This is a genomic window from Frankia sp. Mgl5 (genome assembly GCF_023242985.1).
GTDB classification, from domain to species: Bacteria; Actinomycetota; Actinomycetes; order Frankiales; family Frankiaceae; genus Parafrankia; species Parafrankia soli.
Window position 1 is genome coordinate 33,956 of record NZ_JALKFY010000807.1, and the last position, 48,305, is coordinate 82,260.

31 protein-coding genes and 3 pseudogenes are annotated in these 48,305 nt (G+C 73.3%); 19 read left to right on the forward strand and 15 right to left on the reverse strand.

Features of this window, described 5'->3' with window-relative positions; genetic code table 11:
- The coding region (locus MXD62_RS29845; protein ID WP_248832713.1) for a TIR domain-containing protein at nucleotides 1–2,387 on the reverse strand (2,387 nt) is incomplete at its 3' end.
- A 216-nt stretch (nucleotides 2,388–2,603) separates the two neighbouring features.
- Nucleotides 2,604–4,247 (reverse strand): serine/threonine-protein kinase, encoded by a 1,644-nt coding sequence (locus MXD62_RS29850; RefSeq protein WP_248832714.1) that lies wholly within the window; start codon nucleotides 4,245–4,247, stop codon nucleotides 2,604–2,606.
- Between the two features lie 336 nt (nucleotides 4,248–4,583).
- Here MXD62_RS29850 and MXD62_RS29855 point away from each other — a divergent pair, with 336 nt between their 5' ends.
- Nucleotides 4,584–5,171: a pyridoxamine 5'-phosphate oxidase family protein gene (locus MXD62_RS29855; protein WP_071063107.1), complete on the forward strand. Its 588-nt coding sequence runs from the start codon at nucleotides 4,584–4,586 to the stop codon at nucleotides 5,169–5,171.
- A 120-nt stretch (nucleotides 5,172–5,291) separates the two neighbouring features.
- On the forward strand, nucleotides 5,292–6,569 hold the full coding sequence (locus tag MXD62_RS39920; RefSeq protein WP_248832715.1) for an MFS transporter: 1,278 nt from the start codon (nucleotides 5,292–5,294) through the stop codon (nucleotides 6,567–6,569).
- Nucleotides 6,570–6,591: 22 nt separating this feature from the next.
- On the opposite strand, the pseudogene MXD62_RS39480 reads toward MXD62_RS39920, so the two are convergent.
- The 6 genes and pseudogenes from MXD62_RS39480 to MXD62_RS29895 all read right to left on the reverse strand — a co-directional run.
- A pseudogene (locus MXD62_RS39480) lies at nucleotides 6,592–6,711 on the reverse strand (hypothetical protein); the annotation flags it as partial.
- 1 nt (nucleotide 6,712) lies between these two features.
- Nucleotides 6,713–7,909 carry an FAD-dependent monooxygenase gene (locus MXD62_RS29870; RefSeq protein ID WP_248832717.1) on the reverse strand — a complete coding sequence of 399 codons (1,197 nt, stop codon included), beginning with the start codon at nucleotides 7,907–7,909 and terminating at the stop codon, nucleotides 6,713–6,715.
- Nucleotides 7,910–8,325: 416 nt separating this feature from the next.
- Nucleotides 8,326–10,191 (reverse strand): DNA-binding protein, encoded by a 1,866-nt coding sequence (locus tag MXD62_RS29875; protein WP_248832718.1) that lies wholly within the window; start codon nucleotides 10,189–10,191, stop codon nucleotides 8,326–8,328.
- 26 nt (nucleotides 10,192–10,217) lie between these two features.
- On the reverse strand, nucleotides 10,218–11,045 hold the full coding sequence (locus MXD62_RS29880) for a protein phosphatase 2C domain-containing protein (RefSeq protein WP_285224236.1): 828 nt from the start codon (nucleotides 11,043–11,045) through the stop codon (nucleotides 10,218–10,220).
- Complete coding sequence (locus MXD62_RS29890) at nucleotides 11,042–11,914, reverse strand: vWA domain-containing protein (RefSeq protein ID WP_020461782.1); 873 nt, start codon at nucleotides 11,912–11,914, stop codon at nucleotides 11,042–11,044. Before MXD62_RS29890 ends, MXD62_RS29880 begins: the two co-directional genes overlap by 4 nt.
- Nucleotides 11,915–12,116: 202 nt before the next feature.
- A complete protein-coding gene (locus MXD62_RS29895; RefSeq protein WP_248832741.1) occupies nucleotides 12,117–12,665 on the reverse strand; it encodes a hypothetical protein in 549 nt (182 codons plus the stop codon).
- A 640-nt stretch (nucleotides 12,666–13,305) separates the two neighbouring features.
- On the opposite strand from MXD62_RS29895, the gene MXD62_RS29900 reads away from it, so the two are divergent.
- Nucleotides 13,306–19,359, forward strand: coding sequence for a type I polyketide synthase (locus MXD62_RS29900; protein ID WP_248832719.1), 6,054 nt, complete (start codon nucleotides 13,306–13,308; stop codon nucleotides 19,357–19,359).
- 102 nt (nucleotides 19,360–19,461) lie between these two features.
- Here the strand turns inward: MXD62_RS29900 and MXD62_RS29905 are convergent, their stop codons facing one another.
- Nucleotides 19,462–20,508: a hypothetical protein gene (locus MXD62_RS29905; RefSeq protein WP_248832720.1), complete on the reverse strand. Its 1,047-nt coding sequence runs from the start codon at nucleotides 20,506–20,508 to the stop codon at nucleotides 19,462–19,464.
- A gap of 424 nt (nucleotides 20,509–20,932) precedes the next feature.
- Here MXD62_RS29905 and MXD62_RS29910 point away from each other — a divergent pair, with 424 nt between their 5' ends.
- Nucleotides 20,933–22,369, forward strand: a complete 1,437-nt coding sequence (locus MXD62_RS29910; RefSeq protein WP_248832721.1) for a hypothetical protein — start codon at nucleotides 20,933–20,935, stop codon at nucleotides 22,367–22,369.
- A gap of 313 nt (nucleotides 22,370–22,682) precedes the next feature.
- Entirely contained in the window at nucleotides 22,683–23,708 is a 1,026-nt protein-coding gene (locus MXD62_RS29915; protein ID WP_248832722.1) for an alpha/beta hydrolase fold domain-containing protein, read from the forward strand.
- A gap of 102 nt (nucleotides 23,709–23,810) precedes the next feature.
- Here the strand turns inward: MXD62_RS29915 and MXD62_RS29920 are convergent, their stop codons facing one another.
- The gene (locus tag MXD62_RS29920; protein WP_248832723.1) at nucleotides 23,811–24,050 is read right to left on the reverse strand and encodes a hypothetical protein; all 240 of its coding nucleotides are present in this window, start codon (nucleotides 24,048–24,050) and stop codon (nucleotides 23,811–23,813) included.
- Between the two features lie 702 nt (nucleotides 24,051–24,752).
- Here MXD62_RS29920 and MXD62_RS29925 point away from each other — a divergent pair.
- Nucleotides 24,753–25,892 (forward strand): SRPBCC family protein, encoded by a 1,140-nt coding sequence (locus MXD62_RS29925; RefSeq protein ID WP_368862468.1) that lies wholly within the window; start codon nucleotides 24,753–24,755, stop codon nucleotides 25,890–25,892.
- 190 nt (nucleotides 25,893–26,082) lie between these two features.
- On the opposite strand, the gene MXD62_RS29930 is transcribed toward MXD62_RS29925, so the two are convergent.
- Nucleotides 26,083–28,302, reverse strand: coding sequence for an NADP-dependent isocitrate dehydrogenase (locus MXD62_RS29930; protein ID WP_248832725.1), 2,220 nt, complete (start codon nucleotides 28,300–28,302; stop codon nucleotides 26,083–26,085).
- 261 nt (nucleotides 28,303–28,563) lie between these two features.
- Nucleotides 28,564–32,067 (reverse strand): proline dehydrogenase family protein, encoded by a 3,504-nt coding sequence (locus tag MXD62_RS29935; protein WP_248832726.1) that lies wholly within the window; start codon nucleotides 32,065–32,067, stop codon nucleotides 28,564–28,566.
- 265 nt (nucleotides 32,068–32,332) lie between these two features.
- Between MXD62_RS29935 and MXD62_RS29940 the strand changes: the two genes are divergently transcribed.
- From MXD62_RS29940 to MXD62_RS29950, 3 genes are all read left to right on the forward strand, one after another.
- Complete coding sequence (locus MXD62_RS29940; RefSeq protein WP_248832727.1) at nucleotides 32,333–32,719, forward strand: VOC family protein; 387 nt, start codon at nucleotides 32,333–32,335, stop codon at nucleotides 32,717–32,719.
- A 24-nt stretch (nucleotides 32,720–32,743) separates the two neighbouring features.
- Nucleotides 32,744–33,979 carry a pentapeptide repeat-containing protein gene (locus MXD62_RS29945; RefSeq protein ID WP_248832728.1) on the forward strand — a complete coding sequence of 412 codons (1,236 nt, stop codon included), beginning with the start codon at nucleotides 32,744–32,746 and terminating at the stop codon, nucleotides 33,977–33,979.
- A gap of 99 nt (nucleotides 33,980–34,078) precedes the next feature.
- The gene (locus tag MXD62_RS29950) at nucleotides 34,079–35,368 is read left to right on the forward strand and encodes an EAL domain-containing protein (protein WP_248832729.1); all 1,290 of its coding nucleotides are present in this window, start codon (nucleotides 34,079–34,081) and stop codon (nucleotides 35,366–35,368) included.
- Nucleotides 35,369–35,408: 40 nt separating this feature from the next.
- Here MXD62_RS29950 and MXD62_RS29955 read toward each other — a convergent pair whose 3' ends face one another.
- Nucleotides 35,409–36,803 carry a lamin tail domain-containing protein gene (locus MXD62_RS29955; RefSeq protein WP_248832730.1) on the reverse strand — a complete coding sequence of 465 codons (1,395 nt, stop codon included), beginning with the start codon at nucleotides 36,801–36,803 and terminating at the stop codon, nucleotides 35,409–35,411.
- A gap of 301 nt (nucleotides 36,804–37,104) precedes the next feature.
- Between MXD62_RS29955 and MXD62_RS29960 the strand changes: the two genes are divergently transcribed.
- Nucleotides 37,105–38,376: a glycoside hydrolase family 43 protein gene (locus MXD62_RS29960; RefSeq protein ID WP_248832731.1), complete on the forward strand. Its 1,272-nt coding sequence runs from the start codon at nucleotides 37,105–37,107 to the stop codon at nucleotides 38,374–38,376.
- 60 nt (nucleotides 38,377–38,436) lie between these two features.
- Here MXD62_RS29960 and MXD62_RS29965 read toward each other — a convergent pair whose 3' ends face one another.
- The gene (locus MXD62_RS29965; protein WP_248832732.1) at nucleotides 38,437–39,084 is read right to left on the reverse strand and encodes a CoA transferase subunit B; all 648 of its coding nucleotides are present in this window, start codon (nucleotides 39,082–39,084) and stop codon (nucleotides 38,437–38,439) included.
- A gap of 1 nt (nucleotide 39,085) precedes the next feature.
- Nucleotides 39,086–39,829, reverse strand: a complete 744-nt coding sequence (locus MXD62_RS29970) for a CoA transferase subunit A (protein WP_248832733.1) — start codon at nucleotides 39,827–39,829, stop codon at nucleotides 39,086–39,088.
- A 977-nt stretch (nucleotides 39,830–40,806) separates the two neighbouring features.
- Between MXD62_RS29970 and MXD62_RS29975 the strand changes: the two genes are divergently transcribed.
- From MXD62_RS29975 to MXD62_RS41060, 9 genes and pseudogenes are all read left to right on the forward strand, one after another.
- The gene (locus MXD62_RS29975) at nucleotides 40,807–41,946 is read left to right on the forward strand and encodes an acyl-CoA dehydrogenase family protein (protein WP_248832734.1); all 1,140 of its coding nucleotides are present in this window, start codon (nucleotides 40,807–40,809) and stop codon (nucleotides 41,944–41,946) included.
- A 58-nt stretch (nucleotides 41,947–42,004) separates the two neighbouring features.
- Nucleotides 42,005–43,426: an aldehyde dehydrogenase gene (locus MXD62_RS29980; RefSeq protein ID WP_112105796.1), complete on the forward strand. Its 1,422-nt coding sequence runs from the start codon at nucleotides 42,005–42,007 to the stop codon at nucleotides 43,424–43,426.
- A 15-nt stretch (nucleotides 43,427–43,441) separates the two neighbouring features.
- Nucleotides 43,442–43,825: a carboxymuconolactone decarboxylase family protein gene (locus MXD62_RS29985; RefSeq protein ID WP_248832735.1), complete on the forward strand. Its 384-nt coding sequence runs from the start codon at nucleotides 43,442–43,444 to the stop codon at nucleotides 43,823–43,825.
- Nucleotides 43,822–44,682 carry an NAD(P)-dependent oxidoreductase gene (locus MXD62_RS29990; protein ID WP_248832736.1) on the forward strand — a complete coding sequence of 287 codons (861 nt, stop codon included), beginning with the start codon at nucleotides 43,822–43,824 and terminating at the stop codon, nucleotides 44,680–44,682. Before MXD62_RS29985 ends, MXD62_RS29990 begins: the two co-directional genes overlap by 4 nt.
- 609 nt (nucleotides 44,683–45,291) lie before the next feature.
- Complete coding sequence (locus MXD62_RS29995; protein WP_248832737.1) at nucleotides 45,292–46,563, forward strand: aromatic ring-hydroxylating dioxygenase subunit alpha; 1,272 nt, start codon at nucleotides 45,292–45,294, stop codon at nucleotides 46,561–46,563.
- A complete protein-coding gene (locus MXD62_RS30000) occupies nucleotides 46,547–46,870 on the forward strand; it encodes a hypothetical protein (RefSeq protein ID WP_020461807.1) in 324 nt (107 codons plus the stop codon). Before MXD62_RS29995 ends, MXD62_RS30000 begins: the two co-directional genes overlap by 17 nt.
- A gap of 1 nt (nucleotide 46,871) precedes the next feature.
- Nucleotides 46,872–47,790 (forward strand): annotated as a pseudogene (locus MXD62_RS30010) (amidohydrolase family protein).
- The gene (locus MXD62_RS30015) at nucleotides 47,780–48,190 is read left to right on the forward strand and encodes a nuclear transport factor 2 family protein (RefSeq protein ID WP_071063054.1); all 411 of its coding nucleotides are present in this window, start codon (nucleotides 47,780–47,782) and stop codon (nucleotides 48,188–48,190) included. Before MXD62_RS30010 ends, MXD62_RS30015 begins: the two are co-directional and overlap by 11 nt.
- Nucleotides 48,187–48,305 (forward strand): annotated as a pseudogene (locus tag MXD62_RS41060) (acyl-CoA dehydrogenase); the annotation flags it as partial. The gene MXD62_RS30015 and the pseudogene MXD62_RS41060, both read left to right, overlap by 4 nt.

Sequence of the window (48,305 nt, forward strand, 5' to 3'; positions counted from 1 at the left end):
TCGTACCCCGCCATCAGCTTCCGGGGCGGGCCCCGGCCGTAGCCCGGGGCGGGGACGGCGAGCGCGCGGTCGCGCTCGACGTCGTGCAGGGTCCCGGTGACTCCCACGAAGGGGGCTCTGCCCTGGTAGACCTCGCGGAGCGCGGTGTACAGGTCGAAGCCGTCGAAGCCGGCGGCGGGCTGGCGGTGCGACGTCTCGCGGACGGCGTCCGCCCGCTCCAGCAGCTCGCGGCACCCCGCCAGAGCCGGATCCCGCCGGCACGACCCGGCGCGCAGCCCAACCTGCCCGGCGAGCGTGACGGCGTCGTACATGGCCCAGGCGGCCGAGTCGGGGAACACCGCGAACTTGGACCGGTCCGCCTCGTCCGGGATCAGCTCCCGGACCCTGCCGAACTCGCTCTCGGCCGGGCCGAAGTCGGCGATGAGGCCGTTCTCGAACAGCGTTCGCGCCGAATTCGGCTCCTCCGGGCCAAAAGCCGAGAACAGGAGCTTCGGCCTGGTGCTGGGGTCCTTCTCGAGAATCTCCTTGACGGTGTCCCAGGCATCTCCGTCTCGCAGGTCGGAAAGCGCGTCCCCACCCAGCACGTGAATGTTCTTCCGGCACTCCTCGGGCAGGGCCATGAGGAGGTCGAGCAGCGCGGGAAGCTCCGCCGTCCGCCCGGCGTAGATGATGAGCCGGGGCGCGTCGGTCACCTCCACCCCGCCTACCCTGGGATTGTCCCCGCAGATCCTCGCCTGCGGGTCCGGCAGAACATCGCGCAGCTGTGCCGGGGTGTCGGGACTCGTCGAGTAGGCGATAGCGCGCTGTTCGAGCAGGGTCTCGAACGCGGTGCCGTCGAACCGGGCCTTGTACTCGGGGCTGGTCAGCTTCCGGGTGTAGGCCTCGTACATGCTCTGGCCCCAGAGGTCCGCCTTGTCGTAGACGATGAACGGCACGACCCGGTCGAGCAGGCCCTGCGGCGCCCAGGACAGCCCCATCTCGGCCTGCCGGTCGTCGGATCCGCCGATCCGGAAGTAGCCGGGCTCCCCGGTGAGGTCCGTCCCGGACTGGGTGGCCGCGATCATCGGCACGCCCGAGAAGGCGTCGGTGCTGCCGGCGAGGTCCGTCTGCCCGATCTCGTCAATCATCTTCTTCGAGTCGACCCGGGTCTGACCGAGCCCCACGACGATCACCGGCCCGGCGCCCTTGACCGCACCTTTGATCTTGTCTCCGGCCTGGGCGGCGAACTCCGCGTCGCCGCCGAGGTTCGCGGCCCACATCCGCATCCGCGGGCCGTCGTGGTGCGCGGCGTTGAACCGCCGCATCGCGGTCAGCGCGGTGAGCAGCTCAACGTTGTCGAGCCCGTCGGTCTCCTCCCCGGAGCTCAGGTGGCCGGCCAGCACGACGGTCAGGTGGCTGGTCGGCACGCCGCGCTTACGGTCCGCCCGCTCGGTCCGCTCGTTCTCGTCCACGATCAGTCGCCAGGCCGCCTCGGCGCTCCGCTCGGTGGCACTGGGCACCGCCACCCCCGTCGACCCGCCCTCACCCGCCGGCCCGCCGGCACCAGCGTCCGGGTCGGCGACGGCGAAGGCTCCGGCCGTGCCCGTCCGGACACCGATACACTGCAGCTTCCCCAGGGTGGCCTCACCCTGGCGCGACCGCATCGCCGTCAACGCCTCGGTGCCGCAGGGGCCGCCGGTGGCGGTGCCGCCCGCGTCGCCGGATCCGATGATGTTCCAGAGCACGAACGCGACCAGCACCGCCACGACGGTGGCCGCGCCGACGACGGTGGCCCACAACCGGCCACGGCGGCGGGCGGGGAGGGACACCGAATCGGCCAGCCGGCGCCGCAGGCTCGGCGGCGGGGGCAGTCGGTCCGCCATCACCTGCGCCAGGCGGCCGATCTCCCGCACGTACGTCCCGCTGCTGGGGCGGAGGGTGCGCAGCGGCCGGGAACCATGGTGCTGGCGATCGCGCAGCACCCGGAGCATGACGGCGCGCTGCTCGTCGCCGTCATCCTCGGCGGCGGCGAGCAGCCCGGCCAGGTCCACCTCGGACCAGTAGATCGGGATGATCCGGCGACGCACGCCGCGCCTGGACTGCTCGGCGCGCTCCAGGGCCAGGAACTGGGTGAACTCGCGCAGGCACTCGTCACTGGCCACAAACGCGGGAGACACCACCGGCAGCAGGAACAGGACCCTGCCCAGCCCGGTCTCGAGCGCGGATCTCCAGAGGTCACCCGCGACGACGTCGCTGCGATCCTGGAAGATCTTGATATCCCGGCCGGAGCGCTCGCAGAGCTCGTGTTCCAGATCCGTCCTGAGCCTGGTGAGACGACCGCGACCGGTGTCGTCCGTGTGCGCATAGCTCAGGAAGGCAACCGGCTCCACCATGGCCCGCGGCGCCATTCAACGCCTCCCCCCCTCGCGCGAACACGTCAGTATCACCTGCTCGCACACAGTGGGGGAATAACCGGTGCCGTTCCGCGCCGGCAGAACAGGCCGCGCACGGAACAACGCCGGCATCTGACGGAACCTGCCAGGGACGACCCCGCCCCCTGACATGGGGAAACGATTTGTCGTACCGGTGGCCGGTATGCGGGCCGGTATGTCGACGCAGCCGGGTCAATGCCCCCGCGAGGTGCCCCGACCAGCACGTTCCCACGGCTCCGACCGCGTCCAGGACAACGTCCGGAGCAGTTCCACCGACGGCACGGGTGTCCGGGAGAAGACATCGGGCGGGCGGCGGGAGAGCACCAGAACTGCCCGCGTTCCCGGGACGTCGACGGACACCTCCGACACGTCGGACAGGTCCGGGAGGTCCGGGAGGTCCGGCATCTGCGGGGTCGCCGCCTCCCCCACCGTCGGCCGCCACGGGGCGAGCAGCCGGTCCAGGCCGGCGAGGCCGGCCAACGCGGCCTCCGCCGCGGTTCCGGCGCCCGCAGCCGCCGGATGCCCGACCCACGCGCGCCGCACGGAGGCCGGCGCCGCCCGACCGGCCACGGCGGTGACTCCAACGGGGGCTGCGGTGACGGCCACGGCGGGCGACTCGACGGGCGGGGGCGGGGGCGGCGGGTCCACCGGCACGGCCACCCGGTCCCGCCCGTCGCGCGCCGCGGGCGACCCCGCCGCCGGGCCGGCCCCGGCCGCACTCACCGCGGGCAGCGCCGCCTGCTCGGCCCGGCTGGACTGCGCGGCGGTCAGCGCGTCCCCCGGGACGACGTTCATCCCGGCCGCCGCGGCGACGATCGCGACGACCCCGGCGGCCGGAACCAGTCGGCGGCCCGCCGCCGGCACCCGACGACGCAGACCCGGCCGGCCCTGCGCGCCGTCCCCGGCGGCACCTCCGCTGGCCGGAGCGTCCCCGCCCGTCGAAGCGCCCGGGCCCACCGGAGCGTCCAGGCCCGTGACGACCTCGAGGACCCGGTCGGCGTCCGCTCTCGGGTCGATGCCGGCCGGCACGTCACCGGAGACCAGCCAGCGCAGCAGGTCCGCCGCACCCGGGCGCAGCTCCGGCCGCTTGCGCAGCGCCGTGGTCACCACCGGGCGCAGGTCGGCGGGGACGCCGTCGATGTCGGCGTCTCCCTGCACCGTACGCAGCACGAGCGCCTGCAGCGGCCCGTCACCGAACGGCGCCCGCCCGGTCGCCGCGAACGCGACCGTCAGCGCCCAGCCGAAGACGTCGGCGGCCGGGCCCGGCCGGTTGTCACCGGCGATCAGCTCGGGCGCCATGTAGCCGACGCTGCCCAGCACCACACCGGAGGCCGTCATCGTCCCCGGCAGGCCCGCGGCGATGCCGAAGTCGATCACCTTCGGGCCGTCCGCGGCGAGGATGACGTTGCTGGGCTTGAGGTCGCGGTGCACCACGTCGACGTCGTGGATCGCGCGCAGCGCCTCGGCGAGACCGGTCGCGAGGGTGCGCAGGGCCTCCTGCCCGGCGGGGCCGTCCGCCGTGACGGCGCCGAGCAGGGTGGGGCCGTAGACGTATTCGGTGGCGATCCACGGCGGGTCACCGGCCGGTTCGGCGTCCAGGAGGCGGGCGACCCGCGGGCTGTCGATGACGGCGATCGCGGCGGCCTCCCGGGTGAACCGGCGACGGAAGCCCTCGTCGTCGAGGTACTCGTCGCGCAGCACCTTGACGGCGGCCTGGCAACCGGCGCCGTCCACGCCGAGGTACACGACGCCCATGCCGCCGCTGCCCAGCCGGGCCGCCAGCCGGTAGGGCCCCACGACGAGCGGGTCACCGGCCCGCAGCGGCTTCAACGCCACCAGCTCCTCCGACCGCCAGGTTCCTGGGCCGCTGCGTCGGACGGGTTCACGGTCACCACCGGATCACTCGTGATCGGACATCGGGCATCGGACATCGGACGGACGTGCCCGACGGGCTCGGCACCCGGTTGGCGGCCCACCGCCGCGCGCACGGCGACCACCGGGCTCGAGCCCGTCCACAGGTAGATACGCGGTGACCACCCGGCTACCCACGCGCCACATCGGCGCAGCCACCCGAACGGCCCCGAGCCAGGTTCCGAATCGGGTTCAGGCCGGGTTCCGGGCACCGGTGCCGAAAGCCGGTGGGCGGGCCGCCCGGTCGCGGATACTCCGGGAATGGGGCGCACCTATGACCGGATCGACGACCGACTGCGGTCGTTCATCGAGGATCAGAAGATCTTCTTCGTGGCGTCGGCGCCGCTCTCCGCCGACGGCCACGTCAACCTCTCGCCGAAGGGCCGCGACGGCTCGCTCACCGTGCTCGACGAGCGGACGGTCGCCTACCTCGACTTCGGCGGCAGCCACGCGGAGACGATCGCGCACCTGCGCGAGAACGGCCGGATCACCCTCATGTGGTGCGCCTTCGACGGGCCACCGAAGATCGTCCGGGTGCACGGGACCGGTGAGCCGGTGTTCCGCGACGACCCGCGGTGGCCGGAGCTGATCGCCCGCTTCCCGCCCGGCCAGGCGGCCGCGGGCGGACTTCGGGCGGTCATCCTGATCTCCGCGCGGCGGATCAGCGACAGCTGCGGCTACGCCGTCCCCTTCATGGACTACCGGGACGAGCGCCCGCTGCACGCCCAGTACTTCGACCGCAGGACGGACCCCGAGTTCGGCGCCTACTGCGATCGGGCCCCGTACAACGGCGCGAGCATCGACGGCCTGCCCGCCCTCCCGCTCCCCCTGCCGCCCCGCACCGGCTGAGCCGCTCTCCCACCGACCGAGCCACCGGCTGAGCCGGCCCGCGCCTGCCCGGCCTGCCCGGCCTGCGGCTACATCGCAGGTCCTGTCACCTGCGAACGGAAAGCACCGTACGATCCCGGCGTGTCGGTTTCGCCTCCCGCCGCGCCGCGAGGCCGCGCAGACGACGGGTCTCCCGCCTCCCCCGCGACGGCCCCGCCCGTCGCCCCGGCCGGCGGGCGGGCAGCCTCGCTCACCCATGCCCGGCTGCCGCTGCTGTTCTCCGCCGTCGGGCTGGAGAGCACGACGGCGGTGGTCGCACCGTTCATCGCCGGGACACTGGGAGCCGCGCCGATCGCGCTCGCCGGCATCGAGGCGGCCGGGCGCGCCGGCGGCAGCGCGGCCCGTGCCGGCGCGACGAAGCTCGCCGACCGCCGGCCCGGGCTGCGCGGGCCGTTCACCGTCGCCGGGAACGCCGGGCTGGCGCTGGCCGCCGCCTTCCTGGCCGGAAGCAACGCCGTCTGGCAGGCCGGGGCGTGCCGGTCGGGGTCGTGGGTGGCACGCGGCCTGGGTACCCCGCCGCTGCTGGAGGTGGCGAGCTCGACCTCGGCGCCGAACGAGCTCGGCGCCCGGCTCGGTCTCGAGCGCTCCGTCGGGGCTCTCGGCGCCGCCTTCGGCGCGCTCGCGGCGGCGCTGCTGCTGGCGTTCGTCGAGGTGCGGACGGTCATCCTGCTCGCGCTGGTCCCGGTGGTCGCCGCGGTCGCCGTGAGCGCGCACGGCACCCTGAGCGGGCGGGACGCCCTCGACCACGGCTCCCCGGCCCAGACCCGGCCCGATCTCTCGCTGCTGCGCCAGCCGCCGCTGCGCCGGCTCGCCCTGGGCATCACCTGCTACGAGGCGTCCAACATCGCGGCCGTGCTCCTGCTGCTGCGCGCCAGCAAGCTGCTGCCCGACGGCACCGGACGGCTCAGCCAGCTACAGGCGGTCGCCGTGCTCTACGGCCTGTTCCACCTGTCGTCGGCCGCCGCGGCGGTGTGGGGCGGCCGGCTCGCCGACCGGTTCGGGGCCGGTCGGGTGATCGCGACCGGCGCGGCCTTCCTGCTCGGCGCCTACGCCGGCTTCGCCTTCGCCGGCGAGGGTGACCTGACCGCGATGACGGTCTGTTTCCTGCTCGCCGGGACGGCCGCGGGCGCGGTCGACGCCGCCGAGTACACCGGCGCCGGGCGGCTCACCCCGCCGGAGACGCACCGGGCCGTGTTCGGCGCGCTGTCCGGGCTGCAGAGCGCCGGCCGGGTCGTCGCGACGATCACCGCCGGCGGGCTGTGGACCCTCGTCGGGCCCGAGGCCGGGCTGCTGGTCTGCGGCCCGCTGCTCGTCCTGTGCGTCGCCCTGTTCACCAGGGGCACCGACCGACCGCGTTGACGGCCGCCCGCGGGGCCCGCTCGTCGGGGAACGCCACGGTGTAGGCGTCGAGTGCCTCCAGGGCCGTCCTGATCACCGGATGGTCCAGGTCGTAGCCGAGCAGCCGCAACGCGATGATCGAGTAGACGGCGGGTGGCTGGATGTCAGAAGACGGTTGAGAGCGGGTCGCGGCCGGGGGACGGCTCGTCCCAGGCGATCCGGTAGTCGTACATGGCGGCCATCTGGCGCAGGCCGACCTTCATCGCCACCGGGACGATGTGGTCGCGCATCCAGCGGGCGGGGGCGTTCGGCGGCGGGGTGCGCGGGCGGTTGCGTCGGGCCAGCCGGTGGACGTGCGCCACCCGCTCGGCGCGGGCCGCCCGGTAGGCGGCGAAGCCGATGGGGGCCGTCGGGGCGTCGCGCAGGCAGCGGCCGAGCACGATCGCGTCCTCGATCGCCATGGACGCCCCCTGGCCGGCGTGCGGGAGCATGGCGTGGGCGGCGTCCCCGAGCAGGCAGACGTTGCGGCGGTGCCAGGTCCCGACCGGCTCCAGGACCGACAGCGGGAGCCGCTCGAGCCGGTCGGTCGCGTCCACGACCGACCGCAGGTGGGTGGGGGCGTGCTCGAGCTGGGTGCGCAGCCGGCGTCGCACCTGCTCCTGACCGGCGTCGGTGCGCGGTGAGGGCCACGGGTCGGCGGACACCATCGACATCGCCCACATCACCTCACCGCCCGCCGTGCCGTAGTGGATGAACGTCCCGGTGCCGACGACGGTGAACTCGAGCATGCCGGTCTTGTACGAGCGGCCGACGCGGTCCGCGAACCCGCCGACGGTCACCAGGCCGGCGAAGGTCGGCCAGGGCGTCTCGGGCGCGACGTGGCGGCGCACCCGGGAGCGCAGGCCGTCGCAGCCGAGCAGGAAGTCGCCCACGGCGCTGGAGCCGTCGGCGAAGTAGGCGCGGACGCCGGCCTCGCCCCGGTCGTCGACCGAGTCGAACCTGCTCGCCGGAACGACCGGGATCCCGCGCCGGTCGAGTTCCCGCAGCAGCACCCGCCGCAGCTCGCTGCGGCGGATCACCCGGGCGGGCGCCTCGATCGTGCCGAGGTGGCGGCCGTGGACGTCGACGAAATGGTTTCCCGCCGAGAGGTGCCCGGCCTCGTCGAGGCCCTGGACACCGAGAAGCTCCAGGCCGCGCAGGCCGTTCGGGGCGACGCCGAGCAGCAGGCTGCCGGCGGACTCCGGGTCGGCGTCGGCCTCGAAGACCGTGGGAAGAATGCCGGCCCGGGCCAGCGCTATCGCCGCCGCGGGTCCCGCGATGCCCCCACCGATCACCAGCGCCCGCCGACCAGTCATACCCATGCACTTAATTATCCGTACGAATAGGCGGCCACTCGGACGGGGCGGGGGTGGGGCCCCGCCGCGATGGTCAGGGCGGCGGGGGTGCGGCTCCGCCGCAGGGGTCAGAGCGGGCGGGGGGTGCGGCCCCGCCGCGGGTCAGGGCGGCGGGGCCGCTCTGCGCGGCAACGGCCGTCGGGTCAGGGACGGCCGTCATCAGGAATTCGCCGCCGGCCGGGGCCGGCCCGCGAACAGATCGCCGCAGCGCTCTCGGCACCGCCTCGCGGGGGGCCCGACAGGCCCCGGGCGGTACGCCGATCGGGGTGTGTTTTCCCTGGTGGCAGGGGTTTCTCGAGTCCCGGGGAGGGACTAGTCCCGGGCTACACGGACACCGCCCGTCCGGGCCAGGGGCACCACGATCGCGGGGGGCCGCGGTGCCGTCAGCTCCACCCGTGCCACGACGGCGAACGGGTCAGCGTCGGCCCCGGCACCGGCGGCGGAGGGATCGGCCGGCGGGGCGGCAGGACCGGCCCCGATCCGTAGGCCGAGCGGGTAGCGGGCGCGGCGGGCACCGTCCCGGGCCGGTTCAGCAGGCTCTCGGCCTGGCGCTCGGTCAGCACCCGCAGCAGGCTCCCCCGGCGCAACTCGATCCGGGGCGCGGGCGGCCGCCCGGCGGCAGCGTCGGATCGGCCCCCCCGGCTGTCCCGGCTCCCGCTGCCGGCGCGGCTCCCCCGGCCGTCGCGGCCGTCGCGGCCCGAGCCGCTGGACTGGCTGGACCAGCTCGGCCCGGTCGGCCGAACGAGCCGCGCCGGCGACGTCGCGGTGGGCCCGTGAAACGAGCTCCCCCGGTCGTCCACGGCCAACTGCCCGATCACCCGCACCCAGGTGCCCGCGAGCCGCGCAGGGTCGCCGTGGGTCGCGACGAGCTCCCTGCTGACCCGGTCCCACCCGACGACGCTGAAGCCGCCGCCACGGTCGTCCCCGAACTCCAGGACCGTGATCATGCCGGTGCGTTCCAGCTGCCGGACCCGGACGACCCGGCCGACGACGGTGATCTCCTCCCCCCGGCGGGCGAGCAGACCGGCCCGGTCGAGGGCGGAGAGCACCCCGGGTCCACCGACGGGCACCGGGGCCGGCCGCAGCGGCCGGGTGCGCAGGTAACGCGCCGCGCTCACCGTGCTGACCACACCCACGGCGCCGGCTGGACGCGGGTGCCGTGTCACCGCCTCGTGCCCGCCCACCGGCACCGGACCAGCCGGCCGCGCCGGCCGCACAGGTCGCACCGGATGCGGCGGAAGCGCTGAACGGTCCGCGGGTGCCGCGCGGCCCGCGGGCGCCGGGCCGGCCGCGAGTGCCGGGCCGGTCACCCCGGCGCAGCCGGCCCCGCCCACCGCGCCCGACCGGTACGGGGCGCCCGACCGGTACGGAGCGAGCGCGTCGGCGTCGAGCACCGCCGGCACGTCCTGGAAGTCGACCAGGCAGGCGTCCCGCAGCCGGCGCGCGGCGGCCGCGACCCCGGGCATCCGCTCGAGGCGTGCGAACAGGGCTGAGGCGGACGGGTCGGCGAAGTCCGCGGCCGAGAAGATCAGGTTCTCGCCGGTGTTGAACTCACGCCACAGGCCCGGATTCCGGGCGAGGGCGGCGAGCGACACCGTGATCACCTCTTCGGCGAAGCGGTCGAGCGTGACGTCGTACTGGTTCGAGCGGTCCGGATGCTGGTAGTTGCGGTGGCCCCGCTCGGAGGCGCCGAGCCCGCTCAGCCCCGGCAGGTACATCCCGTCGTAGTCGACGAGCCGCACGGACGTGTCCGGCAGCACGAGGATGTTGCCGTGCTGCAGGTCGCCGTGCGCGGCACCGCGGCGGCGCAGCTCGGCGACGGCGAAGCCCAGGCCGAGCCGGGCCCGGTCGAGGTGCGCGGGCCGGTCCAGGTTCTCCTGGACCCAGTCGTCGAGCCGCGCGCCGTCGATCCACTCCATCCGCACGATCGGCCAGCAGTGGCCGCGCACCCGGATCCCGGCCGGCTGGTAGTCCACGCCGACCAGGAAGTCCAGCGCGGCCGAGCGAACGAACTCGGCGATGCAGGCGTAGCGCAGCTCCAGGTTGTCGCTGTGCCGGTGGAAGCAGCGCACGGCGTGGCGCCGGCCGTCCAGGCTGACGTCGAAGGTCAGGGCGAACCCGCCGGTGGCGACCGCCGGCATGCCCAGCGGGGTCAGCCGCGGCACGCTCTCCCGCAGCTGGTCGTCCAGGAAGGCCAGCCGCGGGATCTGGACGGCCTGCTGGTAGTCGAGCAGGGTTGGCAGCTTCATTCACATGCCCTCGGGCCGGCGCGGGCTCACGCTTGCACCACGCAGATCGTCGTGTCGTCGTCGGCGAGGTACCCGTGGTGCCGGTAGGCGGCGACGGCGCGGGAGAACCGGCCGGCGGTCTGCGCGAGCCAGCCGGGCGACGGCATCCGGCCGCGGGTCTCGGCCGCGTGCAGCAGGAGCCGGGCGAGCGCGTCGGTGGCGAGGACGAGCACGTCGCCAGGCCGCAGTTCACCGGTCAGCAGGGTCGGCTCCGGGGCGGACGGGCCGTGGCTGCCGACCAGCTCCGCGAACCGGGTGAAGTCGCTGGACCGCCCGACCGGGCCCACCGAGCGCGTCTCCCCGTCGCGTAGGTGGAACACGCACGAGTCACCGACGCACGTCGCTGTCCAACTCTGGTTCGCGACGTCGACGGAAAGCCCGAGGAAAGACGCGTCTGCGCCCGACTGCAGCTTCGCCCGCGCGAACCAGGGCAGCCCTGGCCGGCTCACCTGCGCCCACCAGCGCTCGCGCAGCGCACGCAGGACGTCGGGAGCGAGCGGGTCGAGCCCGTCGTGGGCGTAGGCGTCGACCAGCAGCCGGCTCCACACCTCCGGTCGGGCCGAGGTCGACGCCCCGTCGGCCACGGCGAACCGGCCGAGCTCCGGCCGGATCGCGCAGCTGTCCTCGTTCTCCGCCGGCGACCGGCCGAGCCTCGCCACCGAGTGGGCCGTGGCCGCCAGAACAACAGCCGCTCCCGAGGGCATGGGCGTGGGTTTCGGCGCGGGCGGCGGTGCCGGCTGCGGCGCCGGCTGCGACGGTGCCGGCGAGGCGGTCGCCGGGCGCGCGGACGTCGCCGTGGCGGGCAGCGGGGTCATCCCGCCGACCGCGGCCCGACGGTGAGGTCACGCAGGCCGGTCGGCGTGACCGCGCGGGTCCCGATGTCGAGGAACTCGATCAACGCGGTGACGTCGGCGTTGTAGAGGAATCCCCGCGAGCCCGTGCCGGCGGGATATCCCAGGCTGCCGGCCGCCGCCACCATCGTGGGGGGCAGCGCGCTCGACATGTCGAACAGCGCGCGGGCGAAGTCGTCGGGCAGATCGGCCCGGTCGTCGGGAAAGGTGACGGCGTTGCGGGCCGTGGCCGACAGGTGGGCGTTGAACAGCAGCGCGTCGCCGTCCGCCGTGCCGGCGGCCCGCACTCGGGCGGCGGCGATCCGCGGGTCACCGTCCGTGCTCTGACCGTCGGTGACGTTGACCACGATCGGCGGGAAGCTGGAGGCGTGCCCCCGGCACCACTCGTCGACGATCCAGGCGGCCGTCGTCAGCGCCTCCGCCATCGGGGTCCAGCCGTCCGCGACCGGGTCGACCCAGGCCGGGATCGGCGTCTGCACCTCGACCAGGCCACCGGCGCCGTCGGAGATCCGGCGCAGCACGTGGTCGACCCGGTTCGGGTTCAGTGCGACCTCGCTGATGGGCAGCAGCGGCCGGCTCGCGCTCGAGCCGTACAGGACGGGCGACACACCGCGCCCATAGCCCAGAATTCCTACCTCGAAATAGTCGTAGACGCGGTCGTCACCTTTACTGCAGAGCAGCACGGCGTTGCCGAGAAGCCGATTGACGGCGAGCGCGAGCTGATCTGCCTTGCTCATCGCGCCACCGGCCCAGGTCTCGGCCATCGACGTCGAGTGATCGATGACGAGCAGCAGACAGGCCGGCTGCTTGCGATTGATCTCGGCGGAGTACATGTCCTTATCGTTTCATATCGCCTGGCCATTCCGACGCTCCGGTGGCGCTCGACAACAGTCCGCGCCCGGCCCGGTAACACCTTTTGATGAATGCGCGCCGGAATCTCGTCCGGGCTGCCCGACAACAACGGGCCGCGCCGGCGCGGGAGCGGTGCCCGCGGGCTCGGCGCGGCCTGCGGCGCCGCCGCCGCCGGAGCACCGGTCAGCGCGGCGCTCCGGGGCGGTCCGCCGATCCCGGCACGCCCGGCGCCGGCTCGCGGGCCGCCTTACCTGCCGGGGCCGCCTTACCTGCCGGGGGCGTCGCGCCGGTCGGGGGCGTCGCGCCGGTCGGGGGCGTCGCGCCGGGTGCCGCGCCGACTGTCGGGTCCCGTCCCGGCGGGGCTCCCCGCAGGACCGCCAGGGCGTGCTCGTAGGCGTCGTGGGTGGGCAGCAGCCTACGAACGTTCAGCGGCGCCAGGTCCTCGCGGTTCGTCCGGCCACAGCGGGGGCAGGTCTGCTGGCTCAGGGGCAGCAGCACGCCACAGCCACCGTCACCTGCGCCGCAGCGGCGCCAGTCGTCCCCCACCTCGATGCGCGATCGCTGGTGGGCGAGGCGCCCGGCACCGCCGCGCCCGAGGGCCCTGGCCAGCCGCCGGGCCGGGCGCGGCCAGCCGCCCCGGGCCGCCTGGTCGCCCGCCGTGCTTGCCGGGCCCACCGTGCTCGCCGGGCCCGCCGTGCTCGCCGGGGCGCCCGGCGGCGTGGTCTCTCGCATGCGCGTCCTCGCTCCTCTGTCGGGCGATGGCGGTGATGTCCCGGCCTCGCTCACCGGCCTCCCGCACCGGCTTCGGTCACCGGCCGCACCGGGCCCCGGCCGCCGGCGTCGGACCGGCCGGCGAGGGACCACCCAGCAGCCGCCAGCGGCCGCCGGCGCGGGACGCCGCCGGTCAGAGATACGCCCGGCGTCAGCGGAAAGCGACACTACGGATCGATGGTGATATCGACAATCCGTCGGTGCCAGCCAATGGCCCGAACGTCTCACGCGTTCGGGTCGCACGTCCTCATCTCGGCACCCGGGCGCGGGGTGGAATGACCCGCCGCCGCGGGGCCGGAGTACTGCCCGTTACCCCGTTTAGCGTAGCCCGATGGCGCCATCCCTATTTTGAGCCCATACCCGACGTGGGGCACGATTCGCCCGTGGTCGCTCCGTCGGCTTCTTCGCCGGCCGGGGTGCGCGGTCCCGACCGGGCCCGATATCCGCCGGGCGCCGCCCGATGACTTCCGCGCGCGGGCCGAGCCGGTTCTCCCGCCCGTGTTCCCTCCACCGGACGGACCGAGAACCGCCGAAAAGGTCACGGGAAATCGCCCCGGCGCGGCGCCCAGCCGCCCCGCCTGCGCACGTCAGGAGTGTTCGGATGGACAGCACCCGCCCAGAGCAGGGCCACTCCGGGGCGACCGCGGACCAGGCCCGCGACGCGTGGCGGGCCCGGCTCGCCGAGCTGTCGCCACCCGCCCAGATCGAGGCGCTGCTCGACCTCGTCGTCGACCACGTGGTCGTGGTCACCGGCAGCCACGGCGGCTCGGCGGGCGTCGACCGCGGTGCCCCCTGGCGCGCGCTGGGGGTCTACCGGCGCATCGCGGACGTCCTGCGGGCGAAGCTCACCGCGGCAACCGGGGTGCGGCTGCCGGCGACGGTGCTCTTCGAGCGCCCCACGCCGAAGGCGGTGGCCTCGTTCCTGCACGCCGAGATCCTGGGCGTGCGCGAGGAGGCAGCCGACACCGCGCCCGCGCCCACGCCGGCCACGCCGGCCGCACCGGCAGCGGGGGGCGGGCGCGGCGCCGATCCCGTGGTCGTGGTGGGCATGGGCTGCCGGCTGCCCGGCGCCGACTCACCGGAGGCCCTGTGGGAGCTGGTGGCGCAGGGCCGTGACGTCGTCGCCGGCCTGCCGACGGACCGCGGCTGGGACCTGGACGGCCTGTACCACCCGGACCCCGAGCACCCGGGCACCGCCTACACCCGCCAGGGCGGCTTCATCCCCGGGGTCGGCCTGTTCGACGCCGGCTTCTTCGGGATCGGACCCCGCGAGGCCACCGCGATGGACCCGCAGCAGCGGCTCATGCTCGAGGTGTCCTGGGAGGCGTTCGAGCACGCGGGCATCGACCCGCACCGGCTGCGCGGCAGCCGCACCGGGGTGTTCACCGGTGTCTCCCTGCAGGACTACGGCCCGCCCTGGCACAACGCCCCCGCCGAACTGCAGGGCCACCTGCTGACCGGCAACGCGCTGGGCGTGGTCGCCGGCCGGGTCTCCTACACCTTCGGCTTCGAGGGCCCCGCGCTGACGGTGGACACCCAGTGCTCCGCCTCGCTCGTCGCCGTCCACCTGGCGACCGCGGCCCTGTACGCCGGGGAGTGCGACCTCGCCCTCGCCGGCGGCGTCACCGTGATGAGCACGCCGTCCATGCTGATGGAGTTCAGCCGCAAGCGCGGGCTGGCGCCCGACGGCCGGTGCAAGGCGTTCTCCGCCGACGCCGACGGCACCGGATGGGCCGAGGGCGCCACCGTGGTCGTCCTCACCCGGCTCTCCCACGCCCGCGCCCGGCAGCTGCCGGTGCTGGCCGTCGTCGCGGGCAGCGCCGTGAACCAGGACGGTGCCAGCAACGGCCTGACCGCCCCCAACGGCCTGTCCCAGCAGCGGCTCATCCAGCAGGCCCTGGCCAACGCCGGCCTGCGCGCCGGCGACGTCGACGCGGTCGAGGCGCACGGCACCGGCACCCCGCTCGGCGACCCCATCGAGGCCCGCGCGCTGCTCGCTACCTACGGCGCCGGCCGGTCCCCGGACCGGCCGCTGTACCTGGGCTCCCTCAAGTCCAACATCGGCCATGCCCAGGCCGCCGCGGGCACCGCCGGCATGATCAAGATGATCGAGGCACTGCGCCACGAGACGCTGCCCGCCAGCCTGCACATCACCGTCCCCACCCCCCACGTGGACTGGGCCACCGGCGCCGTCGCCCTCCTGACACAGCCCACGGCGTGGCCCGCCACCGCGCGGCCGCGCCGCGCCGCCGTCTCCGCCTTCGGCGTCTCGGGCACCAACGCCCACCTCATCCTCGAGGAGCCCCCCGGCCCGGCCCGCATCCCCGCGCAGGCCACGCCTACCGGCACCGCCGAGGACCGGGACGCCGTCCGCGGCGGGGACACTCCCGAGTGGGCGGCCAACCTGCCCACGACGGTGATCCTCTCCGCCCGCGGTGACGAGGCGCTGCGCGCGCACGCCGCCCGCCTCGCCGACCACCTCGCCGGCCATCCGGACGTCACCGTCGACGACGCCGCCCACACTCTGGGCACGCGTGCCCAGTTCCCCACGCGCGCCGCCGTCGTCCTGGACGGGCCGCCGACGGAACGGGCGTCCCACCTGGTTCGGGCGCTGACCACGCTGGCCGCCGGGCGGGCGGCGCCCGCTCTCATCCGCGGCAGCACCCCCGCGGACCTCGCCGGCGCCCGGATCGCGATGGTGTTCACCGGCCAGGGCAGCCAGCTCCACGGCATGGGACGGCGGCTGCACGCCGCCTACCCGGCCTTCGCCCGTGCGCTCGACGCCGCGTGCGACCACTTCGAGCCGCATCTCGACGAGCCGCTGCGCGACGTCATGTTCGCCGCCCCGGACACCCCGCCCGCCGTCCTGCTGGACCAGACGCTGTACACCCAGTGCGCGCTCTTCGCCTACCAGAGCGCCCTGTTCCGGCTGTTGGAGAGCTTCGGGGTCACCCCGCACCTGCTGCTCGGCCACTCCGTGGGCGAGCTCACCGCGGCGCACGTCGCCGGCGTCTGGACCCTGTCTGACACGGCCACGCTGGTCGCCGCCCGCGGCCGTCTCATGCAGAGCTGTGCGCCCGGCGCCATGGCCGCCGTCGGCGCGACCGAGGACGAGGTCCGTCGGTGCCTCGACGAGTACGGGGGCCGGGTCGACATCGCCGCCGTCAACGGCCCCACCGCCGTCGTCGTGGCCGGTGACCCCGACGCCGTCGGCGCGCTCGCGGCGCACTGGGCCGAGCAGGGGCGCCCGACCCGCGGCCTCGCCGTCAGTCACGCCTTCCACTCCGCGCACATGGATCCCGTCCTCGACCGCTTCGCCGCCGTCGCCCGCACGCTCGCCCACCGCCCGCCCGCCGTCCCGATCGCCTCCGCCCTCACCGGACGTCTGAGCACCGACCCGGACGCCCCGGTCGACCTCACCGACCCGGCGTACTGGGTCCGCCACATCCGTGAAACCGTCCGGTTCCACCAGGCCGTCACCCGCGCCGACGCCGAGAACATCACCACCTACCTGGAGATCGGGCCGAAGCCCACGCTGACGCCCTACCTCGGCGACGCCCGCGTGGTCACCACGGCACGCCGCGGGCAGCCCGAGACCACCGCTCTGCACATCGGCCTCGCCGAGCTGCACACGCACGGCATCCCGATCGCATGGCGGGCGGCCAACAACCCGCACGCCGCCAGCCGCCGGCCCGCCCACCGCCACCTGCCCACCTACCCGTTCCAGCGCCGCCACCACTGGACGGACCCGATCCGCCGATCCGCCCCGCCCGGCGCGCCCGGCCCGGACGGGTGGCGCTACCGCATCAGCTGGCGCTCCCGGCCCGTCCCCAGCACCGGCGCCCTGCCCGGGACGGACGGCACCCCGCCGCCGCTCACGGGCCGCTGGCTCCTGCCGCTCCCGCCCGCGGGCGTCACCGACGAGGAGGTCTCCCGCGTCTCGTGGATCGTCGAGCGCCTCGGCGGCACCGTGCTCCGCGTGCCACTGCGCCACGAGGACGCCGACCGGGCCCGCCTCGCCGCCCGCCTGCGCGCCCTCGGTCGGCCCGGTGCGATCGCGGGCCGGGGCGGCGTGCTGTCACTGCTCGGCCTCGACACGACGCGCCACCCCGACCACCCCGCGCTCACGACCGGTTTCGCCCTCACCTGCGCGCTCGCGCAGGCCCTGCACGACATCGAGCTGGACGCGCCGCTGTGGGCGCTCACCCGTGGCGCCGTCCGGACCGGGGCCGCAGCCGCGACGGCGGCCAGCGACCGGATTCTGGATCCGGCCGGGGCGCTGCTCTGGGGGCTGGGGCGGTCCCTCGCCCTCGAGCGGCCAGGTGCCTGGGGCGGTCTCGTCGACATCCCCGCCGAGCTGGACGACTCCACGCTCGGCTGGCTCGGCGCCGCACTGACCGCACCGGACGGCGAGGACCAGTTCGCCGCCCGCCCGGCGGGGCTGCTGGTACCTCGCCTGGTCCGGGAGACCACGCCCGTCACCACCGCACCGTGGGACGTCCGCGGAGCGGTTGTGCTCGTCACCGGAGGCACCGGCGCCCTCGGCACCCGGATCGCCCGCCGCCTCGCCCGCGACGGAGCCCGCCGGCTGATCCTGGCCAGCCGCCGCGGCCTGGACGCGCCCGGGGCGGCCGAGCTGTGCGCCGAGCTGACCGCCCTCGGCGTCCAGGCCGTCGTCCGTCGCTGCGACGCCTCCGCCGCCGACGCGGGCACCGCCGCGGCCGCCGGCACGGGCACGGGCACGGGTCAGCTGGCCGCGCTCGTCCGCGAGCTCGCCGCCGATCCCGAGGCCCCGCTCACCGCGATCGTCCACGCCGCGGGCGTCGACGGCCCCATGGCCGCGCTGCCCGAGCTCGACCTGGGCCAGATCGCGGCCGTGCTCGCACCCAAGGCCGGCGCCGCCGCGCTCCTACACGAGGCCGCTGGGAACATCCCGCTCGTGTTCCTGTCGTCGGTCTCGGCGACCTGGGGCAGCGGCGGCCAGGCCCCGTACAGCGCGGCGAACGCCTACCTCGACGCACTGGCCGCGTTCCGGCACGCCAGCGGGCGCCCGGCCACCTCGGTCGCGTTCGGCCCGTGGGCCGAGGCCGGCATGGGCGCCGAGCCGGCCCGCCGTGACTACCTGCACCGCCGCGGCCTGAATCCGCTCACCCCCGACCGGGCCATCGATGCCCTGGCCCAGGCGGTCGGCACCGGACATCCCGGGCCGGTCACCGTCGCCGACGTCGACTGGGCGCGGTTCCTGCCCGCCTACACCGCCGCCCGGCCCTCACGCCTGTTCGACGAGCTACGCGCCACCGCCGACGAAGCCGCCTCCCCGGCCGCCGCCGGAACGCAGCCCGCGGATCTCACCGGGGCGCCGCGCGGTGATGGCACGGAGCCGGGTGATGATCTCGCGGCGCTGCCCGCGGCGGAGCGGGGCCGGGCGCTGCGTGAGCTCGTCCGGGCCGAGGCCGCGGCGGTGCTGGGCCACCGCGAGGCCGACGAGGTCGAGACGGGACGCCGCTTCCTCGAGCTGGGCTTCGACTCGCTGGCCTCCGTGCAGCTCAGCCGCCGGCTGGCGGATGCGACCGGGGTCGCGCTCGCCACCGCCGCGGTCTTCGAGCACCCCACCGTCGCCGACCTCGCCGACCACCTCCACGCCCTGCTCGCCAGCCGGCCCGCGCCCGGCGCCACCGGCGCGGTCGGGAGCGGCACCCGAACCGGGACCGGTTGGACCTCGACCAGTGCCAGTGCCACCGGCGTCCCCGCCGTAGGCGGCGCGGAGCCGGTCGGCGTCCGTGGGCTCTACCGGCAGGCGTGCGCTGACGGCAAGTTCGCCGAAGGGGTCGGGGTGCTGCGCGCCGCCGCAAAGCTGCGGTCGACGTTCACCGCGCCGAGCGAGCTGGCCAGGCGGCCACGTCCGGTCACCCTCGCGTCCGGCCCGGCCGGGCCGGCGCTGGTCTGCCTGCCGTCGATGGTCGCGCCGTCCGGGCCGCACACCTTCGCCCGGCTCGCCCTGCACCTGCACGGCCGCCGCGCCGTGCACGCGCTGGCGCACCCCGGCTTCGGCGACGGCGAGCTTCTGCCCGCCACCGCCGATCTCGTGGTCGACCTGCATGCCGAGACGGTGGCCGCGCACTTCCCCGACACACCGGTCGCGCTCGCGGGCTACTCGTCCGGCGGCTGGCTGGCACACGCCGTCGCGGCGCGGCTGGAGGCACGCGGCATCCGCCCGAGCGCCGTGGTCCTGCTCGACACCTGGCTGCCCGGCGACCGGATCCCCGAGGCCGACATCGCCGAGGAGCTGCGCGGCATCGCCGTCAACGACCAGGCGTTCGCGCTGATGACCGAGTCCCAGGTGACCGCGCAGGGCGCCTACCTCGACCTGTTCGAAGGATGGAAACCCACGTCGGTGCGTGCGCCGATCGTCCTCGTCCGCGCGGTCCAGCGCATGCCGGGGCAGCGGGCCGACCCGGACCCCGCGGGCCCGGTGACCGGCTGGGCGGACGAATGGGACCTGGCCTTCGACACGAGGGACACCGCCGGCGACCACCAGTCGATGATGAACGAGCACGCCGGCTCCACAGCGCGCACGGTCCACGCCTGGCTCGGCGACCTCCACGCACGCCGGTCCCCGGCCCGTACCGTCGCCAGCGGGACGGCTGTCCGCTGACGCCGCAAAGCCCCATGCCCCCACGCCAGTCCGAACCCGGTCCAGGCCGGGGGTGTTGTCGGGCCCCCGGCCCGGATCATCCGTCACACCGTCCGCCGGGTTTCACTCCCGTGCCGCATGCCATTGCCCGGCTGGCGCGCGGGGCAGGCCGACGTCGGTCAGGTGCAGGATCCCGGGCCTTGCGGCCTTGACGTTGAAGGCGGCGTTGACCGCGGGCAGGGCGGTCATGGTGTCCCACTCGTGGTTGCCCCAGTGCTCGGGCGGGATGAAGCGGATCCGGGTGTCGATCCCCGGCTCCCCGTCGATGACCACGCGGTACTGGTCGTCGTTGAACTCCCAGTCCTCGTTCAGATGCTTGGTCAGGTACCAGCGGAACTTCATCTGGATGACCGTGCTGCCGCTCAGGTTTCCGTTCCAGCCGACCTCCACAGCGGCGTTCGTGCCCTTCTCGATGGTCATGTAGCCCAGGTCGACCGTCTGGGAGGCGGTGGCGTAGCTGAGGAAGAACTCGACGCTGTCGAGCGTGTATTCCAGGGCGTGCGCCATGCGCTGCACGGCTTCCTCGGCCGGCATCATCCACAGCTTCGCCATGTCGGCGATCTGCGGTGTGGTGCCGGTCAGGGAGATGCCCATGGCCTCCCAGGTCTCCTTCGACTCGTAGACGGAGCAGTCGGCGGCCTCCAGGATGGAGATCTTCCGTACGTCCCGGCACACGCCGGTCATGGCCGTCACCATCGTGTTGATCCACCCGGGGCTTATGCCCGTGATGTAGAGCGAGCTGTTCCCGCGGGCGCAGGCGGCCTCCAGCCGCTCCTTCGTCTCCCCCTTGACTCCGCCGACGTTGAAGAACAGGTTGGTGCTGATCACGTCCATTCCCGCCTCAAGCAGCGGCAGGACATGGTCGAGATCGGCCATGAAAGGGGTGTAGACGACAGTGTCCGCCTTGAGCGCGACCAAGGCGTCGATGTCGTTGGTCGCCGCGACGCCACACGGCGGCCGACCGCACAGCGTTCCCGCATCGGTGCCGACCTTGTCCGCCGACCAGGCGTACACACCCACAAGGTCCAGACGCGGATCATCAAGTATCGCCCGTAACGTCAGTTTGCCCACTTTTCCGGTGGTCCACTGGATGACACGAAGCCTTTCCATACGCCTGCCCGTCCTCTCGGTCGAAGCGCCCTGCCGCCCCGATACGGGCGTCGGACCCGCTGCCGTCCGCGCCTTCGACGCCGCCGACACCGGGAGCGGGACATCCGCTCCGTCTCACGTCACCGGGCGCTCTTGATCCACCAGCCCCGCCGCTGAACACTTGTATAACAGCGGGGCACGGACCGTACAAGGTTCCGCGGACCCTGGTCCTGGCCACCGGCGGGCCGGTACGTCCGGTGGCGGCGTGGCACCCACAAGAGCGCGTCCAGCCCGGCGACCGGGCCGTCCCCCGAACATCGATCTCCACCCGGCCGCTGTGCCGCAGCCGTCCACGACTGTCGCCCCTCTGGATATTTCACTACTGAAGCGGCCCTCGCCCGTCTAGGCTCTCGTAGCGGGAACCGACGGAAGCACGGGAGGCCGCGTGCCCGACTTCAGCCACCTCAGTTTCGGTGCGCCGGCCGCCGAACGCGACATCAGGCGCGGGCTCGACGCCTACTTCATCGAGTCGGCCGCGTACCGCAACATGAACACCGGAACGAAGACGATCCTGGTCGCGAACCGGGGTGCCGGCAAGAGCGCGATCCTCAAGACCATGGCCCGCCGGCACCGCGACCGCGGGGCCTCGGTCATCGAGCTCGCGCCCGAGGACTACTCGTACGAATTCCTCAGCGGGGCGATGACCCGCGAGGCCGACGGCGCGTGGGCCAAGCTCGGCGCGTACGCCGTGGCCTGGAAATACCTGCTGCTCGTGCTCATCATGAAGGAGCTGACGAAACGGCACGGCCGGATAAGACGCGGCGCCGAGAGCCAGATATACGCCTACCTGCGCGACAATCACCGCGGCGCCGCAGTAACCCCGCTGGATTCGTTCGTCTCCTATCTGCGCCGCATCGAGTCGGTGAAGCTGGGAAGCTTCGAGGCCGGTATCCGCACGACGGAGCTCCAGCGCCTCTACAAACTCCAGGAGCTGGAACACCTGATCCAGCCGTTGAGCCGCCTGTGCGCGCGCTCGGGGGTCACCGTCCTGGTCGACGAGCTGGACCGCGGCTGGGACGCGAGCGAGGACGCGCAGGCCTTCGTCGCCGGTCTCTTCCAGGCCTGTATGTCGCTGAACGACCTCTCGCCGCACCTGCACGTCTTCATGTCGCTGCGCCAGGAGCTCTACGACAACATTCCCGCCCTCTACGACGACGCGCAGAAGTTCCGCGACCTGATCGAGGTGGTGCGGTGGGACGAGCCGCACCTGTGGCAGCTGATCGCCTGCCGTATCCGGCACACCGTGCCCGGGCTGAGAGGTGTGGGCGACGACGAGTGCTGGGCGGCGGTGTTCCGTGATCCGCGCTGGTCGTTCCGCTACATCGTCGACCGCTCGCTGCGCCGCCCACGCGAGATCATCCAGTACTGCAGCCACGCGCTCGAACACGCGCGCCAGAACCGGTCCGCCGGTGGCCAGCGGATCGCGCGGCGCGACATCCTCGCCGTGGAAGCCACCTACTCCGGCGAGCGGACCCGCGACATCGCCGCCGAGTACCGGTTCCAGCACCCGGGCCTGCTCAGCGTGTTCGAGGCGTTCCGCGGCCGCCCGGCGGTCTGGACCCGGGACGACCTCGAGTTCCTGCTGCTGGACATCGCGACGGGAGCCGTGCGGACCAGCCGGGAGGCCACGAAGTGGATCGCCGACCGGGATCCCGACCATCTGCTGGAGACACTGTGGAACGTGGGTTTCATCCGCGACCACTCAGTGCTGTCCGCATCGTGGGCGGGGAGCGATCGCGCTGACTCCCTCACCTCGACCAGGGGTGTCTCGACCTTCGCCGTGCATCCGATGTTCCGGCAGTACGTGGGAACCCTGGACTGAAGGTCGGCCCCGGCCGGGTGAAGATCGATCCGAGCACGGAGCACCACGGGTGGCCCACCGTGCCGCGCCGGCACGGCTGAGTAGTGCCCACCCGGCGGCCCAGCCGCGACCAGGCCGTCGGCGACCAGTTACGCGCAGCACGGCACGCACCACCTGAAGATGTCCGTCCGGGCGGTGCGCGGAATGCCGATCCGTCAGAACAACAGCCCTAAGGGCATCCCGAGGGGCTTCCAGGGGTGAACATTGGGCGTGGTTTGGACGAGCGGGGGGCGCGTCAGACCGCGAGTGCCCGACACGTGTGCTGGAGGATGCGATGCCGTACCGCTTCGATCCCGAACTCGCCTCGCTGGTCGAGATCACGCCGCACGTCACCGTCGACGACATCACCGCGACCCGCGCCCGCGCGGCCGAGTTGATGCTCGCCGCCACGCGTGAGATCGACCTGACCGGGGTCAACATCACCGACACCTGCGTACCCGGCCCACCGGACGCCCCCGACGTGGCGGTGCGCATCTACACGCCGGTCGGTGTCGCCCGACCCACCCCGGCCGTCCTGCACCTGCCCGGCGGCGGCTTCGTCGCGGGCGGCCTCGGGACGGAGCACCGCGCCAACATCGGGCTGAGCCGGGCCGTCGGTGCCGTCGTCGTCGCGGTGGACTACCGGCTGGCCCCCGAGCATCCCTATCCGTCCGCGCTCGAGGACTGCTACGCGGCCCTGCGCTGGATGGCGGCCCGTGCCGACCGGCTCGGCGTCGATCCGAACCGGATCGCCGTGCACGGGGCGCACGCCGGCGGGGGCCTGGCCGCGGCGCTGGCGCTGCTCACCCGTGACCGGGGCGGGCCCGCGCTGTGCTTCCAGTGCCTGGACTTCCCCGAGCTCGACGACCGGCTCGCGGTGCCGAGCCTGGCGGCGGCCCCCGTGGGCCTCGGCGACGCGCTCGGCGGCGGCCGCGAGTACCGTCCCGGAACGACCAGTGCCGGAACAGACAGCGCCGGGGCGGACAGCGGCTCCGGCGGCGCGGCGCGGCGGGCCGACACCGCCGTGCACTGGGACGCGTACCTCGGTGAGGGCCGGGCGGGAACCGACGACGTACCGCTGTACGCGGCGCCCGCGCGGGCCGAGGACCTGCGTGGGCTGCCGCCGGCGTACGTCTGCGTCCAGGAGCGGGACCGCCTGCGCGAGCAGGGAGTCGCCTACGCCGACGCGCTGCGTTCCGCCGGTGTCCCGGCGCGGCTGCAGATCGTCGCCGGCTCGGCCCCCGAGCCGGCGCCCAGGCGGCGCGCCGCCTCACCCGAGACGGTGGCCGCCCTCCGCGCCGCCCTGCACGGCCGCGGCTGAGGCGCCGGGGGCCCGAGGACGGACCGCCGGCTCACGCCGCGACGGGCCGTCCAGGGTTGGTGGTGGGGAGTGGGTGGTCGGAGCTGGTGCGTGGCTACCTGGTCAGTCGCGCTCGGTCGCGTCGACACTGACCTCGGAGTCATCCACCTTGCGCTGGCCGGGGACGACCGACGGGCCGCTGGCCGCGTTGTGCCGGGTGTAGATCGCCTGGATCTCCTGCCGCGCCGCGGGCGTCTCGGTCGAGCTGATGACGAGATCGAACTCGTGGCGCATACGGCGGACGGCACGGCGGGCGGCAAGCTTCTGGTAGAGGCCCGGACGGTCGGAGCTGGTGAGGTTCACGTCAATCCCCCTGAAGCATCCTCAGTGGCGGCTGGATTTCGGCCGTCGCTATTAATAATGCCGCTGCGACGGCGCGATAATCCATACCGAGGACGTGACCTCGGCCGCACCTTCAGGGGTCGGGCGCACCACAATGTGGGCCACGTCTATGCCGTGGGACACAACCCCGACGGAAGCGTCGGGGAACCGACACCCCGAGGTGGCGCGGGTCACTCACCGCCGATTGTCGTGACCCACGTCACGGGACCGCCGAATCCCATCGAGAATCCCCGCCACGGGCGGGGCCGCGTTTCTCCCCCGCCTCGGGGGCGGGCCGGGCCGTCCGTCAGGGCCGGCGGGGCAGCCCGTCGGCGGCCGTCGGGACGCCGCCACCCCGACCCTCCCCGCGGCGGCGGACCCGCCCGGCACACCGGCTGACGTCCCGCTCAACGGGACACCCGGGGCAGGAGTGCCTGGCACGACGGAGCAATCACCTCCGGCGGGGTCACCCCCACCCAGGTGCCCGGCTGCCGGCACCGGGCCCGCGCCGGCCACTTTCGCCGCACCTGGCCGTGACGCACGGCAGTGCACCCCTTCCTGTCGGGATGGTGACTTAGCCCGAGTAAAGACCGTTGGTGGTGAGCACATACAATTCTGTCTACCTGATCCCATCCCGCCGCCCCGCGCGCGGGATGATGCCGTCATCGAATTGGGAGGGCTCACATCGACCGCCACGAGCTCGTCGACCTCACGCGACGGGCGCTGAAAATAGCGACCGACAATACAACCGACATGACGCCGACGGAAGGCGGCGTGGCGGCGACGGCCTATACCAGTCGGGAACGTTTCGAACTGGAACGTGAAGTCGTCCGGCGTTCACCGCAGCTCGTGGGCTACAGCTCCGAACTGCCCGACGCCGGAACCTACTGCACAAAGACCGTGATGGACGTCCCCGTGCTGTTGACGCGCGGCGATGACGGAACGGTGCGCGCTTTCCAGAACGTGTGCGCCCACCGGCAGGCTCAGGTCGCCCAGGGCTGCGGCGTGGCGCAGCGGTTCACCTGCCCCTGGCATGCGTGGACGTACGACGCGCGCGGCGAGTTCGTCGGCGGTCCGGGGCGGGAGGGCTTCCCCGCGACACTCAACGGTCAGGCGCGGCTCACCGAGCTGCCCGCCGCCGAGAACGCGGGGTTCCTGTGGGTCGGGCTGGACCCGGCCGCCGGGCCGCTCGACATCGACGCGCACCTGGGCGAGCTGGGCCCGGAGCTGGCGTCCTGGAACATCGGGTCGTGGGCGCCGGTGGGCGAGAAGGTCCTCGACTCACCGGTCAACTGGAAGCTCGCGCTCGACACCTTCGCCGAGAGCTACCACTTCGCGTCGGTGCACCGGGACACGTTCGCGCTCATCAACAAAAGCAACTGCGCGCTGTTCGACTCCTACGGGCCGCACCACCGCCTGGTCTTCCCGATGAACCACATCACCGACCTGGCGGACAAGCCGGAGGAGGAGTGGGAGCCGCTGAACAACTTCGTGTTGATCTACGCCCTGTTCCCCAACATCGTTCTGTCCGTGACGGTCGCGAACGGCGAGGTGTTCCGGGTGTACCCGGGCGAGCGCCCGGGCCATTCGATCACCTACCACCAGAACGCGTCCCCGATGGACCTCACCGACGAGGCGACCCGGGAGACCGCGGAGACGATCTTCGACTACGCGCACAACGCCGTCCGCGACGAGGACTACGCGCTGGCGGCCCAGGTGCAGGCGAGCATGGCCTCGGGCGCGCGCGCGGACCTCGTCTTCGGGCGCAACGAGCCCGGCCTGCACCACCGGCACGAGGTTCTCGAGGACGCGCTCGGCCGCTAGCGGCCCGCGCGGACGACAACCGCCCCGCGCCGGCGGCGGCCGCTTCGCACCGGCGGAAGCCGGTCCGGCGGCGAGCCCGCACGCGGGAGGTCGGAACGATCAGGGAAAGGGCCCGTGCGGTGCCCGGGCCCTTTCCCTTGACCCACGTTCTCCTGACGTCCCGCTCCTGACACGTGGTCAGGCCGGCAGGTCAGGCAAGCGTCGCGATGGCCTCGTTGAAGGTCTTCGACGGGCGCATCACGGCCGCGGCCTTGGCCGGGTCGGGCTGGTAGTAGCCGCCGATGTCAGCCGGCGAGCCCTGCACGGCGAGCAGCTCGTCGACGATGGTCTTCTCCTGGGCCGCGAGGCTCTCGGCCAGGCTGGTGAACGCCTGCGCGAGCGCGGCGTCGTCGGTCTGCGCCGCGAGTTCCTGGGCCCAGTACAGGGCCAGGTAGAAGTGGCTGCCCCGGTTGTCGATGCCACCGACCCGGCGGGTGGGCGACTTGTCCTCGTTGAGGAAGGTCGCGGTCGCCCGGTCGAGGGTGTCGGCCAGCACCTGGGCGCGGGCGTTGCCGGTGCGCTGCGCGAGGTGCTCGAAGCTCACCGCCAGTGCCAGGAACTCACCCAGGCTGTCCCAGCGCAGGTAGTTCTCCTTGACGAGCTGCTGGACGTGCTTGGGCGCCGACCCGCCGGCCCCGGTCTCGAACAGGCCGCCGCCGTTCATCAGCGGGACGACCGAGAGCATCTTCGCGCTCGTGCCGAGCTCCAGGATCGGGAACAGGTCGGTCAGGTAGTCACGCAGCACGTTGCCGGTTACCGAGATGGTGTCCTCGCCGCGGCGGATGCGCTCCAGCGAGAAGGTGATGGCGTCGACCGGGGCCTTGATCTCGATCTGCAGCCCGGTGGTGTCGTGGTCGGCCAGGTAGGTCCGGACCTTGGTGATGAGCTGGGCGTCGTGCGCGCGGGTCTCGTCAAGCCAGAACACGGCCGGGTTGCCGGTGGCGCGGGCCCGGGTGACGGCGAGCTTCACCCAGTCGCGGATCGGGGCGTCCTTGGTCTGGCAGGCGCGGAAGATGTCACCCGCGCTCACGGTCAGCTCGAGGACCGCCGTGCCCGCTCCGTCGACGAGCCGCACGGTGCCGGTCGTCGGGATCTCGAAGGTCTTGTCGTGGCTGCCGTACTCCTCGGCCTTCTGCGCCATCAGGCCGACGTTGGGCACCGAGCCCATGGTGGCCGGGTCGTAGGCGCCGTGGGCGCGGCAGTCGTCGATGACGGCCTGGTAGATGCCGGCGTAGCTGCTGTCGGGCAGGACGGCGAGGGTGTCGCCCTCGGCGCCGTCGGGCCCCCACATGTGGCCGGAGGTGCGGATCATCGCCGGCATGGACGCGTCGACGATGACGTCGCTGGGCACGTGCAGGTTCGTGATGCCCCGGTCGGAGTCGACCATGGCCAGCGGCGGCCCGGCGGCGAGCTCGGCCGCGAAGGAGGCCTTGATCTCGGCGCCCTCGGGCAGCGCCTCCAGGCCCTTGAAGATGCCGCCGAGGCCCTCGTTCGGGGTCAGGCCGGCCGCCGCGAGCGCCGCGCCGTGCCGGGCGAACGTCTCGGGGAAGAACGCGCGCACGACGTGGCCGAAGATGATCGGGTCGGAGACCTTCATCATCGTGGCCTTCAGGTGCACCGAGAACAGCACGCCCTCGGCCTTGGCCCGAGCCACCTGCGCGGTGAGGAACTCGCGCAGCGCCCCGACCCGCATGACGGAGGCGTCGACGACCTCACCGGCGAGCACCGGTATCGACTTGTGCAGGACGGTCGTGGTGCCGTCGTCACCGACCAGCTCGATGCGCAGGGCGCCGTCCGCGGCGATCACCGTGGACTTCTCGGTCGAGCGGAAGTCGTCGGCGTCCATGGTGGCGACGTTCGTCTTCGAGTCGGCGCTCCAGGCGCCCATGCGGTGCGGGTGCGCCTTCGCGTAGCCCTTCACCGATGCCGGCGCCCGGCGGTCGGAGTTGCCCTCGCGCAGCACGGGGTTGACCGCACTACCCTTGATCTTGTCGTAGCGGGCCCGGACCTCCCGCTCCTGGTCGGTCTTCGGGTCGTCGGGGTAGTCGGGCAGCGCGTAGCCCTGCTGCTGCAGCTCGACGACCGCGGCCCGCAGCTGCGGGATGGACGCCGAGACGTTCGGCAGCTTGATGATGTTCGCCTCGGGCGTGCGGGCCAGGTCGCCGAGCTCGGCGAGCGCGTCGTCGATGCGCTGGGACGGCTCGAGGTACTCCGGGAAGCTGGCGATGATCCGCCCGGCCAGGGAAATGTCGCGGCTGACGACGCCGACCCCGGCCGTCGACGCGTACGCCTGCACCACCGGCAGGAACGAGTACGTCGCCAGCGCTGGCGCCTCGTCCGTCTGGGTGTAGATGATCACCGAATCAGTCACCGATACTCCGCTTCACGTCTACTACTTCGTGTCGTATCAAGGTATGCCCTGCCCGTCCCGCGCCACTGATCATTGCGCAGAGGCATGTGGCACCGTGCGTTGCCGCTCGTCCCGGCCATCCACTGTCGCCGCCCGCGGGTGCGCCGTGCCACCGTTTGCGACCTGCGCGACCTGCACGACCCGGCGACCGCCCGCGTCCGCGTCGGCCCGGAGCCGGTGTCGGCCGCGGCGGGCGGGTGGGGAAACAGCAGGAAGGGGCTGTCAGAGGAGGCCGTCGGAGAGGCCGTCCGGGGTACCGAAGCGGTGGGCGGTGATGCTGACCGCCTGCTCGCGCAGGAACGGCAGCAACTCCAGCCGCCCGGACTCGGTCACCGGCCGCGCGTGGACGGCGATCTCCAGGCGGTCACCGACCGCGGCCGTCAGCGCGCCGGCGTCCCCGCCGATCAGCCGAACCCGCAGCCCGGCCCGGCTCGCCGGGCGTCGGGCCAGATCAGCGAGCCACTCGTCGTCGGACTGGCGGCTGTTCGCGACCGCCAGCCCGGCGAGCTCCGCGCGTAGCCACCGCGGGAGCTCGACCGCGGAGCTCACCCGCAACGGCGAGCCGGCCAGCAGCCCGGCCGCGACCACGCGGACGAGCTGGTGGATCCCGCCGCCCGCGAAGCGGATCTCGACCGGAACGGGCTGGTAGCGCAGCACGTTGCGCTCGGCGGACAGCCCGGCGAGCTCGCGGGCGACACCGTACCCGCCGGCCCAGGCGGCCGCGTCGCTGCGCAGCGCCCGTTCCAGCCCAGCGAGATCCGCGACCGCACCAGCCCCGTCGGCGGCAGCGGCGGCGAGCAGGCGGCGGGCGGCCGGTCCGAGCTCGGCCGTCGCGGAGCTGGGTCTGCTGGTCCAGTCAGCGAGGGCGTAGAGGTAGGTCGGGCCGCCCGCCTTGGTTCCCGGGCCCACCGCCGAGCGCTTCCAGCCGCCGAACGGCTGGCGGCCCACGATCGCGCCGGTGATGCCGCGGTTCACGTAGAGGTTGCCCGCCTGGACGTGGCGCAGCCAGTAGTCGAGCTCCGCCGCGTCGAGCGAGTACAGGCCCGCGGTGAGGCCGAAGTCGACCTCGTTCTGGATCTCCACGGCCTCGGCGAGATCGGCCGCCGGCATGATCCCCAGGACCGGGCCGAAGTACTCCGTCCGGTGGAACTCCGACCCGCGGGACACCCCCGCGCGCACTCCGGGCGACCACAGCCGGCCCTGTTCGTCGAGGCGCCGCGGCTCGACGAGCCAGCGCTCGCCCGGGCCGAGCTCGGTCAGCGCGCGCAGCAGCTTGCCCGCCGCCGGTTCGATGAGCGGCCCGAGCTGGGTCCGCGGGTCGGCCGCCTCCCCCACGACCAGCGAGCGGACCGCGTCGACGAGCTGGTCGCGCAGCCGGCGGGACGCCGCCGCGGAGCCGACGAGGATGAGCAGCGACGCCGCCGAGCACTTCTGGCCGGCGTGACCGAACGCGGAGGCGACGACGTCGCGCACGGCCAGGTCGGGGTCGGCGCTCGGCGTCACCACGATCGCGTTCTTGCCGCTCGTCTCCGCGAGCAGCGGCAGGTCGCGGCGGAACGACCGGAACAGCTCCGCCGTCTCGAACGCGCCGGTGAGGATGACCCGATCGACGCGAGGGTCACCGACCAGCGCCCGGCCGAGGTCGCCCTCGTCCACGTTGACCAGCTGGAGGACCTCGCGGGGGATGCCGGCGTCCCACAGCGCCCTTACCAGGACGGCGCCGCAGCGGCGGGCCTGGCCGGCGGGTTTGATCACCACCGGCGAGCCGGCGGCGAGGGCGGCGAGAGTGGACCCGGCGGGGATCGCGACCGGGAAGTTCCACGGCGGCGTGACCACGGTGAGGCGCACCGGCGCGAGCAGCGCCCCGTCGACGTCGTCGAGCCCGGCACCCCGCTCGGCGTAGTAGCGGGCGAAGTCGACGGCCTCCGAGACCTCCGGATCGGCCTGGTCGAAGGTCTTCGCGGTCTCGGTGGCCATGACCTCGACCAGCTCGCCGCGCCGCTGTTCGAGCACCTCGGCGGCCCGGCGCAGCACGGCCGCGCGGCCCGCCCCGCCCAGCGCCACCCAACCCGGGCCAGCGGCGACCGCGCGTGCCAGCACCGCGTCCAGCTCGTCCGCCGAACGGATCGTGGTGGCCGCGACGAGGTCGACGCCCAGCGTGGACGCCGGCACCCGGGCCAGGACGCGCCGCGCCCATGTCCGGTTGGCTGCCAGGGAGGGGTCGGTGTCCGGAGCGTTCCGGAAGCCTCCCGCGCCATCAGGCCCGGCCGGCCCCGCTGCGCCGATGGGAGGCGCGGCGCGCAGGCGGTTCTGGGTGCGGCGCGGGGACGGGACGGTGTCGTCGACGTCGGCCAGCGAGGCGCGGAACCGCTTCTCCTCACGGGCGAACAGCGTCTCGTCGGTGGCGAGGTCGAACACGGCCGACATGAAGTTCTCCCGGCTCGCGCCCTCCTCGAGCCGGCGGACCAGGTAGGCGATGGCGACGTCGAACTCCGCCGGCCGCACCACCGGGGTGTAGAGGAGCAGGCCGCCCACCTCGCGCGCGACGGCCCGGGCCTGCGCCTGCGCCATCCCGAGCAGCATCTCGAAGCGGAGGCCGCCGCGGGCGCCGCGGCGGCCGGCGAGGAGCCACGCGAAGGCCAGGTCGAACAGGTTGTGGCCGGCGACCCCGACGCGCACGTTGGCGACCCGGTCGGGATGCAGGGCGTAGTCCAGCAGCCGTTTGTAGTTGGCGTCGGTGTCCTGCTTGGTGTCGTACGGCGCCGGCGGCCAGCCGCGCAGGGACGCCTCGGCCCGTTCCATCGGCAGGTTCGCGCCTTTCACCAGCCGTACGGTGACCGGGGCGCCGCCGGCCGCCCGCCGGGACGCGCTCCACTCCTGCAGGCGGGTAAGGGCGCCGAGCGCGTCGGGCAGGTAGGCCTGCAGGACGATCCCGGCCGCCAGGCGCCGCAGGGCCGGTCGGTCGAGCAGCGTGGTGAACACCTCGATCGTCAGGTCCAGGTCGCGGTACTCCTCCATGTCCAACGTGACGAACGTGGCCGGCCGCGACTCCGCTGGCCGCGACTCCGCCGGCCGCGCTGCCGTGGCCTGCTCGAACAGCGGTGTCAGCGTCTCCACGACATGCGCCACGGTCTCCTCGAAGGCCCAGGCGGCGTGCGGCGCGACGCTCGCCGACACCTTGATCGACACGTGGTCGACGTCGTCCCGGGCGAGCAGCGCCGTCGTGCCCGCCAGCCGGCGCGCGGCCTCCCGCTCACCGAGGACGGCCTCCCCCAGCAGGTTCATGTTCAGCTGGACGCCGGGCTGGCGCAGCCGCTCGATGGCCCGCCCGAGCCCGCGGTCGGTGGCATCGACGACGAGGTGGCCGACCATCCGGCGCAGCACCCGCCGGGCGGCCGGGACGACGACCCACGGCACCACGGGCCCGGCCACTCCCCCTGCCCGCACCGCACCGCGCAGGTACCAGGGCAGGAAGGCGGGCACGGACGGCGCGAGCCGGGCCAGGTTGCGCGCCGCTACCCGCGGGTCCTCCGGACGGATCACCCCGTCTACGAAGCGCACGGTGAACGCCAGCCCGCCCGGCTCCCGCAGGACGGCGGCCAGCCGGGCGGCGGCCGGGTCCACCGGCTCGGACGCCGCCTCGGCGACCCAGCGGCGGACCAGCGCGACAGCCTCGTCACCCAGGTCGGACAGGTCGTGCGGGCTACTGCTCACTGCCGCGGTCATCGCCGTCCTCGGGTCGGTGTGGCTGTCTTTCACAGTGTGGCCGCGAGCACCGACAACACGGCCCCACCGGCGGGGTACACACCGGTCGTACCCGCGGCGCGCGGTCCGTCCACGTCCGCCCCCCACCGGGCGGCCACGGGTCAGCCGGGATGCCCGGCGCGGCACGGGAAAGCTTCATAGGATCTTGGCTGCGGCGCCGCGTGCCGGTCACCGGCCGGGTGAGGCATGGAGGCGCCGCCGAGGTGTCGCACGGAGGCGTTCACCCATGTCCGTCGAGCTGAACCACACGATCGTCCACGCCCGCAACGACGAGGAGTCCGCCCGGTTCCTGGCCCACATCCTGGGTCTCGAGGTCGGGCCGCGGACGGGCCGGTTCCTGCCGGTCGTCACGGCCAACGGCGTGGCCCTCGACTTCGCCGCCACCGCGGCGGAGCCCATCGCCGCGCAGCACTACGCGTTCCTGGTGTCGGACGAGGAGTTCGACGCGGCGTTCGCCCGGATCAGGCAGGCCGGCATCACCTTCTACGCCGATCCGCGGGGGCGGCAGAAGGGCGAGATCAACCACAACCACGGCGGGCGCGGCCTGTACTTCCCCGACCCGTCCGGGCACTGGATGGAGATCCTCACCCGCCCCTACGGGAACAACGGGTAGCGACCGGAGGACGGTGGGCGGGAGATGACCGACAACGCCGGTGTGACCCCCGGCGCTCATGGAACCTGCTCCTGCGGCGGCGCGGCCGGCGTCGCCACCAGCGGCGCCGCGCGACGGTCCGCGGGCCGGCGCTGGCTGTGGATCGTCGCCGGGCTGGCCGCGGCCGGCGCGGCGGCGGCCGCGGTCGGGATCTGGCATCTCCCCCCGCGGATGTACCCGGACCCGGGCGACACCGACGCGCGGGCGGCCCTGCAGGGCGGCCTGCTGACCGCGGCCTCGGCCCTCATCGCCGTGGCCGGCGCCCTGGTCGCCCTGGACGAGACCCGGGCGGCCAACACCGAGACCCGGCGGGCGAACGAGGCGGCCGACGAACGCGAGCGGCAGGCCCACGCGAACACCCACGTCCGCGAGCTCTACACCCGGGCGATCGACCAGCTCGGCTCGGACAGCGACACGATCCGCCTGGGCGGCATCTACGCCCTCGAACGGATCGTCGCCGACAGCCCCGCCGACCGGCGGGCCGTCGTCGAGGTCCTCGCCGCCTTCGTCCGCACCCTCAGCACCGATCCCCGGCGCGCCCCGGCACCCGCCGCACCCGCCGCGCCGTCCGCCAAGCCCGGGCGGCGCGGGCCGTCCCGGCCGCCCGCCGTCGACATCCGCGCCGCCGTCGGCGTCCTCGCCCGGCTCCCGCACCCCGCGGACCTCACCGGCGCCGACCTGACCGGGCTCACCGGCCTCACCAGCCACGCAGATCTTCCCGGTGCGCCCAGCCTCGCCCACCTGACGCTCACCAACGCCACCCTGGCCGACGCCCGGCTGGCCGGGGTCGACTTCACCGGCGGCAGCCTGGACGACGCCGATCTCGCCCGCGCCGACCTGCGCCGGGCGAACCTCACCGACGCCGAGCTCGTCGACGCGGACCTCACCGGCGCCCGGCTCGCCGACGCGACCCTTGCCGGCGCCCTGCTCTTCCGGGCAACCCTCACCGGCGCCCAGCTGGGCCGGGCCGATCTCACCGGCGCCCAGCTCGGCGGCGCCGACCTCACGAACGCCGTCCTGGACGAGGCGATCCTCGCCGACGCCGTCCTCTCCGGGGCGAACCTCACCAACGCCCGGCTGGACGGCGCCGACCTCACCGCGGCCACCGGCCTGGCCCAGAAGCAGGTGGACTCCGCGCGCGGCGACCGGCGGACCCACCTGCCGGCGGGCCTGGCCCGGCCGGCGTCGTGGGACACCGAGGAAGGGCCGGCCGGGCAGTAGAAGCCGGGCCCGGCCGGGGGACGTCCGCCGCCGCGACGGGCGCGGTGGATGTGCGCGCCGCGGGGATCGAGTCGATCCTGACGGTGGAGGTGACGGCGCATGACGGCCGGCGGCCTGTCGATCCTGGGGACGCCGGTGGACGTCCCGGAACCGGACACGGCAGTGGTGCACCTGCTCGGCGTGCTACGCAACCAGCTGGGGATGGATCTCAGCTGGCTGTGCCGCTTCGACGGCGACCGGTTGGTCCTGCAGGCCCATAACGGCGACGGCGCCTCCTACGGCGTCGGCCCGGGCACGACCGTGCTCGGCTCGCCCGAGGAGCGGGAGCGCACGCTCTGCTGGCGGGTGCTGACCGGCCGGCTGCCGCCGATCATTCCCGACACGCTGGAGGACCCCCGGACGGCGGGTCTGCCCACCATCACTGAGCTCGGTGTCCGCGCCTACGCCGCGACGCCCGTCCACGACGGCGACCGCGTCTACGGGGTCGTCGGCTGTATCGGGCGGGTTCCCCGGCCGGACCTGGATTCACGGCACGTCCAGATCCTGATGTTGATCGCGGACCTGCTCAGCGTGTCGGTCCGGGATCTGCACCGGATGTGGGAGCACTCCAGCCGGACCTGGCGGGCCGTCCGGGAGGTCCTCGACAGCGGCGGGCCGCGTCTGGTGTTCCAGCCGGTCGTCGACCTGCGCACCGGGTCGGCCGTGGCGGCCGAGGCCCTCGCCCGGTTTCCCGGCCCGCCGGCCGATCCCCAGCAGTGGTTCGCGCGGGCCGCCGGCGTCGGGCTCGGCGTCGAGCTGGAGCTCTCCGCCGTCCGGCGGGCGCTGGGCGTGCTGCCCGCCATCCCGGCCAACGCCCGCCTGGCGGTCAACGCCTCCCCGACCGCGCTCACCGGTGGTCTGCTCGGTGTCCTCCCGGACATCGACCTGACCCGGCTCGTCGTTGAGATCACCGAGCAGGAACGCAGCCTGGACGACCCGGCCGTGCTGCGCGTGGCCCGGGAGCTGCGCGCCCGCGGGACCCGGATCGCCGTCGACGACGTCGGCGCCGGCTACGCCGGGCTCGCCCGGCTCGTACAGCTGCACCCCGACGTGATCAAAATGGACCGGTGCCTGATCCACGGCATCGACACCGATCCCGTCCGCCGCGCGACCGCCATCGCGCTGGTCTACCTCGCCGGGAAGATCGGCAGCCGGATCATCGCCGAGGGCATCGAGACCGCCGCCGAGCTCACCGCGGTGCGCGACACCGGGATCGGCTACGGCCAGGGGCACCATCTCGGCGTCCCGGACCCGATGCTGCCCGTCTTCCACCGGCCCCGGTGGCCGGGCGGCCCGGGACCACCCGACCACCGCCCGGCCACCGGGGCCCAGGACGTCAGCAGTGCTTAGGACCTCAGCATTGCGTGGGACGTCAGCATTGCGTGGGACGTCAGCAGTTGAGCGTTCCGGCACGCAGCGCGTGGCTGGCGTCGTTGGCGTCGTCGGACCACAGGACCGGCTTCAGCCCGGACACGCAGGTCTCCTGCGGCGCGATGGCGAATCCCTCGTTGTTGTAGTTCGCCATTCCGGTGGGCCGCTCGTAGACGGCCGTGACGGCGAGCTGGCCCTGGGCGTTGACGTCGAGCGTCGCGGTGCGGCCCTGGCAGGTGTCGTCGCAGGCCGCCCACAGGTGGCCGGTGCCGGGCTCGTACTCGAGGTCCATCACGCCCGCGAAGCCGCTCGGCACGGTGGCGATCCGGGTGTAACCGCCACCTGTCTGGTCGAGGGCGTAGGCGTAGATCGTGCCGTTGGCCTCCAGGCCGACGAAGTACAGGCCGCTGCCGTGGCCGGGATAGGAGGCCGGATTGTACGCGGCGCTGGTGTGCTCGTCCCGGAAGCCGTGCGCGGTGAGGAACGAGTCGGGGATCCACGCGATGCCCTCGGGGCCGCTGTTGGCCGCCACCGCGGGCAGGTCGGAGGTGAGGTCCCACTCCGCGGTCGCGTTGAGCGCGGTGGCCGTGGAGGACACGTCGAACCGGGCGATCTTCGGCAGGCTGGTGCTGCCGTTGTTGTCGCGTTCGGTGGCGACCACCACGCCGTCGGGGGTGACGACCACGCCTTCCGCGTCGAGGTCGCCGGTCCCGTTGGCGTAGTGCAGCGCCTTGCCGGACGTCCAGCCGCCGGAGGTGTCGGGAACCCACGTCGCGCCGCTGGGCACGAGCCGGTAGAGCGTGCCGGGGCCGTTCTTCACCGCCCAGAGCACGCTGGCGCTCTGGAAGGACAGCCCGCTCAGGTTGGTGCCGAACGCGTTCGTGGCGTCGGCGACGGTGACCGCGGTGCCACCGGGCCACGCCGCGGCCGTACCGCCACCTGAACAGGAGTTGGCGGTGCCCCGGGTCGACGCCGTGGTCGTGGTGAACGCGCCGCTGCCGTCCGGGCACCGCCCGTAGGTCGTCGTGGCATGCGAGGTCCAGGTGTACGAGTCCACCAGCGTCGTCCCGCCCGGCTGGTACAGCCGCACCGAGTCGGCGCTGCCCAGGCCGAACACCGGATCCACGTCGAGCACCACGCGTCCACCGGCGGCCACCGAGGTACCCGAGGCGACCGTGAACACGTGCGAGTTGTTGTTGTCCTTGACCACCCACCCGGAGATGTTCACCGCGGCCGTACCGGTGTTCACCAGTTCCACCCAGTCACCCGGCGAACCGCCGTTCGACTCGATCTCGTTGATCCGCACGTCCGTCGGTCCGGCCATCGCCGCCGGCACGCCGAACAGTGCGAGCGCGACCATGGCCAGGACGGCGGCGACAACGAGCCGCCCCCTCCCACGCAAATTCCAACGCAACGCAGTGGCTCCTTCTCCCAGGGTGACCAACGGAGAGCGGCGAAATCGCGCCCCGACGAAGCCTTCAGCACACCGACGACCGGGAACTGAACACCCGACCAACAACATGGGCAACACAGATGACCACCATTCGTGGGTGGGTGTGCCGGCTGAGGCACATTCCGTGTCCGCCGTAAGCGCCGCTGGCGCCGACGTCGGATCAGAACGCCTGGCAGGGCTCACATGAGGCCCACATCAACGGCATCAAGACTGCGGACGGCGCCGACCACTTCGTCCCGTCGTTCCCAGGAGGATGCCCGCCGTGCCGACTTCGGCCGAACCCCGTCCCGGTACGGCGCCCCACCCGCCGCCAGCGCTCCCCCCGACCGATCCGCCGACCGACCCGCCGACACCGCGGCGCGGTCGACCGCAGCGGCGGGCCGCCGTCGCCCTGATCGCCGTCGGAGCGGTCGTCGCCGTGCTGGTCACCTCGCTGATCGCCGCGCGGGGCGGTTCCGCCCACGCGCCGTCGGCCGCCTCTGTCCCGAGCACCGACACGAGCGGCACGCCGAGCGGTTCCGGTAGCGCTCCCTCGGACGGCCCAGCACCCGGCTCACCGACGGACGAGCGCGGCGTGATCGCCGTCCCGGGATCGAACCTCGCCGACCCCTACGTGCTCGCCGCCGGCGCGACCAGCTACGCCTACGGGACCAACGCGGACGGCGCCAACATCCCCGTGCTCGTCAGCACCGACCCGGAGCTGCGGGCCTGGACGCGGGCCGGCGACGCGCTGCCGCGGCTGCCCGGCTGGGCGCAGGACACCGGCTTCACCACCTGGGCGCCCGCGGTCGCCCGGGTCGACGACGGGTACGTGCTCTACTACGCCACCCGGGTCGCCGCCACCGGGCACCAGTGTGTCTCGACGGCCCACGCGGCCAGCCCCACCGGCCCGTTCGCCGATACCTCGGCCGCGCCGCTGATCTGCCAGGAGTCCGAGGGCGGCAGCATCGACCCGAGCCCGTACACCATGGGCGCCGACCGCTACCTCACCTGGAAGAGCGAGGGCGTCCTGCCCGGAACCATCCCGGCGATCTGGGCGCAGCGCCTCTCCCCCGACGGGCGCACCCTGCTCGGCGAGCCGGCCCGGCTGCTAACGCCAACCCTTGGCTGGGAGCACGGCGTCGTCGAGGGCCCGGCGATGCTGGCGCGCGACGGCCGCTACGACCTGCTCTACTCCGCCGGGGACTGGCACAGCACCGGCTACGCGACGGGCTCGGCGACCTGCGCCGGGCCACTCGGCCCCTGCACACCGCGGCCGGAGCCCCTGCTGCGCACCGGCACCGCCGGCGTCGGCCCCGGCGGCGCCGAACCCTTCCAGGCGCCGGACGGAGCCTGGTGGCTGGCGTTCCACACCTGGAACCGCCGGCAGCCGGCGGCCTCACCGCACGCCGACCGCCAGCTCGTCCTGGCACCACTCGCTCCGGCCGGCCCGCCCACGCCGCCTGGGCGGGAGCCCGGCCGGCCCGCTCGAGCCGGCCTCGAGCTGGGCCGTGTCCTCAGCGGCCAGGCAGTCAGCCAGACCGCCAGTGGCTAACAGCGCTCCGGTTCCGCGGAACCCCGAGACCGACCGCGGCTCGCGGCGATCCCGGTGGCGCTAGGTGGTGACCAGGTCGACGGTGAGCTCCGTGCCGGTGGCGGCGCGGACGTCGTCGACGGTCACGCCGGGCGCGGTCTCGCGCAGCGCCAGGCCGCCGCCGGGCACGACGTCGATGACCGCGAGGTCGGTGATGATCCGCTGAGCGCAGGCGCGGCCGGTCAGCGGCAGCGTGCACTCGTCGAGGATCTTGTGGCTGCCGTCGCGGGCGACGTGCTCCATCATCACGATCACGTGCCGGGCGCCGTGCACGAGGTCCATCGCGCCGCCCATGCCCTTGACCATCTTGCCGGGGATCATCCAGTTCGCCAGGTCGCCGACCCGGGAGACCTGCATCGCCCCGAGCACCGCGACGTCGACATGACCGCCGCGGATCATCCCGAACGAGGTGGCCGAGTCGAAGAAGGCCGCCCCCGGCAGGACGGTGACGGTCTCCTTGCCGGCGTTGATCAGGTCGGGGTCGACGGCGGCGTCCGCCGGGTAGGGGCCGACGCCGAGGATGCCGTTCTCGCTGTGCAGGACCACGGTCACGCCGTCGGGCAGGTAGTTCGGAACCAGGGTCGGCAGGCCGATACCGAGGTTCACGTACTGTCCGCTCTCGAGCTCGCGGGCGACCCGGGCCGCGAGCTCGGTACGAGTCAGGGCCATCTCAGCTCACCGTCCGCTTCTCGATCCGCTTCTCCGTGTCGGGCGTGTGCACGACCCGCTGGACGAAGATCCCCGGGGTGTGTACCTGGGCCGGGTCGAGCTCGCCGGGCTCGACCAGTTCCTCGACCTCGGCGATGGTGACCCGCCCGGCCGTCGCGCACAGCGGGTTGAAGTTGGCGGCGCTCGCCCGGTAGACCAGGTTGCCGTGCCGGTCGCCCTTCCAGGCATGGACCAGGGCGAAGTCGCAGACTATGCCGCGCTCGAGGACGTAGGTCCGGCCGTCGAAGATCCGGGTCTCCTTCGGCGGCGAGGCGACCGCGATGCCGCCGGAGCCGTCGTACAGCCACGGCAGGCCGCCCTCGGCCACCTGGGTCCCGACGCCCGCGGGGGTGTAGAAGGCCGGGATGCCGGCGCCACCGGCGCGCAGCCGCTCGGCCAGGGTGCCCTGCGGAACGAGCTCGACCTCGAGCTCACCGGAGAGGAACTGACGCTCGAACTCCTTGTTCTCCCCGACGTAGGAGCCGGTGGTGCGCCGGATCCGCCCCGCCCGCAGCAGCAGGCCGAGGCCCCAGTCGTCCACTCCGCAGTTGTTGCTGACCGTCTCGAGGTCCTTGGGGCCGGCGGCGAGCAACGCGCGGATGAGGCCACTCGGGATGCCACAGAGCCCGAATCCGCCCACCGCCAGCGAGGCCCCGTCGGGGATGTCCGCCACGGCGAGCTCCGCGCTCGGAACCACCTTGTCCAACCTGTCCACCCCTCACTCCCGCACCGGCGACGGTCTCGTCCGTTCAGCAGGTAACAACAGGTCACAGCGTTCGATCAGTGACAGCCTTTGATCAGTGCGACGACCCCGCCCCCGACCGCCCTCGAGCCGGGCGGCCACCGGCCGCGCCGGTGGGGCTGGTGGTGGAACCCGCGGTGTCGGATGCGCCACGACACCCGCGAGCGCGGTCAGGGAGACGGCATGCACGCCACCCGACACACGACGGTTCACGCGCACGCAACTGATCACGTTGGCCGACGGTTCACGTTAGCAGAGACTCACTGGGCCGAGGCCACGCTCACCCGAACGGGTCCGGAAGATCTTCCCGGCCGCCTCCGCGACGCCCCCGTACCCGGACTGGCACCTTCCGTCACCGGTCCGCCATCAGTCGGCCGTCGCGGCTGTTCGCGGTACGTACCAGACGGGACGGGCGCTGCCGCCCACTGGACTGCGTCCGGGCAGCAAAGGTACGTTAAGCCCCGGTCTCGCGCCGCGTGTGGCCGCGCGCGAACTCCCGGGACCACCCCAGCTTGAGGCGATGCAGTTCGAGGCGACCCGCTCCCGGCGATCCCACCGAGGCGGTTCGGCTGCGACCGACGCGTCCGAGGTGGCCTGGAGGCGACCGGAGCCCGTGGGATCGATGGCATTCCCACGGTCGGCGGCGCTTGGCGGGGCAGTGTGGTCGACCCGTCACCACGTCGGCCGACGGCGTCCCGGTCACGGGCCCGCCGGCCGGTCCGGGGCGCGGCGGCCCACCTCCACCTCCTCCTGAGCATGGTCTGCCCGTCCCGCGGGCCGGCCGGTCCCCGGCGCACGAAACCGATATCCGACAGGCAAGCGATATCCAGCACGCACACGACCAGGCACACGAAACCCGACGGGCCCGTCATGCGCGGGGCCCGTGACTCAGACGACGACGTCGGCGGGACACCCCGCCTCGGCCGGAGAGGGGCGACCGGATGCGACGCACGGTCTACGGTCCCGAGCACGACGCTTTTCGGGCAGCCGTCCGCACCTTCTTCGAAAAGGAGATCGGGGCGCACTACCGCGAGTGGGAGGAAGCCGGCCTACCGCCGCGCGACTTCTACAACAAGGCGGGGGACGTTGGAATCCTCGGTCTGGGGATCCCGGAGGAGTACGGCGGCGGCGGGGCGGACTTCCTGTTCAACGCCGTCGTCACCGAGGAGGCCGCCCGGGCCGGCTACGCGCTGGGCCCGCTGCGCATCCACGCGGACATCTCCGTCCCCTACTTCGTGGATCACGGCAACGAGGAGCAGAAGACACGCTGGCTGCCGGGCCTGGCCAGCGGCGAGCTGGTCGCCGCGCTGGCGCTGACCGAGCCGGGCGCCGGATCGGACCTGGCCGGCTTCACCACCACCGCGCGCCTCGACGGCGACCACTACGTCGTCAACGGGTCCAAGACCTTCATCACCGGTGGCCTGAACGCTGATCTCTTCCTGACCGCGGTGAAGACGGACCCGACCCAGCGCCACGCGGGCCTGTCGCTGCTGGTGATCCCCGGCGACCTCCCGGGTGTCAGCCGCGGGGCCCCGCTGCACAAGATCGGGCTGCACATCCAGGAGGCCGTCGAGATCTTCTTCGACGACGTCCGCGTCCCGGTGGCGAACCTGCTGGGCGAGGAGGGCCAGGGTTTCACCTACCTGACCTCGCACCTCGTGCAGGAGCGGCTCTCCATCGCGATCAACGCCCAGGGCGCGGCCGCGTCGATCGTCGAGCAGACCGTCGCCTACGTCAACGGCCGCAAGGTGTTCGGCAAGACGCTCAACACCTTCCAGAACACCAAGTTCGTGCTGGCCGGGTGCGCGACCGAGGTCGAGGCGGGCCAGGCACTGCTGGACCAGGTGCTTCTCGCGCACGTGACGGGCGAGGCGACGCCGGCCGACGCCGCGATGGTCAAGCTCTACTGCACGGAGATGCAGGGCCGGGTGATCGACGCCTGCCTGCAGCTCTTCGGCGGCTACGGCTACATCAACGAGTACCCGGTGGCGCGGGCCTGGGCCGATGCCCGGGTCGGGCGGATCTACGGCGGTTCCAGCGAGATCATGAAGACGATCATCGCGAAGTCGCTCGGGCTGTGACGGTGCGCCCGCCGCGCCCCGCGCCCGCCCGCCCGCCGCACCCTGGAGGTGACCTGACGTGACTGTCCGTCACGACCACTGGATCGGCGGGAAGGCTGCGGCACCGGCCGGCGGGAGCTACCTGCCCACGCTCGACCCCTCGACCCGCGAGCCCGGTGACGAGATCGCCGCCGGCTCCCCCGTGGACGTCGACCGTGCCGTCACCGACGCGGCGGCGGCCCAGCCACAGTGGGCGCGGCGGTCGGGGGCGGAGCGCGGCGAGCTGCTCCACCGGGTCGCCGACGTCATCGACGCGCACGCGGCTGAGCTGATGGAGCTGGAGCGGGTGGCCACCGGCAAGATCGCCACCCAGCTCCGGTTCGAGGTCGAGCAGTCCGCCGCCTACTTCCGGTACTACGCCGGGGTGGTGCGCGCGCACCACGGGCGCACGATCGACCTGGGCGGGGGCAGCCACACCTACACCCGGTTGGAGCCGTACGGGGTCGTCGCGGCGATCACCCCGTGGAACCTGCCGCTGAACCAGGCGTGCCGGGCGCTGGCCCCGGCGCTGGCCGCGGGCAACGCCGTGGTGGTCAAGCCGTCCGAGCTGACGTCGATCTCCACCGTCCGCCTCGCGCGGCTGGCGAGCGAGGCCGGGCTCCCGGACGGCCTGTTCAACGTCGTGACCGGAACCGGGCCCGAGGTCGGGACCCCGCTGGCCGCCGACCCGCGGGTCGGGCGCGTCACCTTCACCGGCTCGGTCGCCACCGGGCGGCACCTGGCCCGGATCGCGGCCGACCGGCTCGTGCCGGCGACCCTCGAGCTCGGCGGCAAGTCTCCCCTGGTGGTCTTCGCGGACGCCGACCTGGACCGGGCGGCGGCCGCCGCGGTCTCGACCGTGGCGACCAACTCCGGGCAGGTGTGCTCGGCGACGACCCGGCTGCTCGTCGAGGCGTCCGTGCACGACGAGCTGGTCGCCCGGGTGGTCGCGGCGGTGGAGCGGCTCACCCCGGGCGTGGACTTCGGCCCGATCATCACCGAGGCGCAGTACCGGAAGGTGCTGGACTTCTTCGCACGGACGCTGGCGTCCGGGCTGCGGCCGGCCACCGGGGGCGCCGCCTACGCCGACGGCCCGGGCGCGAAGGGCCTGTACATCCGGCCCACCGTCTACGCCGGGGTGGCGCCGCACCTGCCGGTGGCCCGCGAGGAGGTCTTCGGCCCGGTCCTGGTGACACTGCCGTTCGAGGGCGAGGACGAGGCCCTCGCGCTCGCCAACGACAGCGAGTACGGCCTCGTCGGCAGCGTCTGGAGCGGGGACGTCGCGCGCGGTCTGCGGCTGGCGGAGCGGATCGAGGCCGGCCAGGTCGCGGTGAACGGCGGCCCGCTCACGGTCGAGACGCCGTTCGGGGGCTACAAGGCCAGCGGTTACGGCCGGGAGAAGGGCATCGAGGCCCTGCACGAGTACGCCCGGGTGAAGACCGTCAGCCTGTCGCTCTACTGAGGATCGGGAGGACCCATGGAACAGACCGAGCAGCTACGCGCCGCCTACGCCATGCGCCGAGCCATGCTGGGCGACGCCTACGTCGACCGCGCGACCGGCGACATCGACGAGACCAGCCAGCAGTTCCAGGACCACATCACGTCGATGGCGTGGGGCGTCTGGACCAGGGAGGGCGTGCTGTCCACCCGGGACCGCAGCCTGCTGGTCATGGCGATGACCGCGGCGCTGGGCCGGATGGAGGAGTTCCGCCTGCACGCGAGCTCGTCGTCGCGCACCGGGGTCAGCGACGCGGAGATCGACGAGCTGCTGTTCCAGGTGGCGGCGTACTGCGGCGCGCCGGCCGCGATCTCGGCCCGGCGGGCGGTCAAGGCCGTGCGGGCGGAACGCGACGACGCATGACGGCCCCCAGTGTCGGCTTCGTCGGCCTCGGGAACATGGGCGGGGCGCTCGCGGCCAACGTCGCGCAGTTCGGCCTCGACCTTGTCGTCCACGACGCGGCGGGCCCCGAGCGCGCCCCGGAGGGAACCACCCATCTCGACGACCTGGCAGCCGTCGCCCGGCACGCCGAGGTGGTCGTGCTCAGCCTGCCCGACGGCGTGATCTCGGAGAAGGTGGCCCGCGGGCTCGCCGAGACGGCCGACCGCAGGGTCACCCACGTCGTCGACACCTCGACGATCGGGGTGAGCGCGGCCCAGCGCATCACCGACCTGCTGGCCGCCAGCGGCATCGGCTACGTGGACGCGCCGGTCTCCGGCGGTGTCACGGGCGCCCGTGCCCGCACCCTGACGGTGATGTACGCGGGCACGGACGACGCCTGCACCCGGGTGGAGCCCGTGCTGGCCGCGCTGAGCGACCGCCGGCGCCGGGTCGGTGACCGGCCCGGCCTCGCCCAGGCCCTCAAGCTGGCCAACAACTTCCTGGCCGCCGTCGCGCTCGCCGCGACCAGCGAGGCGGTCGCGTTCGGCACCTCGGCCGGCCTCGACATGGGCACGATGCTCGATGTGCTGAACACGGCGAGCGGGCAGAACAACGCCACCGCCGAGAAGTTCCCCCGGCAGGTGCTCACCGAGCGCTACTCGGCCGGCTTCGCGAACTCGCTGATGGCGAAGGACCTGCGCCTCTATCTCCAGGAGGTGCGCGAGCTGGACGGGCCGACGTCGCTGGGCACGGTCACGTCGTCGGTGTGGGAGGAGTTCGCCGCGGCCGAGCCGGGCGTCGACTTCACCCGGATCTACCCGTTCGTCCAGGGCTCCTGAAGCTGTTCGTCCAGAACTTCTGAGCCGCCGCTCACCCTCGACCCGGCATCCGCCCCGCGCCCGTGTCGCGACCGCACCCCGCGGCCGCGGCGCGGGCGCGTTGCTGTCACGCCCGAAGGCCGCCGTTCGGGGCAGGATGTGGCATCCTCCTCTCCAAGTAAGGAAGCCGGCTTCTCGGCTCCAGAGAACTGCCGGTCGGCGGGAGGCGCGCCCCTGCGTCCCACCTCGGGTACCCGTTGTCACGATTGCGTTCGGTGACGTTGACGCGGAAGCCTCTCCATGGAAACCTAATTATCGACATGGAGAACGTAGTTCTCACAGGGACGAGGAGAGACCGGACGATCATGCGTGTCACCACCCCGTCGACGCCCCGACCCGGCCGGCCAGCCGGGCCGAGGGACGGGACGGTGCCGCGCGCGTCCGGTCCGGCCACCCGCGGACCTGCTGGAACGCCTCGACGGACGCCGAGTGACGGATCCGGCCGGGTAACGGTCCGGCTGAGTGACGGTCCGGTCGGCACCGTCGGCGACTGTTGCGCGCCTGCCATCGCGCGCAACATCATCGCCCGCACCACCATCGGCATGGCGCTCGAAAACGAGAGGTAGACCTGTGCCCCACTTCAGCAAGCCCCCGGCGGGGAGCTGGACCGAGAACTATCCCGAGCTCGGCACCGCGCCCGTCGACTACAACGACTCGATCGACCCCGCGTTCTACGAGCAGGAGCGCGAGGCGATCTTCAAGCGCACCTGGCTGAACGTGGGCCGGGTCGAGCGCCTGCCCCGGACCGGCAGCTACTTCACCAAGGAGCTGCCCGCCGCCGGGACGTCGCTGATCATCGTCAAGGGCCCGGACGGCAAGGTGCGCGCGTTCCACAACGTGTGCCGGCACCGCGGCAACAAGCTGGTGTGGAACGACTTCCCGGGTGAGGAGACCGCCGGCAGCTGCCGGCAGTTCATCTGCAAGTACCACGCCTGGCGTTACGACCTCACCGGCGAGCTGACCTTCGTCCAGCAGGAGGGTGAGTTCTTCGACCTGGACAAGAAGCAGTTCGGCCTCAAGGAGGTCGCCTGTGACGTCTGGGAAGGCTTCATCTTCGTCAACCTGAACCCGCAGGAGACCCTCACCGAGTACCTCGGTGACATGGTCAAGGGCCTTGAAGGTTACCCGTACTCGGAGCTGACCGAGGTCTACTCCTACCGGGCCGAGGTCGGCGCCAACTGGAAGCTGTTCATCGACGCTTTCGCGGAGTTCTACCACGCGCCGATCCTGCACCAGAAGCAGGCCGTCAAGGGCGAGGCCGAGAAGCTCATCGGCTACGGGTTCGAGGCGCTGCACTACCAGTTGTTCAGCCCGCACTCGATGGTGTCCTCCTGGGGCGGCATGGCCCCGCCGAAGGACCCTTCGATGGTCAAGCCGATCGAGCGCGTGCTGCGCAGCGGCCTGTTCGGCCCCTGGGACACGCCCGAGATCGACGGCCTTGAGGTCGAGCAGCTCCCCACGGGGATCAACCCGGTGAAGCACAAGTCCTGGGGCACCGACTCGTTCGAGATCTTCCCCAACTTCACGCTGCTGTTCTGGAAGCCGGGCTGGTACCTGACGTACCACTACTGGCCGACCGCGGTGAACAAGCACACCTTCGAGGCGAGCCTCTACTTCGCCCCGCCGAAGAACGCCCGCGAGCGACTGGCCCAGGAGCTGGCGGCGGTGACGTTCAAGGAGTACGCGCTCCAGGACGCCAACACCCTCGAGGCCACCCAGACGATGATCGGTACCCGTACCGTCACCGAGTTCCCCCTGTGCGACCAGGAAATCCTGCTCCGGCACCTGCACAAGGTCGTCGGCGACCGAGTCAAGGAGTTCAGCGATGCCGCTACCGTCTGAGTTCGCCGCCCTCGAGCCGTACCTGGCCTGGGACCTGGCCACCGAGCCCGAGCGCTACGCCCGCCGCCTCGCGTCCACGATGGACGAGATGCAGGAGTTCTACGACGTCGCCTTCCCGCTCCTCGAGGACGCGATCGCCTACTGCGACAAGTTCCCGATCGACGACCTGCCCGAGGACGCCCGAACCCTGATGCACCTGATGCAGTCCCTGGTCATGGTGTCCTTCCCGGTCGAGGTCTGGAAGCAGCCCCGCGTCCCCGACAGCGGCGCGGCCTACCTGGATGTGATCGTCGAGCCCGTCGTCTGACGTGCTCACGATCAGGGCTGCCGGGCTTGTCGACGTCGACCTCGGTGAGGTCGTCAGGCCCGGCAGCCTCAAGATCGACGGAGACCGGATCGTCGGTGTCGGTGGCTCGCCGGAGGGCGAGATCATCGACCTCGGCGATCTGGTCCTCCTGCCCGGCCTCATGGACATGGAGGTCAACCTGCTGATGGGCGGCCGCGGCGAGCATGCCGTGACCTCTCCCGTCCGGGACGACCCCCGCTACGGATGATGCGCGCCGTCGGCAACGCCCGCCGGACGCTAAGGTGTGCGCGTCGGGTGGGGTCATGTCGCACACCGGCCTGCCCGGGGCGCAGCACCACTCCGACGAGGAACTGCGCGCGATCGTCGACGAGGCGCACCGCCACGGCCTGCGGGTCGTCGCGCACACCCACGGCGCCCAGGCGGTGCGCTCGGCCGTCGAGGCGGGTATCAACTACATAGAGCACGGTTTCCTCATCGACGACGAGGCGATCGAGCTCATGGTCAAGCACGGGACGTTCCTCGTGGCGACCCAGGCCCTGATCGAGGGCATGGACGTCTCCCACGCGGCGCCCGAGCTGAAGGAGAAGGCGGCCCAGATCTTCCCCCGGGCCCGGAACTCGATCCGGGAGGCCTTGGCCGCCGGAGTGAAGATCGCCGTGGGCACCGACGCCCCGGCGATCCCGCACGGCAGGAACGCGATCGAGCTGGTGGCCCTGGTCGAGCGCGGTATGACCCCGCTCGACGCGATCCGGGCGGCGACCACCACCGGGGCCGAGCTGCTGGCCGTCACGGACCGGGGCCGGCTCGCCGAGGGCCCGCTGGCCGACGTCGTCGCCGTCGCCGGAGATCCGCTGTGGGACATCAGCACGCTGCAGAACGTGAAATTCGTGATGAAGGGCGGCAAGACCTTTGTCCACTGACGACGTCGTCGCGATCCAGCAGATGCTGGCGAAGTACGCCGTTACCATCACCCAGGGTGACGTCGAGGGGCTGCTCTCGGTCTTCACCCCGGACGGCACCTACAGCGCCTTCGGTGACGTGTTCACCCTCGACCTGTTCCCGAAGATGGTCGCGGCCGCGCCGAAGGGCCTGTTCCTGACCGGGACGGCCCTCGTCGAGATCGACGGCGACGAGGCGACCGGAACCCAGCCGCTGTGCTTCATCGAGCACTCGAAGCACGACATGCGGATCGGGTACTACTCGGACACCTACCGCCGCACGCCGGACGGCTGGCGGCTGCGCACGCGCAAGATGACCTTCATCCGGCGCAGCGGGGCGCACGACTCGGGGCGGCCGCACGCCTACGAACCGACCCCGTGAACATCGCGGAGTTCCGGTCGGACGTGCAGGCGTGGCTGGCCGAGAACGACCTGACCCCAGGACCCGACCACTCCCTCGACGGGCAGGTGGCCCAGCTCGCGCGGGTGCGCCGCGC

Excerpts from the sequence above, each read along its gene's own strand:
- MXD62_RS29855 (WP_071063107.1), top strand. The coding sequence starts at position 4,584 with ATGGGGCGCACCTATGACCGGATCGACGACCGACTGCGGTCGTTCATC.
- MXD62_RS29870 (WP_248832717.1), bottom strand. The coding sequence starts at position 7,909 with ATGGGTATGACTGGTCGGCGGGCGCTGGTGATCGGTGGGGGCATCGCG.
- MXD62_RS29875 (WP_248832718.1), bottom strand. The coding sequence starts at position 10,191 with ATGAAGCTGCCAACCCTGCTCGACTACCAGCAGGCCGTCCAGATCCCG.
- MXD62_RS29880 (WP_285224236.1), bottom strand. The coding sequence starts at position 11,045 with ATGACCCCGCTGCCCGCCACGGCGACGTCCGCGCGCCCGGCGACCGCC.
- MXD62_RS29890 (WP_020461782.1), bottom strand. The coding sequence starts at position 11,914 with ATGTACTCCGCCGAGATCAATCGCAAGCAGCCGGCCTGTCTGCTGCTC.
- MXD62_RS29895 (WP_248832741.1), bottom strand. The coding sequence starts at position 12,665 with ATGCGAGAGACCACGCCGCCGGGCGCCCCGGCGAGCACGGCGGGCCCG.
- MXD62_RS29900 (WP_248832719.1), top strand. The coding sequence starts at position 13,306 with ATGGACAGCACCCGCCCAGAGCAGGGCCACTCCGGGGCGACCGCGGAC.
- MXD62_RS29905 (WP_248832720.1), bottom strand. The coding sequence starts at position 20,508 with ATGGAAAGGCTTCGTGTCATCCAGTGGACCACCGGAAAAGTGGGCAAA.
- MXD62_RS29915 (WP_248832722.1), top strand. The coding sequence starts at position 22,683 with ATGCCGTACCGCTTCGATCCCGAACTCGCCTCGCTGGTCGAGATCACG.
- MXD62_RS29935 (WP_248832726.1), bottom strand. The coding sequence starts at position 32,067 with ATGACCGCGGCAGTGAGCAGTAGCCCGCACGACCTGTCCGACCTGGGT.
- MXD62_RS29940 (WP_248832727.1), top strand. The coding sequence starts at position 32,333 with ATGTCCGTCGAGCTGAACCACACGATCGTCCACGCCCGCAACGACGAG.
- MXD62_RS29945 (WP_248832728.1), top strand. The coding sequence starts at position 32,744 with ATGACCGACAACGCCGGTGTGACCCCCGGCGCTCATGGAACCTGCTCC.
- MXD62_RS29950 (WP_248832729.1), top strand. The coding sequence starts at position 34,079 with ATGACGGCCGGCGGCCTGTCGATCCTGGGGACGCCGGTGGACGTCCCG.
- MXD62_RS29965 (WP_248832732.1), bottom strand. The coding sequence starts at position 39,084 with ATGGCCCTGACTCGTACCGAGCTCGCGGCCCGGGTCGCCCGCGAGCTC.
- MXD62_RS29975 (WP_248832734.1), top strand. The coding sequence starts at position 40,807 with ATGCGACGCACGGTCTACGGTCCCGAGCACGACGCTTTTCGGGCAGCC.
- MXD62_RS29985 (WP_248832735.1), top strand. The coding sequence starts at position 43,442 with ATGGAACAGACCGAGCAGCTACGCGCCGCCTACGCCATGCGCCGAGCC.
- MXD62_RS29990 (WP_248832736.1), top strand. The coding sequence starts at position 43,822 with ATGACGGCCCCCAGTGTCGGCTTCGTCGGCCTCGGGAACATGGGCGGG.
- MXD62_RS30000 (WP_020461807.1), top strand. The coding sequence starts at position 46,547 with ATGCCGCTACCGTCTGAGTTCGCCGCCCTCGAGCCGTACCTGGCCTGG.